At 62.6% G+C, this 41,289-nt stretch carries 38 protein-coding genes, 1 other RNA gene and 1 pseudogene; 31 read left to right on the top strand and 9 right to left on the bottom strand.

Annotation, left to right across the window (positions count from 1 at the left end):
* Window positions 1-116 precede the first annotated feature (116 nt).
* A complete protein-coding gene (locus tag G1E_RS18115; RefSeq protein ID WP_009684440.1) occupies window positions 117-554 on the bottom strand; it encodes a YhcB family protein in 438 nt (145 codons plus the stop codon).
* A 135-nt stretch (window positions 555-689) separates the two neighbouring features.
* Between G1E_RS18115 and G1E_RS18110 the strand changes: the two genes are divergently transcribed.
* From G1E_RS18110 to zapE, 3 genes are all read left to right on the top strand, one after another.
* A complete protein-coding gene (locus G1E_RS18110) occupies window positions 690-1,325 on the top strand; it encodes an alpha/beta hydrolase (protein ID WP_009684439.1) in 636 nt (211 codons plus the stop codon).
* A 25-nt stretch (window positions 1,326-1,350) separates the two neighbouring features.
* Complete coding sequence (locus tag G1E_RS18105) at window positions 1,351-2,700, top strand: tryptophan--tRNA ligase (protein ID WP_009684438.1); 1,350 nt, start codon at window positions 1,351-1,353, stop codon at window positions 2,698-2,700.
* 84 nt (window positions 2,701-2,784) lie between these two features.
* Complete coding sequence (gene zapE, locus G1E_RS18100; RefSeq protein WP_009684437.1) at window positions 2,785-3,879, top strand: cell division protein ZapE; 1,095 nt, start codon at window positions 2,785-2,787, stop codon at window positions 3,877-3,879.
* Between the two features lie 93 nt (window positions 3,880-3,972).
* On the opposite strand, the gene G1E_RS18095 is transcribed toward zapE, so the two are convergent.
* Window positions 3,973-4,893 carry a GlxA family transcriptional regulator gene (locus G1E_RS18095; RefSeq protein ID WP_172828420.1) on the bottom strand — a complete coding sequence of 307 codons (921 nt, stop codon included), beginning with the start codon at window positions 4,891-4,893 and terminating at the stop codon, window positions 3,973-3,975.
* A 258-nt stretch (window positions 4,894-5,151) separates the two neighbouring features.
* Window positions 5,152-6,192, bottom strand: a complete 1,041-nt coding sequence (locus tag G1E_RS18090) for an NADP(H)-dependent aldo-keto reductase (protein ID WP_009684435.1) — start codon at window positions 6,190-6,192, stop codon at window positions 5,152-5,154.
* Between the two features lie 258 nt (window positions 6,193-6,450).
* On the opposite strand from G1E_RS18090, the gene rplM reads away from it, so the two are divergent.
* The 7 genes from rplM (at window position 6,451) to G1E_RS18055 (ending at window position 11,313) form a co-directional block, all read left to right on the top strand.
* A complete protein-coding gene (rplM, locus tag G1E_RS18085; protein ID WP_003251819.1) occupies window positions 6,451-6,879 on the top strand; it encodes a 50S ribosomal protein L13 in 429 nt (142 codons plus the stop codon).
* Window positions 6,880-6,893: 14 nt separating this feature from the next.
* Complete coding sequence (rpsI, locus tag G1E_RS18080) at window positions 6,894-7,286, top strand: 30S ribosomal protein S9 (RefSeq protein WP_003260797.1); 393 nt, start codon at window positions 6,894-6,896, stop codon at window positions 7,284-7,286.
* A gap of 262 nt (window positions 7,287-7,548) precedes the next feature.
* Window positions 7,549-8,142, top strand: coding sequence for a ubiquinol-cytochrome c reductase iron-sulfur subunit (gene petA, locus G1E_RS18075; protein WP_009684434.1), 594 nt, complete (start codon window positions 7,549-7,551; stop codon window positions 8,140-8,142).
* Window positions 8,142-9,353 (top strand): cytochrome bc complex cytochrome b subunit, encoded by a 1,212-nt coding sequence (locus G1E_RS18070; protein ID WP_029886541.1) that lies wholly within the window; start codon window positions 8,142-8,144, stop codon window positions 9,351-9,353. Before petA ends, G1E_RS18070 begins: the two co-directional genes overlap by 1 nt.
* On the top strand, window positions 9,353-10,132 hold the full coding sequence (locus G1E_RS18065; protein ID WP_009684432.1) for a cytochrome c1: 780 nt from the start codon (window positions 9,353-9,355) through the stop codon (window positions 10,130-10,132). Before G1E_RS18070 ends, G1E_RS18065 begins: the two co-directional genes overlap by 1 nt.
* Window positions 10,133-10,247: 115 nt before the next feature.
* A complete protein-coding gene (locus G1E_RS18060) occupies window positions 10,248-10,871 on the top strand; it encodes a glutathione S-transferase N-terminal domain-containing protein (RefSeq protein ID WP_009684431.1) in 624 nt (207 codons plus the stop codon).
* 10 nt (window positions 10,872-10,881) lie between these two features.
* Window positions 10,882-11,313 (top strand): ClpXP protease specificity-enhancing factor, encoded by a 432-nt coding sequence (locus tag G1E_RS18055; RefSeq protein WP_009684430.1) that lies wholly within the window; start codon window positions 10,882-10,884, stop codon window positions 11,311-11,313.
* Window positions 11,314-11,535: 222 nt separating this feature from the next.
* Here G1E_RS18055 and G1E_RS18050 read toward each other — a convergent pair whose 3' ends face one another.
* From G1E_RS18050 to G1E_RS18035, 4 genes are all read right to left on the bottom strand, one after another.
* Entirely contained in the window at window positions 11,536-12,114 is a 579-nt protein-coding gene (locus G1E_RS18050) for a BON domain-containing protein (protein ID WP_009684429.1), read from the bottom strand.
* On the bottom strand, window positions 12,111-12,704 hold the full coding sequence (locus G1E_RS18045) for a phosphoheptose isomerase (protein ID WP_029887793.1): 594 nt from the start codon (window positions 12,702-12,704) through the stop codon (window positions 12,111-12,113). Before G1E_RS18045 ends, G1E_RS18050 begins: the two co-directional genes overlap by 4 nt.
* Window positions 12,705-12,790: 86 nt before the next feature.
* The gene (locus G1E_RS27795; RefSeq protein WP_029887794.1) at window positions 12,791-13,162 is read right to left on the bottom strand and encodes a YraN family protein; all 372 of its coding nucleotides are present in this window, start codon (window positions 13,160-13,162) and stop codon (window positions 12,791-12,793) included.
* Window positions 13,162-14,979 (bottom strand): penicillin-binding protein activator, encoded by a 1,818-nt coding sequence (locus G1E_RS18035; protein ID WP_009684425.1) that lies wholly within the window; start codon window positions 14,977-14,979, stop codon window positions 13,162-13,164. Before G1E_RS18035 ends, G1E_RS27795 begins: the two co-directional genes overlap by 1 nt.
* Window positions 14,980-15,165: 186 nt before the next feature.
* On the opposite strand from G1E_RS18035, the gene rsmI reads away from it, so the two are divergent.
* From rsmI to lpxC, 18 genes are all read left to right on the top strand, one after another.
* On the top strand, window positions 15,166-16,041 hold the full coding sequence (gene rsmI / locus G1E_RS18030) for a 16S rRNA (cytidine(1402)-2'-O)-methyltransferase (RefSeq protein WP_033690725.1): 876 nt from the start codon (window positions 15,166-15,168) through the stop codon (window positions 16,039-16,041).
* 67 nt (window positions 16,042-16,108) lie between these two features.
* An RNA gene (rnpB, locus tag G1E_RS27090) (RNase P RNA component class A) lies at window positions 16,109-16,469 on the top strand.
* 308 nt (window positions 16,470-16,777) lie between these two features.
* Window positions 16,778-17,233, top strand: a complete 456-nt coding sequence (gene mraZ / locus G1E_RS18025; RefSeq protein ID WP_004575120.1) for a division/cell wall cluster transcriptional repressor MraZ — start codon at window positions 16,778-16,780, stop codon at window positions 17,231-17,233.
* Entirely contained in the window at window positions 17,230-18,177 is a 948-nt protein-coding gene (gene rsmH, locus G1E_RS18020) for a 16S rRNA (cytosine(1402)-N(4))-methyltransferase RsmH (RefSeq protein ID WP_009684422.1), read from the top strand. The genes mraZ and rsmH overlap by 4 nt, the downstream gene beginning before the upstream one ends.
* Entirely contained in the window at window positions 18,174-18,467 is a 294-nt protein-coding gene (ftsL, locus tag G1E_RS18015) for a cell division protein FtsL (protein WP_009684421.1), read from the top strand. Before rsmH ends, ftsL begins: the two co-directional genes overlap by 4 nt.
* Window positions 18,467-20,215, top strand: coding sequence for a penicillin-binding protein 2 (locus tag G1E_RS18010; protein ID WP_009684420.1), 1,749 nt, complete (start codon window positions 18,467-18,469; stop codon window positions 20,213-20,215). Before ftsL ends, G1E_RS18010 begins: the two co-directional genes overlap by 1 nt.
* Window positions 20,215-21,702: a UDP-N-acetylmuramoyl-L-alanyl-D-glutamate--2,6-diaminopimelate ligase gene (locus tag G1E_RS18005; protein WP_047149988.1), complete on the top strand. Its 1,488-nt coding sequence runs from the start codon at window positions 20,215-20,217 to the stop codon at window positions 21,700-21,702. Before G1E_RS18010 ends, G1E_RS18005 begins: the two co-directional genes overlap by 1 nt.
* Window positions 21,695-23,062 carry a UDP-N-acetylmuramoyl-tripeptide--D-alanyl-D-alanine ligase gene (murF, locus tag G1E_RS18000; protein ID WP_009684417.1) on the top strand — a complete coding sequence of 456 codons (1,368 nt, stop codon included), beginning with the start codon at window positions 21,695-21,697 and terminating at the stop codon, window positions 23,060-23,062. The genes G1E_RS18005 and murF overlap by 8 nt, the downstream gene beginning before the upstream one ends.
* A complete protein-coding gene (mraY, locus tag G1E_RS17995) occupies window positions 23,062-24,144 on the top strand; it encodes a phospho-N-acetylmuramoyl-pentapeptide-transferase (RefSeq protein WP_003251852.1) in 1,083 nt (360 codons plus the stop codon). Before murF ends, mraY begins: the two co-directional genes overlap by 1 nt.
* A gap of 6 nt (window positions 24,145-24,150) precedes the next feature.
* Window positions 24,151-25,497 carry a UDP-N-acetylmuramoyl-L-alanine--D-glutamate ligase gene (murD, locus tag G1E_RS17990; RefSeq protein WP_047149991.1) on the top strand — a complete coding sequence of 449 codons (1,347 nt, stop codon included), beginning with the start codon at window positions 24,151-24,153 and terminating at the stop codon, window positions 25,495-25,497.
* Window positions 25,497-26,708 carry a putative lipid II flippase FtsW gene (gene ftsW / locus G1E_RS17985; RefSeq protein WP_176739291.1) on the top strand — a complete coding sequence of 404 codons (1,212 nt, stop codon included), beginning with the start codon at window positions 25,497-25,499 and terminating at the stop codon, window positions 26,706-26,708. The genes murD and ftsW overlap by 1 nt, the downstream gene beginning before the upstream one ends.
* The gene (murG, locus tag G1E_RS17980; RefSeq protein WP_009684413.1) at window positions 26,698-27,777 is read left to right on the top strand and encodes an undecaprenyldiphospho-muramoylpentapeptide beta-N-acetylglucosaminyltransferase; all 1,080 of its coding nucleotides are present in this window, start codon (window positions 26,698-26,700) and stop codon (window positions 27,775-27,777) included. Before ftsW ends, murG begins: the two co-directional genes overlap by 11 nt.
* Complete coding sequence (murC, locus tag G1E_RS17975; protein ID WP_029886559.1) at window positions 27,770-29,218, top strand: UDP-N-acetylmuramate--L-alanine ligase; 1,449 nt, start codon at window positions 27,770-27,772, stop codon at window positions 29,216-29,218. The genes murG and murC overlap by 8 nt, the downstream gene beginning before the upstream one ends.
* Window positions 29,215-30,171, top strand: a complete 957-nt coding sequence (locus G1E_RS17970; RefSeq protein WP_009684410.1) for a D-alanine--D-alanine ligase — start codon at window positions 29,215-29,217, stop codon at window positions 30,169-30,171. The genes murC and G1E_RS17970 overlap by 4 nt, the downstream gene beginning before the upstream one ends.
* A 5-nt stretch (window positions 30,172-30,176) precedes the next feature.
* Complete coding sequence (locus G1E_RS17965; protein WP_029886561.1) at window positions 30,177-31,046, top strand: cell division protein FtsQ/DivIB; 870 nt, start codon at window positions 30,177-30,179, stop codon at window positions 31,044-31,046.
* Between the two features lie 14 nt (window positions 31,047-31,060).
* Window positions 31,061-32,323: a cell division protein FtsA gene (ftsA, locus tag G1E_RS17960; protein ID WP_009684408.1), complete on the top strand. Its 1,263-nt coding sequence runs from the start codon at window positions 31,061-31,063 to the stop codon at window positions 32,321-32,323.
* Window positions 32,324-32,378: 55 nt separating this feature from the next.
* The gene (gene ftsZ, locus G1E_RS17955) at window positions 32,379-33,575 is read left to right on the top strand and encodes a cell division protein FtsZ (RefSeq protein WP_009684407.1); all 1,197 of its coding nucleotides are present in this window, start codon (window positions 32,379-32,381) and stop codon (window positions 33,573-33,575) included.
* A gap of 112 nt (window positions 33,576-33,687) precedes the next feature.
* Window positions 33,688-34,599, top strand: coding sequence for a UDP-3-O-acyl-N-acetylglucosamine deacetylase (gene lpxC / locus G1E_RS17950; protein WP_003260771.1), 912 nt, complete (start codon window positions 33,688-33,690; stop codon window positions 34,597-34,599).
* A gap of 53 nt (window positions 34,600-34,652) precedes the next feature.
* Here the strand turns inward: lpxC and G1E_RS17945 are convergent, their stop codons facing one another.
* Window positions 34,653-35,108, bottom strand: a complete 456-nt coding sequence (locus G1E_RS17945) for a DUF721 domain-containing protein (protein ID WP_009684406.1) — start codon at window positions 35,106-35,108, stop codon at window positions 34,653-34,655.
* A gap of 391 nt (window positions 35,109-35,499) precedes the next feature.
* Here G1E_RS17945 and secA point away from each other — a divergent pair, with 391 nt between their 5' ends.
* The 3 genes from secA to G1E_RS17930 all read left to right on the top strand — a co-directional run bounded on the left by secA (window position 35,500) and on the right by G1E_RS17930 (window position 40,613).
* The gene (secA, locus tag G1E_RS17940; protein WP_009684405.1) at window positions 35,500-38,235 is read left to right on the top strand and encodes a preprotein translocase subunit SecA; all 2,736 of its coding nucleotides are present in this window, start codon (window positions 35,500-35,502) and stop codon (window positions 38,233-38,235) included.
* Between the two features lie 90 nt (window positions 38,236-38,325).
* Window positions 38,326-39,543, top strand: coding sequence for a bifunctional glutamate N-acetyltransferase/amino-acid acetyltransferase ArgJ (gene argJ / locus G1E_RS17935; RefSeq protein ID WP_009684404.1), 1,218 nt, complete (start codon window positions 38,326-38,328; stop codon window positions 39,541-39,543).
* A gap of 125 nt (window positions 39,544-39,668) precedes the next feature.
* Window positions 39,669-40,613: a Nudix family hydrolase gene (locus tag G1E_RS17930; protein ID WP_009684403.1), complete on the top strand. Its 945-nt coding sequence runs from the start codon at window positions 39,669-39,671 to the stop codon at window positions 40,611-40,613.
* A gap of 48 nt (window positions 40,614-40,661) precedes the next feature.
* On the opposite strand, the pseudogene G1E_RS17925 reads toward G1E_RS17930, so the two are convergent.
* A pseudogene (locus tag G1E_RS17925) lies at window positions 40,662-41,245 on the bottom strand (cob(I)yrinic acid a,c-diamide adenosyltransferase).
* Between the last annotated feature and the right edge of the window lie 44 nt (window positions 41,246-41,289).

Genomic DNA, 41,289 nt, shown 5'->3' with positions numbered 1-41,289 from the left:
CCGGTGTTCGCGGGCACGCCCGCTCCCACAGATATTGCGCAGATTACAAATGCTGTGGCGTACCTGGGCTGCCCACAAAAAAGGCCTCTCGCGAGGCCTTCTTCATGTTCAGCGAATCAACGCTTGAGCCCGTAGCTCTCGTCGAGCATGCCCGGGGAATTCGGCACCTTTGGCGCATAATCGCGCGGCACTTCGGCAGTGTCCTTCGGCGGGGTCAGGCGATCACGGGGGCCATGCGCACCTTCGGAGTGCAGGGCGGCCAGCAGGCGCTGGCGGGTCAGTTCGTCCAGCGCCAGGGTGTTGGCACCGTCGGCCAGGTGGTCCTGGACATCCTGGTAGCTCTGGGTCAGCTTCTTGACCAGTACTGCAGTGCTGTTGAAGTGGGTAACCACTTCGTTCTGGTAGTTGTCGAAGCGTTTCTGCATTTCATCCAGCTGGCGCTGCGTGCTGCTGGGCGCGGCATTGGGCAGCAGGCGAGCCACGACGAAACCGACGACCACGCCAATGACCAGGGCCAAGGTCGGCAACAACCAAACAAGGAGCGAGAGTTCCACGAGTCCTTCCTCTATAAACGGCTTTGCTTTACGTTAACGGCTCAGACCTGCGCTGTATACCGCGAGCGATCGCAAATCAGAACAGAATTCCTCACCTAGACGAAACGACCCACCCCGAGGTCACGGAGTAGTGCCTTGCTTGTCCGCGAAACCCCCTTGTTCATCGATGGCCCCAGTGGCCAGTTGGAAGCCTTGTACCTGGACGTGGCCGATGCCCGCGGCGCGGTGCTGATCTGCCACCCCAACCCGGTTCAGGGCGGCACCATGCTCAACAAGGTGGTCTCGACCCTGCAGCGCACCGCCCGTGACGCCGGCTATGTGACCCTGCGGTTCAACTACCGGGGCGTTGGGCAGAGCGCTGGCAGCCACGACATGGGCGCAGGCGAAGTGGCCGATGCCGAGGCTGCTGCGGCCTGGCTGCGCGATAAGCACCGGCAATTGCCGCTGGTGCTGATGGGCTTCTCGTTCGGCGGCTTCGTTGCCACCAGCCTGGCTGGCCGCCTGGAGGCGGGCGGGGTGAGCCTGCAGCACTTGTTCATGATTGCCCCAGCGGTAATGCGCCTGACCGACGAATTCCCCCTGCCACAGCAATGCCCGATCACCGTGGTGCAGCCGGAGGCCGATGAAGTGGTCGCGCCGCAGCTGGTTTACGATTGGTCCGACAGCCTGTCGCGCCCCCATGAGCTGCTGAAAGTGGCAGAATGCGGACACTTCTTTCATGGCAAGCTGACCGATCTCAAGGATCTGCTGCTGCCGCGCCTTTCGAACTGAGCCAAGCCTGAATAAGCGAACACCCATGACCACGCGCATTCTTACCGGTATCACCACCACCGGCACTCCGCACCTGGGCAACTACGCCGGCGCCATCCGCCCGGCGATCCGTGCCAGCCAGCAGCCCGGTGTCGACTCGTTCTATTTCCTGGCCGACTATCACGCGCTGATCAAGTGCGACGACCCGCTGCGCATCCAGCGCTCGCGCCTGGAAATCGCCGCCACCTGGCTGGCCGGTGGCCTGGACGCCGACAAGGTGACCTTCTACCGCCAGTCCGATATTCCCGAAATCCCCGAGTTGACCTGGTTGCTGACCTGCGTTGCGGCCAAGGGCCTGCTCAACCGTGCACATGCGTACAAAGCCTCGGTGGACAAGAACGTGGAAGCCGGTGAAGACCCGGATGCCGGCGTGACCATGGGCTTGTTCAGCTACCCGGTGCTGATGGCGGCCGACATCCTTATGTTCAATGCCAACAAGGTGCCGGTGGGCCGCGACCAGATCCAGCACGTGGAAATGGCCCGGGACATCGGTCAGCGTTTCAACCACCTGTTCGGCCAAGGCAGGGACTTCTTCGCCCTGCCAGAGGCGGTGATCGAAGAAAGCGTGGCGACCCTGCCGGGCCTGGACGGGCGCAAGATGTCCAAGAGCTACGACAACACCATTCCGTTGTTCACCAGCGCCAAGGACATGAAAGACGCCATCTCGCGCATCGTGACCGATTCGCGTGCGCCTGGCGAAGCCAAGGACCCGGACACTTCGCACCTGTTCACCCTCTACCAGGCCTTCGCTACGCCAGAACAGTGCGCCGGATTCCGCGACGAGTTGTTGCAGGGCCTGGGCTGGGGCGATGCCAAGCAGCGCCTGTTCCAGTTGCTGGACGGCCAGTTGGCGGAAAAACGCGAGCACTACCACCAGCTGATCGCGCGCCCGGCCGACCTTGAGGATATCCTGCTGGCGGGGGCCGCCAAGGCCCGCAAGATTGCCACCCCGTTCCTGGAGCAACTGCGCGAGGCGGTTGGCCTGCGCTCGTTCCGCAGCAGCGTGCAAACCAGTACCGAAGTGAAGAAAAAGGCCGCCAAGAGCGCGCGTTTCGTCAGCTTCCGTGATGAGGACGGCAGCTTCCGCTTCCGCCTGCTGGCCGCCGACGGTGAGCAACTGCTGTTGTCGCGCAGCTTTGCCGACGGCAAGAGTGCAGGTGCGGTGAGCAAGCAACTGCAGCAGGGTGCTGAGGCCGATGTGCGTGTGCAGGGCCTGGGTTTCGGCTTGTGGCTCAACGGTGAACAGGTTGCCGACGGGCCGCAGTTCGCCAGCGCTGAAGGGCGGGATGCAGCCATTCGAAGCCTGCACGAAGCCCTGGCCCCACAACAGGACTGAGGCAATTCGCCGCAACTCCAATTGCCATAAAGCGGGCCGGTCGCTACAGTGACGGCCCGTTTTTTGTTGCCTCGCTAACGAATCATGACTCCCTTAGAACGCTATCAAGCAGATCTGAAACGTCCCGACTTCTTCCATGACGCGGCGCAGGAAACTGCTGTGCGTCACCTGCAGCGCCTGTACGACGACCTGGTACAGGCGCAGAACAACAAGCCGGGGGTATTCGGCAAGCTGTTCGGCAAGAAGGAGCAGACCCCGGTCAAGGGCCTGTACTTCTGGGGTGGGGTAGGGCGGGGCAAGACCTACCTGGTCGATACCTTCTTCGAGGCGCTGCCGTTCAAGCAGAAGATGCGCACCCACTTCCACCGCTTCATGAAGCGTGTGCACGAGGAAATGAAGACCCTCAAGGGTGAGAAGAACCCGCTGACCATCATTGCCAAGCGCTTCAGCGAAGAGGCCAAGGTGATCTGCTTCGACGAGTTCTTCGTCTCGGACATTACCGATGCGATGATCCTCGGCACCTTGATGGAAGAGCTGTTCAAGAACGGTGTGTCGCTGGTCGCCACCTCCAACATCGTGCCCGACGGCTTGTACAAGGATGGCCTGCAGCGCGCGCGTTTCCTGCCGGCCATCGCCATGATCAAGCAGTACACCGACGTGGTGAACGTCGACAGCGGCGTGGACTACCGCCTGCGTCATCTGGAGCAGGCCGAACTGTTCCACTACCCGCTCAATGAGGCAGCGCACGAAAGCATGCGTGCCAGCTTCAAGGCGCTGACCCCGGAATGCACCCAGGCGGTCGAAAATGACGTGCTGATGATCGAGAACCGCCCGATCAATGCCTTGCGTACGTGCGACGACGTTGCCTGGTTCGACTTCCGGGCATTGTGCGACGGGCCGCGTAGCCAGAACGACTACATCGAGCTGGGCAAGATCTTCCACGCGGTGCTGCTGAGCAATGTCGAGCAGATGGGGGTGACCACCGATGATATCGCGCGGCGTTTCATCAACATGGTGGACGAGTTCTACGACCGCAATGTCAAGCTGATCATCTCGGCCGAGGTGGAGCTAAAAGACCTGTACACCGGTGGGCGCCTGAGCTTCGAGTTCCAGCGTACCCTGAGCCGCTTGCTGGAGATGCAGTCGCACGAGTTCCTGTCTCGTGCGCACAAGCCTTAAGCATTTTGGGGCCGCTTTGCGGCCCATCGCGACGCAAGGCCGCTCCTACAGGATTCAGCGATTCACTGCTGTAGAAGCGGCCCTAATAAGCCCTCAAGCTTCCTGCATGAACTGCTGCCGGTACTGGTTCGGCGACAACTCGGTATGCTGGCGGAACAGCCGCGCAAAGAAACTGGCATCGTCGTAACCGACCTCGTAACTGATGGTCTTGATGCTCTTGCGCGTGCTCGACAACAACCCCTTGGCCGTTTCGATCCGCAGCCGTTGCAGGTAGTGCAGCGGCTTGTCGCCGGTCGCCCCCTGGAACCGGCGCATGAAGTTGCGGATGCTCATGCCGTGGTTGCGGGCCACATCCTCGAAGCGGAACTTGTCCGCGAAGTGCTCTTCCAGCCAGTGCTGGATCTGCAGGATGATCAGGTCCTGATGCAGCTTCTGCCCGCCAAATCCCATGCGCCCCGGCGTGTAGTTGCGCTGCACTTCGTAGAGGATGTCGCGCGACACCGCACGGGCCACATTGGCCCCGCAGAAACGCTCGATCAGATAGATGTACAGGTCACAGGCCGAAGTGGCGCCGCCAGCGCAATAGATGTTGTCGGCGTCGGTCAGGTGCTTGTCCTGGTTCAGGCGGATCTTCGGGAAGCGCTCGGCGAAGCTGCTGAAGAAGCGCCAGTAGGTGGTCGCCTCCTTGCCGTCGAGCAGGCCACTTTCGGCTAGCCAGAACACGCCACTGGCCTCCGCGCACAGCACCGCGCCGCGGGCGTGCTGGTTACGCAGCCACGGCAGCACCTGTGGGTAGCGTTGCAGCAGGTTGTCGAAGTCGTCCCAGTAGGCTGGCAGGATGATGACATCGGCGTCATCCAGGCCGCCGTCGACCGGTAGCTGTACATTGCTGAAGCTGTCCACGGGCAGGCCATCGGGGCTCACCAGGCGGATCTCGAACATGGGCTGCAAGCCCAGGCCCAGCTGCTTGCCGTAGCGCAGGCTGGCGAGGTGGAAGAAGTCCTTGGCCTGCATCAAGGTCGAAGCGAACACCTTGTCAATGGCCAGGATGCTGACGCGCCGCAGCGACGCGGGGGGTTGGGTAAACATCATTGTCATTGTTCTTATAGGGTAGAGTGGTCAATCACCGGCTGGATCGTCTTATTTTTTGGCGAGTGTGTCTAGCCCGCAGCACCGCGCTGGCTTCTTCGCGGGCAAGCCCGCTCCCACAGAGCCTGCGCTGAACCCTGTGGGAGCGGGCTTGCCCGCGAATAGGCCGGTACAGGATTACGCTCAAGGTGCCGGGTTCGGCTGCGCCTGGTGAATGGCTTCGATCGCCGCCAGCAGCTCGTCGCTCAGGTGCAGCTCGGCGCTGGCCAGGTTGCTGTCCAGTTGCTGCAGGCTGGTAGCGCCAATGATGTTGCTGGTCACGAACGGCTGGCCCGTCACGAATGCCAGGGCCATCTGCGCCGGGTCCAGGCCGTGTTCGCGGGCCAGCTGCACGTAGCGGCTGCAGGCGGCCACGGTCTGCGGGTTGGAGTAGCGGGCAAAGCGGCTGAACAGGGTCAGGCGGGCGTTTTCCGGCCGAGCGCCGTTCTCGTACTTGCCCGACAGCATGCCGAATGCCAGCGGCGAGTACGCCAGCAAACCGCATTGCTCGCGAATGGCGACTTCCGCCAGGCCCACCTCGAAGCTGCGGTTGAGCAGGTTGTACGGGTTCTGGATCGATACCGCCCGTGGCCAGCCCCGGCTTTCGGCCAGTTGCAGGAATTTCATGGTGCCCCACGGCGTTTCGTTGGACAGGCCAACATGACGGATCTTGCCGGCCCGTACCTGGTCGTCCAGCACTTCCAGCGTTTCTTCCAGCGGCGTGAAGTGATCGTGCGGCAGGTGCTGGTACCCCAGTTTGCCGAAGAAATTGGTGCTGCGTTCCGGCCAGTGCAGCTGGTACAGGTCGATGCGATCGGTCTGCAGGCGCTTGAGGCTCTCGTCCAGCGCCGCGACGATGTGCTGGCGGTTGTGCTTGAGCTGGCCATCGCGGATGTGGCTGATGCCGTTGCCGGGGCCGGCAACCTTGCTGGCCAGCACCCAGTCATCACGGTCACCGTTGGCCCTGAACCAGTTGCCGATGATGCGCTCGGTAGCGGCGTAGGTTTCCGCACGTGGGGGCACCGGGTACATTTCGGCCGTGTCGATGAAGTTGATCCCCGCGGCCTTGGCCCGGGCAATTTGGCCGAAAGCCTCTTCCTGGTCGTTCTGCTCGCCCCAGGTCATGGTGCCCAGGCACAGGGCGCTGACGTTGAGGTCGGTTCGGCCGAGCTGGCGGTATTCCATCGGGTAAACACTCCTTGGCAATGGAAGCTCATCAAAGCAGGTTGAAATTTTTCGCGCAATCTGGATAATTCAGCCCCTCTCCGCGTGGCGGAAGTGATGCACCATCACGCAGGAAGAACCCCGTCGAATATTGGCGTGCCCGACCCGAGCCCCCAAAAGCGTCAGTGTTCGGCTGCGCGCTTGCCCTTGGCAAGCTGTGCACTATCCAGTAAGATTCGCCGTCTATTTTTCGCTGGGCGGCCTCTGAGGCTTTAGAGAATGAAAACTTTTACTGCTAAACCGGAAACAGTAAAGCGCGAGTGGTTCGTAGTCGACGCCGCTGGCCAGACCCTGGGTCGTCTGGCTACCGAAATCGCTACCCGTCTGCGTGGCAAACACAAACCAGAATACACCCCTCACGTTGACACCGGCGACTACATCGTCGTTATCAACGCTGAACAGGTTCGTGTGACTGGTGCCAAGTCTTCCGACAAGATGTACTACTCCCACTCCGGTTTCCCGGGCGGTATCAAGGAAATCAACTTCGAGAAGTTGATCGCCAAGGCCCCTGAGCGTGTTATCGAAACCGCGGTCAAAGGCATGCTGCCTAAGAACCCGCTGGGTCGCGACATGTACCGTAAGCTGAAAGTGTACGCGGGTGCTGCTCACCCACACACTGCTCAGCAGCCTCAAGAACTGAAGATCTAACGGGATAGTTCATTATGTCGGCGACTCAAAATTACGGCACTGGCCGTCGCAAGACCGCAACCGCTCGCGTATTCCTGCGTCCGGGTACTGGTAACATCTCCATCAACAACCGTTCTCTGGACGTGTTCTTCGGTCGCGAAACCGCTCGCATGGTTGTTCGTCAGCCGCTCGAGCTGACCGAAACCGTTGAGAAGTTCGACATCTACGTCACCGTTTCCGGTGGTGGTGTCAGCGGTCAGGCCGGTGCGATCCGTCACGGTATCACCCGCGCCCTGATGGAATACGACGAAACCCTGCGTGGCGCTCTGCGTCGTGCTGGCTACGTCACCCGCGACGCTCGTGAAGTCGAGCGTAAGAAAGTGGGTCTGCGTAAAGCGCGTAAGCGTCCTCAGTACTCCAAGCGTTAATACCGCTTCGGCAGTCGAAAAGAGCCCGGTTCCTTGGAACCGGGCTTTTTTTTTGCCTTGAACTAACCTGTCAGCATGTCTGTGGCCGCTCGTCGCATAGACGCAGATCAAGCAAAGCGCTGGTAGTGGGCCCTTGCCCGGCTAATCCCTTGTCAGTGTGTGGATTTGTTTCTTACCATGGCGACCAAATTTTAGTGCCACAGACACAACCTAAGTACAGGCCTGGTTCAACAGGCCAAGCAAGCTGATGGGAGAGGACTGAATGAGCAATGACGGCGTCAACGCAGGCCGGCGCCGCTTCCTCGTAGCCGCGACATCCGTGGTCGGGGCAGCGGGAGCAGTGGGGGCTGCGGTACCGTTCGTGGGGTCATGGTTTCCCAGTGCCAAGGCGAAAGCCGCGGGAGCACCGGTGAAGGTCAATATCGCCAAGGTCGAGGCCGGGCAGCAGATGGTAGCCGAGTGGCGAGGCCAGCCGGTGTTCATCGTCAGGCGCACCGAGGAGATCCTCGGTAACCTGAAGAAAATTACCGGCGAATTGTCTGATCCCGATTCCAAATCTTCGGTGCAGCCGACCTATGTCGACCCCGAAGTCCGCTCCATCAAGCCGGAAATCCTCATTCTCGTCGGCCTGTGCACCCACCTGGGCTGCTCGCCCACCTTCCGCCCGGAGGTTGCGCCAGCCGACCTTGGCCCTAAATGGGTGGGTGGCTACTTCTGCCCGTGCCACGGCTCCCACTACGACCTGGCTGGGCGTGTCTACAAGTCGCAGCCGGCGCCACTCAACCTGCCCGTACCGCCGCACTCGTACGAGTCGGACGATATCATCGTCATCGGCGTCGACCAGGAGAAAGCATGATGAGCAAGTTCATGGACTGGATTGATGCTCGCTTCCCCGCGACCAAGATGTGGGAAGATCACCTGAGCAAGTATTACGCGCCCAAGAACTTCAACTTCCTGTATTTCTTTGGCTCCCTGGCATTACTGGTGCTGGTCAACCAGATCGTCACCGGTGTGTGGCTGACCATGAGCTTCACGCCCTCGGCAGAAGAGGCATTCGCCTCGGTCGAGTACATCATGCGTGACGTCGAATACGGCTGGATTCTGCGCTACCTGCACTCCACGGGTGCTTCGGCGTTCTTCATCGTGGTTTACCTGCACATGTTCCGCGGCCTGCTCTACGGCTCCTACCAGAAGCCCCGCGAGCTGGTCTGGCTGTTCGGCATGTTGATCTACCTGGCGCTGATGGCCGAGGCCTTCATGGGTTACCTGCTGCCGTGGGGCCAGATGTCCTACTGGGGTGCCCAGGTCATCATTTCGCTGTTCGGTGCCATCCCGGTGATTGGTGGCGACCTCACCCAATGGATTCGTGGTGACTACCTGATCTCCGGCATTACCCTGAACCGCTTCTTCGCCCTGCATGTGGTCGCCCTGCCTATCGTCATCCTCGGCCTGGTGGTGCTGCACATTCTTGCCCTGCACGAAGTGGGTTCGAACAACCCCGATGGCATCGACATCAAGAAGAACAAGGACGAAAACGGCATTCCGCTCGATGGCATTCCGTTCCACCCGTACTACACCGTCAAGGATATTGTCGGCGTGGTGGTGTTCCTCTTCGTGTTCTGTGCGGTGGTGTTCTTCTTCCCGGAAATGGGCGGTTACTTCCTGGAAAAGCCGAACTTCGAGCAGGCCAACGCCTTCAAGACGCCGGAGCATATTGCCCCTGTGTGGTACTTCACACCGTTCTACGCCATCTTGCGTGCGGTGCCTGACAAGTTGATGGGTGTGATCGCCATGGGGGCGGCGATTGCGGTGCTGTTCGTACTGCCCTGGCTCGATCGCAGCCCGGTGCGTTCCATGCGTTACAAAGGCTGGATCAGCAAGCTCTTCCTGCTGGTGTTCTGCGTGGCCTTCGTCATCCTCGGCGTGCTGGGCGTGCTGGCACCGACACCTGGGCGCACGCTGTTGTCGCAGGTGTGCACGGTGCTGTACTTCGCCTACTTCCTGTTGATGCCGTTCTACACAAGGCTCGAGAAGACCAAACCGGTTCCGGAAAGGGTGACTGGCTGATGAAAAAGTTGATTGCAGTATTTTTGCTGGCACTGATGCCTGCCTTTTGCTTCGCTGCCGAACACGGGCTGGAACTGGACAAGGTCGATATCGACCTGACCGACAAGGCCGCCATGCAGGACGGCGCGCGGACGTTCGCCAACTATTGCATGGGCTGCCACAGTGCCAAGTTCCAACGCTACGAGCGTGTGGCCGATGACTTGGGCATCCCCCACGAACTGATGCTCGAAAAGCTGGTATTTACCGGGGCCAAGATCGGTGATCACATGCAGATCGGCATGAAGCCAGATGACGCCAAGACCTGGTTCGGTGCCGCGCCGCCCGATCTGACCCTGGTGGCCAGGGTACGTGGTACCGATTGGCTGTACACCTACCTGCGCAGTTTCTACGAGGACCCCTCGCGGCCTTATGGGGTGAACAACAAGGTGTTCCCGAACGTCGGCATGCCCAACGTGCTGGTCGGCCTGCAGGGCAACCAGGTGATTGGCTGCAAGCAGGTGCAGACGGTGACCGATGGGAAGAAGCAATTCGACCCGTTGACCGGTAGCCCGATTACCCATGAAGCCTGTGACCAGCTGACCGTTACGCCGAAATCCGGTACCCTGACCGCCGAGCAGTTCGACGAGAAGGTCAAGAACCTGGTGACCTTCCTGGCCTATTCGGCCAACCCGGTCAAACTGGAAAGCCAGCGCATCGGTACCTATGTGTTGCTGTACCTGGCTTTCTTCTTCGTATTCGCCTATTTGCTCAAGCGTGAATACTGGAAGGACGTGCACTGATCACGCAGTAATTTCTGGTTGTTGAACGCGCCCGGGGCGCCTGGCAGAAATGCCAGGATGCCCCGGGCGCGTTTTCATTTAAAGTTGCACAGCATCTCGTGCGAGGAGCCGCTACATGGGCGCAACCAACAGGTTAGCCTGCTATTCCGACCCCGCTGACCATTATTCTCATCGGGTACGCCTGGTGCTGGCCGAGAAGGGTGTCAGCGTGCAGGTCATCGATGTCGATCCGGCGCGCCTGCCGCCCAGGCTGGCCGAGGTCAACCCGTATGGCAGTGTGCCGACCCTGGTCGACCGTGACCTGGCGTTGTATGAATCGACCGTGGTGATGGAATACCTCGAGGAGCGTTACCCGCACCCGCCGCTGATGCCGGTATACCCGGTTGCGCGCGGCAACAGCCGGTTGCTGATACACCGCATTCAGCGCGACTGGTGTGCTCTTGCCGATAGCGTGCTTGATTCGCGCAGCAGCGAGGCTGCCCGAAGTGAAGCGCGCAAGGCCCTGCGCGAAAGCCTGACCGGTGTTTCGCCATTGTTCAATGAGTTCGCCTGTTTCATGAGCGATGAGCAAAGCCTGGTCGATTGTTGTCTACTGCCCATACTCTGGCGCCTGCCAGTGTTGGGCATCGAGTTGCCCCGGCAAGCGAAACCGCTGCTGGATTACATGGAGCGCCAGTTCGCCCGCGAGCCATTCCAGGCGAGCCTGTCCTCTGTAGAACGTGAAATGCGTAAGCTTTAAGGAGCCGTTGATGAACTCCAGTCGCCCCTATCTGGTTCGAGCACTGTACGAGTGGATCGTCGACAACGATTGCACGCCCCATATGCTGGTCAATGCCGAATACACAAAGGTGCAGGTACCAGATGGTTTCGCCAATGATGGCCAGATTGTCCTGAATATTTCGCCAAGTGCTGTGCGCAACCTGCACATGGATAACGACGCGGTCAGTTTCGAGGGCCGTTTCAGTGGCGTGACCCATTCGCTGTTCGTGCCGGTTGGCGCCATCCTGGGCATCTACGCCCGCGAAAATGGCCAAGGCATGGTCTTCGAGCTGGAGCAGCCGCTGACGGATGGCGATGACCTGGAAGACGATGATGTGCAGCCGGATGACGATGGCCCGCCAGAAGGTGGTGGCCAGCCGCCGCGCCCGACTGGTCGACCAAGCCTGAAAGTGGTCAAGTAATAAAAAAGGCGACCTTGTAGGGTTAATGCCAGCAGTTAAGTAATTTGGGGCCGCTTTGCGACCCTTCGCGGGCACGCCCGCTCCCACAGGGGATCGCGTGTAGGAGCGGGCGTGCCCGCGAAGGGCTGCAAAGCAGCCCCATTAACGCTTAACTGACAGGCATCAACCTTGAAGGGTCGCCTTTTTTAGGCCGGGATTGTTGCCTTTCCGGCCCAGGGTTCTTCAGTCGATGTACTCGAAGAGTTTGACGATTTTTTGCACACCCGATACGCCCTGCACTACGGCAGTGGCGGAATTGGCCTCCTGCTGGGTCACCAGGCCGAGCAGGTAGACGATGCCGTTCTCGGTAATGACCTTGATTCGCGAACTGGGCACGGCGCTGTCGGTCAGCATCTGGGTCTTGATCTTGGTGGTCAGCCAGGCATCGTTGTTGCGCGCCAGAATCGAAGACGGCTGCATGACCTGCAGCTCGTTGTGCACCTTTTTCACCCGTTGAACCTGGCTGGCGGTTTGCTCGGCAAGGCTCTTGAGGTCGGCGCGTGGGGTTTGGCCAGCGAGCAGGACGATACCGTTGTAGCTGCTGACGACGATGTGCGAGCCCTTGTCCAGGTCCGGGTTGGCCTTGGAGATGTTGACCGCGGCTTTGGTTTCGATCAGCGAGTCGTCGATCTTGCTGCCGATGGTGCGCGTGCCGCGGTCGTCTTCAATGGGCGAATTGCGGGCAGAGGTAAGTACCGAGCTGCAGCCGGTAACGCTCAGGCACAGAGTCAGGGCCAGCAGGCCAAGGCGCATAGGGGTCATTCTTCACTCCCGAACAGTTGGCTGTCGATCAGGTCGCACAGGCAGTGGATCGCCAGCAGGTGGACTTCCTGGATGCGCGCCGTCACTGTCGAAGGTACGCGGATTTCCACGTCCTCTGGCAGCAGCAGCGAGGCCATGCCGCCGCCGTCGCGCCCCGTCATTGCTACGACAATCATTTCGCGGTCATGCGCGGCCTGGATCGCCTGGATCACGTTGGCCGAGTTACCGCTGGTGGAGATCGCCAGCAGAACATCGCCCGGTTGGCCCAGTGCGCGGATCTGCTTGGAAAAGACTTCGTTATAGCTGTAGTCATTGGCGATCGACGTCAGGGTCGAACTGTCGGTGGTCAAGGCGATGGCCGGCAAACTCGGGCGTTCGCGCTCAAAGCGGTTGAGCAGTTCCGAGGAAAAGTGCTGGGCGTCGCCGGCCGAGCCGCCGTTGCCACAGGCGAGCATCTTGCCCTCATTGAGCAGCGCATTGACCATGACCAGGCTGGCCTGCTCGATGTGCGGTGCCAGGATGTCCATCGCCTGTTGCTTGGTTTCGATGCTGGCCTGGAACAGCCGGCGAATTCGGGATTGCATGTCCATCTGGTGACCTTAAATGGGGCGGTGGCCTTTGTTACGCGCAACAACGACCAGCCCGCGATACATAGAGCAAAAAAAACGTAGAGGGTTCAGCACTCGAAGGCGTTTTTCAGCCACTGAAGCGGTTTGCCTGCATGGTGGCTACCCTGCAGGGCGACAACGTCGAAGCGGCAGGGGTGGTTGCCCCATTGGGGCTCCTTGAGCAGGAACAGGCTGGCCGCATGCCCCAGCCGTTTCTGCTTGCGCCCATCGATACTGGCGAGGGCGCCTCCGAAGGCCGCGTGCAACCGGTAGCGGACTTCGACGAATACTACTGTATCGGCGTCGAGCATGACCAGATCAAGCTCGCCGCCTTTGCATCGCCAGTTGCGCGCCAGCAGCCGCAGGCCTTGCCCCTGAAGGTACTCAAGGGCTTGGGTTTCTGCAGCGTGGCCGGCGCCGGTCGGTGATGCTGCAGCCATCAGCGCGGGGTATCAGGCAGGCGCTTGACCTGGCCGCCAGCGAATTCAGCCCATGGCAGTTGGCGCTCCACACGCTGGTTGGCGTTGATGCTCAAGCTGCCGGAAAGGCCCTGGACGCGGTTATCCGGCAGCGCCTTCAGTTGGCCCAGTCGCGGTGCCAGGCTGTAGGCATCGACGCCCATGGCGTACAGGCGGCCCAGGCTTCCGGCGGCTTGCGGCCACTGCTGAACCACCTGTTGGCGCAGGCTATTGCTGGTATCGAGCAGCCACGGGGTTTCGCAGAAGCGGATGCCGTTCATGTCGTTGTACTGGTTGACGTCACCGCTGGCGCTGTACAGGTTGGAAGTGGCGTATACCGGTACGTCACCGGCGTACTGGAAATTCAGGGTCGGCTTGATCTGCTGCGCTTGCTGAGGGGTAGAGGCAAGGAAGAGGAAGTCGATGTCCTGGCGGCGCGACGGTTGTGCGGCGATGTTGCCGCCAACCGTGCTCTGCAGGCTCTTGGCGCGGCTTTCGCTCTGGCGCAACTGGAACAGGTCGGCAATCTGCTGGGCCAGCGCAACCGGTTGCGCGATGCGTTGGGCTGCGAGCACGGTGCCGCCATTGCCTTCCCAGTCCTGGCGGAAGGCGGCCAGCACGCGATCACCCCATTCGCCGCTCGGCACCAGGGCTACGGCGCGGACCATCCCATCGGCACGGGCGCGACGGGATACTTCGCGTGCTTCGTCCTCGGCCGCCAGGCCGAACTGGAACAATTGCGGCGGGGCCACCTGGCCAGCATCGGCATAGTTGAGCGCCAGGGTGGTGATCGGCAGTTGCGGTTTGCTGGCCAATTGCTTGACCAGCGGTTTTTCCAGCGGGCCGATGACCAGCTGCACGCCTGCGGCCTGGGCCTGGCGGTAGAAGTCGTCGAGCGAGCCGATGCGCGAGCTGTCGAACACCTGCACCGCAGGGGCGGCTTGGCCAGCCTGCTGGGCCTGGAAGTGGGCGGCCATGAAGCCGTCACGCAGGGCCCGGGCAACCCCGGCCAGTGGCCCTTCCTGGGGCAGCAGCAGGGCGATTTTGGTCAGCGGTTGGCTGGCCAGTTCCTTGAGCTTGACCAGTGGCACTGGCAACTGTTTGGCCGCCGGGTGGTCCGGGTGCTGTTTGACCCAGCTCTCGATGGCGCTCTGTTGCTGCTCGAGGGTGCCGGCACTTTTCACCGCCAGGGCCAGGCTGGTCCAGCCGGCCAGGGTCTGGTCAGTGGCCGGCTGCTGCAGCTGTTCGGCCGGCAGCGAGGCGACCAAGGCCCAGATGGCGTCGTTGTTTGCGCTGGCGGCCTGGTCGCTGAGCAGTGGGGCCAGCAGTACGCGCTGTTGCGCGGCGGCCAGGGCCTGGCCATCGGCCTCGAGCGCGGCGGCGTGCACGTAGTAGGTGCGCGCCTGCTGTTCCTTCGGCAGCTCGGGAACGTGCTGCAGGCTTGGGTGGGCCAGGGCGGCCAGGGCAGCCTTGGGTTGGTTGCGGCTCATGGCCAGTTCTGCCGCCAGGGTGCTGGCGAACACTTGCTGGGCCGGCTTGAGCGTGTCCAGCGGGACCTGCTCGAGAATGCGTGCGGCGCGGGGGAAGTCCTTCTGCTTGTAGGCCAGGTCGGCTGCGCTCAGGCGCAGCAGGGCGGCGTCTTGCGCAGACTTGCTGGAAGCAGCCTGCTCGAGCAGTTGCTCGATGCTGGCATCCGGGGTGCGTGGCAGTTCGCCCAGGCTGGATGAGGGCGAGCTGGCGCAGGCTGCCAGCAGGGCAGCGAGGCAGAGGGCTGTGAGCAGCCGCAGGCAAGCGATCATGTAAAGGTCCTGTTACTCGATCAAGTTGGCCGGCAATTGTACCCAAGCACTGGCCGGGGCGCGATGTTGCCGTGTCGATCCTTCACTATAGGTGGCTTGCCGCCGGTCGCGTATGAAGTTCTTTGCGCCCTGTTGCGGGCGCTCGGGCTACAATGGCGCCTTTGATCCGAATGACAGGTGTGCGCAGTGACTGATGTGGCAGGGGCTTCTAAACCCACCGTGGGAACGCTGTATGTGGTGGCAACTCCCATCGGCAACCTCGATGACATGAGCGCCCGGGCGCTCAAGGTGCTGGCAGACGTGGCGCTGATCGCAGCCGAAGACACCCGCCATTCAATCCGCCTGCTGCAACATTTTGGCATCGATACACCACTGGCGGCCTGCCACGAGCATAACGAGCGGGACGAAGGCGGGCGCTTTCTCGGCAAGCTGTTGGCCGGCGAAGATGTGGCGCTGGTTTCCGATGCCGGTACCCCGTTGATTTCTGACCCTGGCTACCACCTGGTGCGCCAGGCGCGGGCTGCCGGGGTCAGCGTGGTGCCTGTGCCGGGCGCCTGCGCCTTGATCGCGGCATTGTCGGCGGCAGGCCTGCCCTCGGACCGTTTCATTTTCGAAGGTTTCCTGCCGGCCAGGCAGGCGGGGCGCCTGGCACGCCTGGAGCAAGTGCGCGAAGAGCCGCGCACGCTGATTTTCTATGAAGCGCCGCACCGTATCCTCGAGTGCCTCGAGGACATGGAAACGGTGTTTGGCGGGGAGCGCCCGGCGTTGCTGGCGCGCGAACTGACGAAAACCTTCGAGACGCTCAAGGGCTTGCCACTGGCCGAGTTGCGGGCGTTCGTCGCTGGTGATAGCAACCAGCAGCGCGGTGAGTGCGTGGTACTGGTCGGTGGCTGGAGTGCACCGGAGGGCGAGCAGGCCATCAGTAGCGAGGCCCAGCGTGTGCTCGACCTGTTGCTGGCCGAGTTGCCGCTGAAGCGGGCGGCGGCGCTTGCCTCGGAAATTACCGGCGTGCGCAAGAACCTGTTGTATCAACGTGCCCTGGATAAACAGAAGGCCCAGTAGTGGCAAATTGATATAAATGCTGCTGGCGCTTGTTCTTGAGCGCGTGTGCCGTTAACCTTGTCGGCGGAGAGTCGATTGGACAGTCGCTGCCGTCTTTTGTTCCGCAAAAGTTCGGGGGAGGAAAGTCCGGGCTCCATAGGGCAGAGTGCCAGGTAACGCCTGGGAGGCGTGAGCCTACGGAAAGTGCCACAGAAAATAACCGCCTAAGCACTTCGGTGCCGGTAAGGGTGAAAAGGTGCGGTAAGAGCGCACCGCACGGCTGGCAACAGTTCGTGGCTAGGTAAACCCCACTCGGAGCAAGACCAAATAGGGTTCCATCAGGCGTGGCCCGCGTCGGAACCGGGTAGGTTGCTAGAGGCGTCCAGTGATGGCCGTCGTAGAGGAATGACTGTCCTCGACAAAACCCGGCTTACAGATCGACTCTCCACCTTTCTTTTCTGCATCTTTCGATAGCAGACCCCCCTTTGGTAATACCGAAAAAATCTTACTCTTAATAAATCACTTTAAGTTCAAGCCCCAGTGGCTTGTGCGGGTTTGATTTTTCTCGTGTTTTTTTCATTGTGAAATACCTTTCACAATCCTTTAACGCGCTAAATCTCGGTCCTGTAAGGCTTTTCCTTCCGAACGTGCCTTGACGGTGCCTCCGGCGGATTCCTATAGTGTGCGCAAGTGGCAGAAAGTGGGATGAAGTGGGTTTTCTGGCACAAAAAAGATAACATTGTGGGGAATCGCAGCCGTGTTCCGCGGAGCCAACGCCGTCAGTCTCGATGCCAAGGGCCGTCTCGCCATGCCGAGCCGGTACCGTGACGAGCTCGATTCGCGTTGCAACGGTCAGCTGATCGTGACCATCGACGCCGTGGACCCGTGTTTGTGTGTTTATCCCCTCGATGAGTGGGAACAGATAGAAGCCAAGTTGCGTGCCTTGCCATCGTTGCGTGAGGAAAACCGCCGCCTGCAGCGATTGCTGATTGGCAATGCGGTAGACCTGGAACTAGACGGCAGTGGGCGTTTCCTGGTGCCGCCCCGTTTGCGTGAGTACGCCAAGCTCGACAAGAAGGCGATGCTGGTGGGGCAACTGAACAAATTCCAGCTGTGGGATGAAGATGCCTGGAACGCGGTTTCGGCAGCCGACCTTGCAGCTATTCAACAACCGGGCGCCATGCCCGACGAATTGCGTGACCTGATCCTGTGACCATAGATAGCGGCTTCAACCACATTACCGTCCTGCTCGACGAAGCTGTCGAGGCATTGGCCTTGCGCGCCGACGGTTGCTATCTGGACGGCACGTTTGGCCGTGGCGGACACAGCCGCCTGATCCTCAGCAAGCTCGGGCCGCAAGGGCGGCTGCTGGGCTTCGACAAAGACCCACAAGCGATTGCCACAGGGCAAGCGCTGGCGGCCGAAGACGGCCGCTTTGTCATTGTGCAGCGCAGCTTTGCCGAGCTGGGCGCAGAAGTGGCCGAGCGCGGCCTGCATGGCAAGGTCAGCGGCGTGTTGCTGGACCTTGGCGTGTCCTCGCCGCAACTGGACGACCCCGAGCGGGGCTTCAGCTTTCTCAATGATGGCCCGCTGGACATGCGCATGAACCCCGATCAGGGCGTCAGCGCTGCCGAATTCATTGCCACCGCACCGGTGGAAGAAATTGCCCGCGTGTTCAAGGAATACGGCGAAGAGCGCTTTGCCGGGCGCATGGCGCGTGCCGTGGTCGAGCGCCGCGAAAAGCAGCCGTTCACCCGCACTGCCGACCTGGCAGAGGTGCTCAAGGTGGCCAACCCGGCCTGGGAAAAGGGCAAGAACCCGGCTACCCGCGCCTTCCAGGGCTTGCGCATTCACGTCAACAATGAACTGGGTGACCTGGAGGCGGGGCTCGAGGCCGCGCTCGACGCACTTGAAGTTGGCGGTCGGCTGGCGGTCATCAGCTTCCACTCGCTGGAAGACCGCATCGTCAAACTGTTCATGCGCAAGCTGGTCAAGGGCGAGGCCGACAACCTGCCACGCAACCTGCCGGTGCAGCACAAGGTCTTCGAGCCCAAGGTCAAGCTCATCGGCAAGGCCCAGTTCGCCTCCGAAGCCGAGCTCAAGGCCAACCCGCGGTCGCGCAGCGCCGTGATGCGTGTGGCGGAGAAGTTGCGGTGAGCAGGCTGTTCGCCAAGCCCTTGCCAGGCGGGAGCTTCCTGATGCTCCTGCTGTTCGTTGCCGTGCTGGTTTCGGCCATTGCGGTGTCCTACAGCGCGCACTGGAACCGCCAGTTGCTCAATACCCTGTACGGTGAGCTGAACGAGCGTGACAAGGCCCAGGCCGAGTGGGGCCGGTTGATCCTCGAGCAGAGCACCTGGACCGCGGCCAGCCGTATCGAAAACCTTGCGTCCGAGCAATTGAAGATGCGCGTGCCCGCGGCTGACGAAGTGCGGATGGTGGCGCCATGATGAAACTCGAAGGCGCACTGTACCCATGGCGTTTCCGCGTGGTCATCGGCCTGCTGGCACTCATGGTCGGCGCCATCTGCTGGCGCATCATCGACCTGCAGGTGGTCGACCGTGACTTCCTCAAGGGCCAGGGCGACGCGCGCAGCCTGCGCCATATCTCGATCCCGGCCCACCGTGGGCTGATTACCGACCGCAACGGTGAGCCATTGGCGGTCAGTACCCCGGTCACGACCCTGTGGGCCAACCCCAAGGAAATGCAGGCCTCCAAAGAGCGCTGGCCGCAATTGGCAGCAGCGTTGGGGCAAAACCCGCAGCAGCTGAGCGAGCGCCTGACCCAGCAGGCCAACAAAGAGTTCATCTACCTGGTCCGCGGCCTGACCCCGGAGCAGGGCCAGCATGTGCTCGACCTGAAAGTGCCCGGCGTGTACGGGCTGGAAGAATTCCGCCGGTTCTACCCGGCCGGTGATGTCACTGCGCATATGGTCGGCTTCACCGACCTGGACGACCACGGGCGCGAAGGGGTCGAGCTGGCCTATGACGAGTGGCTGGCCGGCGTGCCTGGCAAGCGCCAGGTCATCAAGGACCGGCGCGGCCGGCTGATCAAGGATATTCAGGTCACCAAGAACGCCAAGGCCGGGAAGACCTTGGCGTTGTCGATTGACCTGCGTCTGCAGTACCTGGCTACACGCGAGCTGCGCAACGCCATTGCCGAACAGAACGCCAAGGCCGGCAGTCTGGTGATCATGGACGTCAAGACCGGTGAGGTCCTGGCCATGGTCAACCAGCCGACCTACAACCCCAACAACCGCCGCAGCATGTTCCCGGCGGCCATGCGTAACCGGGCGATCATCGACGTGTTCGAGCCAGGTTCGACGGTGAAGCCGATCTCCATGAGCGCAGCGCTGGAAAGCGGCCGCTGGAAACCTACCGACAAGGTCGAGGTATACCCCGGCAGCCTGCAGATCGGCCGCTACACCATCAAGGACGTGTCGCGCAGCGAGGGTCCGATCCTCGACCTGACCGGCATCCTGATCAACTCCAGTAACGTGGGCATGAGCAAGATCGCCTTCGACATCGGTGGCGAGGCCATCTACCGCGTCATGTCCCAGGTCGGCCTGGGCCAGTACACCGGCCTTGGCTTCCCGGGTGAGCGTGTCGGCAACCTGCCGAACCACCGCGAGTGGCGCAAGGCCGAGACGGCCACCCTGTCTTACGGCTACGGCGTGTCGGTGACCGCCCTGCAGCTGGTGCATGCCTACGCGGCATTGGCCAACGACGGCAAGATGGTCCCGCTGTCGATCCTCAAGGTGGACAAGGCACCCGAGGCCGTGCAGGCCATTCCGAAGGAAACCGCGGAAACCATCCAGGGCATGTTGCAGCAGGTGATCGAGGCGCCGCGTGGGGTGTTCCGCGCCCAGGTGCCGTTCTACCACGTGGCCGGCAAGTCCGGTACTGCACGTAAAGCCACGGTGGGTTCCAAGGGGTACACCGAAAATGCCTACCGCTCGCTGTTCGCGGGCTTCGGCCCGATGAGCGATCCGCGTTACGCCATCGTCGTGGTGATCGACGAACCGGGCAAGGGTGGCTACTTCGGTGGCCTGGTTTCGGCACCGGTGTTCAGCAAGGTCATGTCCGGCACCCTGCGCCTGATGAATGTGCCGCCAGACAACCTGCCGCCGCCAGCTGCTGTTGCACCTGCCGGGCAACCCCAAGTCAATGCTGCCGCTGCCAAGGGAGGGCGTGGGTGATGACAATGCCATTGAGCAAACTGTTCGCACACGCCAGCCGCGATCCGATGATCCGCGAACTGACCCTGGACAGCCGCAACGTGCGCCCGGGTGACTTGTTCCTGGCAGTGCCGGGGGCCAAGGTCGATGGCCGTGGGCACATTGCCGATGCCTTGGCCCGTGGTGCTGCCGCCGTGGCTTATGAAGAGCAGGGCGCCAACGTGCTGCCGTTGACCGATGTGCCGCTGATCCCGGTCAAAGGCCTGATCGCTCAGCTGTCGGATATTGCCGGCCGCTTCTATGGCGAGCCCAGCCGGCAGCTGGACCTGGTCGGCGTGACCGGTACCAACGGCAAGACCAGTGTCACCCAGTTGCTGGCGCAGGCGTTGGAGCTGCTCGGCAAGCGCTGCGGCCTGATCGGCACCCTCGGTACCGGGTTCTACGGTGAACTGCAAAGTGGCCGCCTGACCACCCCTGACCCGATTGCCGTGCAGTCGACGCTGTATGGCCTGAAAAAGGCTGGCGCCAAAGCCGTGGCCATGGAGGTGTCCTCCCATGCCCTGGAACAAGGCCGCGTGGCTGCACTGGCTTTCGACATTGCGGTGATGACCAACCTGTCCCGCGATCACCTCGACTATCACGGCAGCATGCAGGCGTACGAAGCGGCCAAGGCCAAGCTGTTCGCCTGGCCGAGCCTGCGCTGCCAGGTGGTGAACCTGGACGACGAGTTCGGTCGGCGCCTGGCTCAAGCTTTCGCCGATAGGGCGCCGGCCGATCCTATCGAGTCACGGCTGCTCAGCTATAGCCTGGAAAACCGGGACGCGGATCTGTTCTGCACCAAGGCCGCTTTCGATGACCATGGCGTGCGCGCCACACTGGTCACTGCCCAGGGTGAGCGCATTCTGCGCAGCCAGCTGTTGGGCCGTTTCAACCTGAGCAACATGCTGGCGGCGGTGGCAACCCTGCTGGCAATGGACTTCGCCCTCGACGAGATTCTCAGCGTCATCCCCAAACTGCAAGGGCCGGTTGGCCGCATGCAGCGCCTGGGTGGCGGTGCCAAGCCATTGGTGGTGGTCGACTACGCACATACGCCAGACGCGCTGGAGAAGGTTCTGGAAGCCCTGCGCCCGCATGCTCACGGCCAGCTGCTGTGCCTGTTCGGCTGCGGTGGCGACCGTGATCGCGGCAAGCGCCCACTGATGGCCGAAGTGGCCGAGCGCCTGGCGGACCGCGTCCTGGTCACCGACGACAACCCGCGTAGCGAAGACCCGCTGCGTATCTTCGACGACATTCGCCCCGGTTTTGCCAAGCCTGCCGAGGTGGAATTCATCGCTGGCCGCGGCGCGGCCATTGCGCACCTGATTGCTACCGCTGCTGCCGACGACGTGATCGTGTTGGCTGGCAAGGGGCACGAGGATTACCAGGAGATCAACGGCGAGCGCCATGATTTCTCCGACTTGATCGAAGCCGAAAAGGCACTTGCAGCCTGGGAGGCTCCACATGCTTAAGCCCATGTCACTCAGCCAGCTGGTCCCGCTGCTGAACGGTCAGCAGATCGGCGCCGATGCGGCGTTCACCGGCGTCAGCATCGACAGCCGCAGTGTCAGTGCCGGGCAACTGTTCGTCGCCTTGACCGGCCCGCGTTTCGACGGCCACGACTACCTGGCCGATGTCAAAGCCAAGGGTGCCGTCGCGGCGCTGGTCGAGCGCGAGGTGGCCGATGTCGACCTGCCGCAATTGCGCGTGGCTGACTGCCGCCTGGCCCTGGGCCAGCTCGGGGCACTGAACCGTGCTGCCTATGACAAGCCGGTGGTGGCCATTACCGGTTCCAGCGGCAAGACCACAGTCAAGGAAATGCTTGCCAGCATCCTGCGTACCCGTGGCCTGGTGCACGCCACCCGTGGCAACCTCAACAACGACCTCGGTGCGCCGCTGACCCTGCTGGAAATCGCCGCGGAGCACAGCGCTGCGGTGATCGAGCTGGGCGCTTCGCGCATCGGCGAAATTCGCTACACCGTCGGCCTGACCCGGCCGCAGGTGGTCGTCATCAACAACGCCGGTACCGCGCATGTTGGCGAGTTCGGCGGCCCGGAGAAAATCGTCGAAGCCAAAGGCGAGATTCTTGAAGGCCTGGGCGAGGGCGGTATCGCCATTCTCAACCTGGACGACAAGGCCTTCGCGACCTGGAAGGCCCGTGCCGGGGCGCACAAGGTCATCAGCTTCGCCCGCAGCGACGCCCGTGCCGATTTCCATGCCAGCGCCATTGGGCGCGACGCCCGTGGTTGCCCGTCATTCCAGCTGCATGGCGCCGGCGAGGTGGCCCAGGTGCAGCTCAATGTGCTCGGTGAGCACAATGTCAGCAACGCCCTGGCCGCTGCCGCCGCTGCCCATGCCGTTGGTCTGAGCCTGGCTGGCATTGCAGCTGGCCTTGCGGCGGTGCAGCCGGTCAAGGGCCGCACCGTGGCGCAGATCGCGCCCAGTGGCGTGCGTGTGATCGACGACAGTTACAACGCAAATCCCACCTCGATGTGCGCGGCCATTGATATACTCGCCGGCTTCTCCGGCCGCACCGTCCTGGTGCTTGGGGATATCGGCGAACTGGGGCAGTGGGCGGAAGAAGGCCACCGGCAGGTGGGTGACTACGCGCGCGGCAAGGTCGACGCCCTGTACGCAGTGGGTTCCAACATGAAGCATGCGGTCGAGGCGTTCGGCGCCAATGGCCGTCATTTCGCTACTCAAGCTGAGCTGATCGACGCGGTTAGTGCCGAAAACGCCAGCGACACCACTATTTTGATCAAGGGCTCGCGCAGCGCTGCGATGGAAAACGTCGTGGCGGCTTTGTGCGGTGCCAGCGGGGAGAAACATTAATGCTGCTGCTGTTGGCCGAGTATCTGCAACAGTTCCACAAAGGCTTCGCGGTCTTTCAGTACCTGTCCCTGCGCGGGATTCTGGGTGTACTGACCGCGTTGTCCCTGGCGCTGTGGCTGGGGCCGTGGATGATCCGTACGCTGCAAATTCGCCAGATCGGCCAGGCCGTACGTAATGACGGCCCGCAATCGCACCTGTCCAAGTCCGGCACCCCGACCATGGGCGGCGCACTGATCCTGTCGGCCATCGCTGTCAGCACTCTGCTGTGGGCCGACCTGAGCAACCGCTACGTCTGGGTGGTGCTGATCGTCACCCTGGCCTTCGGTGCCATCGGCTGGGTCGACGACTACCGCAAGGTGATCGAAAAGAATTCGCGGGGCCTGCCAAGCCGCTGGAAGTACTTCTGGCAGTCGGTGTTCGGCCTGGCGGCGGCGGTGTTCCTGTACAAGACCGCACCGACCAGCGTCGAAACCACGCTGATCCTGCCCTTCATCAAGGACGTCACCATTCCGCTGGGCGTCGGCTTCGTGGTGCTGACCTACTTCGTCATCGTCGGCTCCAGCAACGCGGTCAACCTCACCGACGGCCTCGACGGCCTGGCGATCATGCCCACGGTGATGGTCGGCGGCGCGCTGGGCATCTTCTGCTACCTGTCGGGTAACGTGAAATTCGCCGAGTACCTGCTGATTCCCTACGTGCCTGGCTCGGGCGAACTGATCGTGTTCTGTGGCGCCTTGATCGGTGCCGGCCTGGGCTTTTTGTGGTTCAACACCTACCCGGCACAAGTCTTCATGGGTGACGTCGGCGCGCTGGCGCTGGGCGCTGCCCTGGGCACCATCGCGGTGATCGTGCGCCAGGAAATCGTGCTGTTCATCATGGGCGGCATCTTTGTCGTGGAAACCCTGTCGGTGGTGATTCAAGTCGCCTCGTTCAAGCTGACCGGCAAACGGGTGTTCCGCATGGCACCGATCCACCACCACTTTGAACTCAAGGGCTGGCCAGAGCCACGCGTGATCGTCCGCTTCTGGATCATCACCGTGATCCTGGTGCTGATCGGCCTTGCCACCCTGAAACTGAGGTAGATGAGCGTGTCTTTGATCGCTTCCGACCAATTCCGCATCGTTGTCGGCCTCGGCAAGAGCGGCATGTCCCTGGTTCGCTTCCTGGCGAGCCGGGGCATTGCCTTTGCAGTCGCCGACACCCGCGAGCAACCGCCGGAACTGGACGCCCTGCGCCGTGAGTACCCGCAGGTGGAAGTGCGCTGTGGTGAACTGGACGTTGACTTCCTGTGCCGCGCCAACGAACTGTACGTGAGCCCTGGCCTGGCCCTGGCTACCCCGGCCCTGCAGCAGGCCGCTGCGCGGGGCGTGCAGCTGTCGGGGGACATCGAGCTGTTCGCCCGCCATGCCAAGGCGCCGATCATCGCCATCAGCGGTTCCAACGCCAAGAGCACCGTGACCACGCTGGTGGGTGAAATGGCAGCCAAGGCCGGCAAGCGCGTGGCCGTGGGCGGTAACCTGGGGACCCCGGCACTGGACCTGCTGGCCGATGACGTAGAGCTGTACGTGCTGGAGCTGTCGAGCTTCCAGCTGGAAACCACCGACCAGCTCAATGCCGAAGTGGCCACCGTGCTGAACATCAGCGAAGACCACATGGACCGCTACAGCGGCCTGCCGGCCTATCACCTGGCCAAGCATCGCATCTTCCGCGGTGCCAGGCAGGTGGTCGTCAACCGCCAGGACGCCCTGAGCCGGCCACTGCCGGTAGAAGGCCGCCCTTGCTGGTCCTTCGGCCTCAACCAACCAGACTTCAAGGCGTTCGGCCTGCGCGAAGTGGATGGCGAGAAATACCTGGCGTTCGAATTCCAGGCATTGCTGCCGGTGCGCGAGCTGAAGATTCGCGGTGCCCATAACCAGAGCAATGCACTGGCGGCGCTGGCCTTGGGCCATGCTGCCGGCTTGCCGTTCGAGCCGATGCTCGAAGCGCTGCGCGAATTCGCGGGCCTGGCCCACCGTTGCCAGTGGGTGCGCGAGCGTGACGGCGTGAACTGGTACGACGATTCCAAGGCCACCAATGTCGGTGCTGCATTGGCCGCCATCGAAGGCCTGGGGGCCGATATCGAGGGCAAGCTGGTGTTGATCGCCGGTGGCGACGGCAAAGGCGCCGAGTTCGGTGCCCTGCGTGAACCGGTCAAACGTTTTTGTCGCGCCGTGGTGTTGCTGGGCCGTGATGCCGAGCGTCTTGCCCAAGCTTTGGGTGATGACGTGCCGCTGGTGCGGGTAAAAACCCTCGACGACGCTGTGCAACAGTGCGCCGGCCTGGCCCGGGCCGGCGATGCCGTGCTGTTGTCGCCAGCCTGCGCCAGCCTTGACATGTTCAGGAACTTCGAGGAACGCGGGCGGTTGTTCGCCCAGGCAGCGGGGGCCCTGGCATGATCTTCGGTGTGCTCAAGCCCTATCCGTCGCCGCTGATCAGCGGCCGTGGCATCGACCTTGACTTCGCGATGCTGGCTGGCTGCCTGGCCTTGCTCGGTCTGGGCCTGGTGATGATCACCTCGGCCTCCTCGGAAGTTGCTGCGGTGCAGTCGGGCAATCCGCTCTACCACATGTTCCGCCATCTGGTGTATGTGGTCCTCGGCCTGGTGGCTTGTGGTGCGACCCTGATGGTCCCGATCGCCACCTGGCAGCGCATGGGCTTCCTCATGCTGCTGGGCGCATTCGGCTTGCTGGTGCTGGTGCTGGTGCCGGGGATCGGCCGTGAAGTGAACGGCTCCATGCGCTGGATCGGCTTCAGCTTCTTCAACGTACAGCCTTCGGAAATCGCCAAGGTGTTCGTGGTGGTCTACCTGGCCGGGTACCTGGTGCGTCGCCAGACTGAGGTCCGCGAGACGTGGATGGGCTTCTTCAAACCCTTCATCGTATTGCTGCCGATGGCTGCGCTGCTGCTGATGGAACCGGACTTCGGCGCCACCGTGGTGATGATGGGCGCGGCCGCGGCCATGTTGTTCCTTGGCGGTGTCGGGCTGTTCCGCTTCAGCCTGATGGTGGTGCTGGCAGTGTTGGCGGTGTTCGTTCTGGTGCAGGCGCAGCCTTACCGCATGGCGCGCCTGATCACCTTTACCGACCCATGGTCCGACCAGTTCGGCTCCGGTTACCAGTTGACCCAGGCGTTGATCGCGTTCGGCCGTGGCGAGTGGCTGGGCGTTGGCCTGGGCAACAGCGTGCAGAAGCAGTTCTACCTGCCTGAAGCGCACACCGACTTCGTGTTCTCGGTGCTGGCCGAAGAGCTGGGCGTGGTCGGCTCGCTGGTGACCATCGCCCTGTTCGTGTTCGTGACCGTCCGCGCCCTGTACATCGGCCTGTGGGCGGAGAAGGCCAAGCAGTTCTTCGCCGCGTACATGGCGTTCGGCCTGGCCTTCCTGTGGATCGGCCAGTTCCTGATCAACATCGGGGTGAATGTCGGCTTGCTGCCGACCAAAGGCCTGACCCTGCCGTTCCTCAGCTACGGGGGCAGCTCGCTGGTCATCTGTTGTGCTTGCGTGGGCTTGCTATTGCGTATCGAGTGGGAAAGCCGTACGCACCTGGGCAGCGAGGAGCACGAATTCAGCGAAAGCGATTTTGCCGAGGAGACCAGTCATGGCCGCTGACGGCAAGAACGTACTGATCATGGCCGGCGGTACCGGCGGGCACGTGTTCCCGGCCCTGGCCTGCGCCCGTGAGTTCCAGGCGCGCGGGTACAGCGTGCACTGGCTGGGCACCCCGCGCGGCATCGAGAATGAACTGGTGCCCCAGGCCGGCCTGCCGCTGCACCTGATCCAGGTCAGCGGCCTGCGCGGCAAAGGCAAGCTGTCGTTGCTCAAGGCACCCTTGACCCTGGTCAAGGCCGTTCTCCAGGCAAGGCGGATCATTCGCCAGCTCAAGCCAGTGTGCGTGCTGGGCTTTGGTGGTTATGTGACCGGCCCCGGCGGCGTGGCCGCGCGGCTATGTGGCGTGCCGCTGGTGATCCATGAGCAGAACGCCCGCGCCGGTACCGCCAACCGCTTGCTGGTGCCGCTGTCTGCGCGGGTTTGCGAGGCGTTCCCGAACACCTTCGAGGCCAGCGACAAGCGCCGCACCACCGGCAACCCGGTGCGCCCCGAGCTGTTCCTGGATGCGCCGCGCGCGCCCTTGGCCGAACGCCGGGCACGGGTGTTGGTGCTGGGCGGCAGCCTGGGGGCGGAACCATTGAACAAATTGTTGCCTAAGGCCCTGTCCGAAGTGCCTGCTGCCGTGCGGCCCGAGGTGTTTCACCAGGCCGGCAAGCAGCACGCGCAGATCACCGCCGAGCGTTATCACGAGGCCGGCGTCGAGGCTCAGGTCGAGCCTTTCATCAAGGACATGGCCCAAGCCTATGGCTGGGCCGACATGGTGGTGTGTCGGGCGGGTGCGCTGACCGTCAGCGAGTTGGCGGCGGCAGGCCTGCCTTCGGTGCTGGTGCCGTTGCCTCACGCAATCGACGATCACCAGACCCACAACGCCCAATATCTGGCTCGCGAAGGTGCTGCCTTCCTGATGCCACAAGCGACAACTGGCGCAGCGCAGCTCGCTGAACGCCTGAACGAGGTGCTGATGCAACCCGAGAAACTCAATGTCATGGCAGGTACCGCACGGCGCCTGGCCAAACCTGCAGCAACCAGCACCGTGGTCGATATCTGCCTGGAGGTGGCCCATGGTTGAGAGCCAGAAAGCCATGCCCCAGCCGAAAATGGGTCGTATCCGTCGCATTCACTTCGTCGGTATCGGCGGCGTGGGCATGTGCGGCATTGCCGAAGTGTTGCTGAACCTGGGCTATGAAGTGTCCGGTTCCGACCTGAAAGCCTCCCCGGTCACCGAGCGCCTGGAGTCATTCGGTGCCGAGATCTTCGTCGGCCATCGGGCCGAGAACGCTGCCACTGCCGATGTGCTGGTGGTTTCCAGCGCCATCAACCCGGCCAACCCGGAAGTGGCCACCGCCCTCGAGCGGCGCATTCCGGTGGTACCGCGTGCCGAGATGCTCGCCGAGCTGATGCGCTACCGCCACGGTGTGGCAGTCGCCGGTACACACGGCAAGACCACCACCACCAGCCTGCTGGCCTCGGTATTCGCCGCTGGCGGTCTGGACCCGACTTTCGTCATCGGTGGTCGCCTGACTGCGGCCGGCACCAATGCCCAGTTGGGCACCAGCCGCTACCTGATCGCCGAAGCCGATGAAAGCGATGCCAGCTTCCTGCACCTGCAACCGATGGTGGCTGTGGTCACCAACATCGACGCCGACCACATGGCGACCTATGAAGGCGACTTCAACAAACTGAAGAAAACCTTCGTCGAGTTCCTGCACAACCTGCCGTTCTATGGCCTGGCGGTGATGTGCCTGGACGACCCGGTGGTGCGCGAGATTCTGCCGCAGGTGAAGCGCCCGACCGTGACCTACGGTTTCAGCGAAGAGGCCGACATCCGCGCCATCAATGTGCGCCAGCAGGGTATGCAGACCCATTTCACCGTGCTGCGCCGCGACTGCGAGCCGCTGGACGTGTCGGTGAACATGCCGGGCAACCACAACGTGCTCAATGCCCTGGCCACCATCGCCATTGCCACTGACGAAGGCATCACTGACGAAGCCATCGTGCAGGGCCTTTCCGGCTTCCAGGGCGTTGGGCGTCGCTTCCAGGTCTACGGCGAGCTGCCGGTCGAAGACGGCAGCGTGATGCTGGTCGATGACTACGGCCACCACCCGACCGAAGTGGCCGCCGTGATCAAGGCTGTGCGTGGTGGCTGGCCAAGCCGCCGCCTGGTGATCGTCTACCAGCCGCACCGCTATAGCCGCACCCGCGACCTGTACGACGATTTCGTTCAGGTGCTGGGCGATGCCAACGTGCTGCTGCTGATGGAGGTGTACCCGGCTGGCGAAGAGCCCATCCCCGGTGCCGACAGCCGGCAGCTGTGCCACAGCATTCGCCAGCGCGGCAAGCTCGACCCGATCTACATCGAACGTGGCGCCGAGCTGGCGCCACTGGTCAAGCCGTTGCTGCGCGCTGGCGACATCCTGCTCTGTCAGGGTGCCGGTGACGTTGGCGGCCTGGCCCCGCAACTGATGAAAAGCCCGCTGTTCGCTGGCGCCAAGCAGGAGAAGTCGAAATGACCAGCGCCTACGACAAGCTGCACTCTACCCTCGACGTGAAAGCGTTTGGCCGCGTTGCCGTGCTGTACGGCGGCAAGAGTGCCGAGCGCGAAGTGTCGCTCAAGTCCGGCGCCGCCGTGATCGATGCGCTGACCTCCGCCGGTGTGGACGTCGTTGCCATCGACGTCGGTGACGACCTGCTCGACCGCCTGCAGAACGAGAAGATCGACCGCGCCTTCATCATCCTCCACGGCCGTGGCGGTGAGGATGGCAGCATGCAGGGGCTGCTGGAGTGCCTGGGCATCCCTTATACCGGTAGCGGCATCCTCGCTTCGGCCCTGGCCATGGACAAGCTGCGTACCAAGCAGGTGTGGCAGAGCCTGGGCATTCCTACCCCGCGCCACGCGGTGCTGGCGAGTGAAAGCGATTGTTTGCAGGCCAGTACGGAACTGGGCTTCCCGCTGATCGTCAAACCCGCCCATGAAGGCTCTAGCATCGGCATGGCCAAGGTGAACAGCGCCGAGGAACTGATCGCCGCCTGGCAAGACGCTGCCCAGTACGATTCCCAGGTACTGGTAGAGCAGTGGATCCACGGCCCGGAGTTCACCATTGCGGTGCTGCGCGGCCAGGTGCTGCCGCCGATCGCCCTGGGTACACCGCACGTGTTCTACGACTACGACGCCAAGTACATCGCCAACGATACCCAGTACCGCATTCCGTGCGGCCTGGATAGCGCCAAGGAACAGGAACTGATCGACCTGACCGCCCGTGCCTGTGATGCCGTTGGCATCGAGGGCTGGGGGCGGCTGGACGTGATGCAGGACGAGCAAGGCCGGTTCTGGCTGCTCGAAGTAAACACCGCACCCGGCATGACCGATCATAGCCTGGTGCCCATGGCGGCCCGCGCGGCTGGCCTGGACTTCCAGCAACTGGTGCTGGCAATCCTGGCCGAAAGCGTGGCGACGCGAGGTTAATCATCATGCAAGGCGCAATGATACGTCAGCAGCAACCCGTAACCGGCCGTAGCAAGCCGGTGCCGCGTGGTGCCAGCAGGCTGGTGGCCGACGAGCCCGTATCGGCGCGCCTGCCGCGGCCCAGCCTCGGCGGCCTGAAGCGTCTGCTGTGGCCGGTATTGCTGGTGGCAGCAGGCTTCGGTGCCTACGAAGGGGCCATTCGCCTGATGCCTTATGCCGACCGGCCCATCGCCAAGATCGATGTGCAGGGCGACCTCACCTACATCAGCCAGCAGTCGGTGCAGCAGCGCATCGCCCCTTACGTGGCCGCGAGCTTCTTCAGTGTCGACCTGCCGGCGATGCGTGCGGAGCTCGAACAGATGCCCTGGATCGCCCACGCCGAAGTGCGCCGGGTGTGGCCTGACGAGGTGGTGATCCGCCTGGAAGAACAGCTGCCGGTGGCGCGCTGGGGCGACGAAGCCTTGCTCAACAACCAGGGCCAGGCATTCACCCCGCGCGAGCTGGCCAACTATGAGCACCTGCCGCAGCTTGCCGGGCCGCAGCGTGCCCAGCAACAAGTCATGCAGCAGTATCAGGTATTGAGCCAGATGCTGCGCCCCTTGGGCTTTTCCATCGCTCGCCTGGAGCTGCGCGAGCGAGGCAGCTGGTTCCTGACCACTGGCGCGAGCAGCGCCGGGCCGGGCATCGAGCTGCTGCTGGGGCGCGACCATCTGGTGGAGAAGATGCGCCGTTTCATTGCCATTTACGACAAGACACTCAAAGACCAGATCAGCACTATCGCCCGCATTGATCTGCGTTATTCCAACGGACTTGCCGTTGGTTGGCGGGAACCGATTGCACCGACGACGGCCCAACCCGCCGTTGCGAAGAATTAGAGAGAGGCAGGACCATGGCAAACGCGCATAGCGGCAAAATGATCGTCGGGCTGGATATTGGCACCTCCAAGGTGGTGGCACTGGTCGGCGAAGTGGGCGAAGACGGCACCCTGGAAATCGTCGGTATCGGCACACACCCGTCCCGCGGCCTGAAAAAAGGCGTGGTGGTGAACATCGAGTCGACCGTGCAATCGATCCAGCGCGCCGTCGAAGAAGCGCAGCTGATGGCCGGCTGCCGCATCCACTCGGCGTTCGTGGGCGTCGCCGGTAACCATATCCGCAGCCTGAACTCCCACGGCATCGTCGCCATCCGTGACCGCGAGGTCAGCCTGGCCGACCTGGAGCGGGTACTGGACGCGGCCCAGGCGGTGGCCATTCCGGCAGACCAGCGCGTGCTGCACACCCTGCCGCAGGACTACGTGATCGACAACCAGGAAGGCGTCCGCGAGCCGCTGGGCATGTCTGGCGTGCGTCTGGAAGCCAAGGTTCACGTGGTGACCTGCGCGGTCAACGCGGCACAGAACATCGAAAAGTGCGTGCGCCGCTGCGGCCTGGAAATCGACGACATCATCCTCGAGCAGTTGGCTTCGGCCTATTCGGTGCTCACCGACGATGAAAAGGAACTGGGCGTGTGCCTGGTCGACATCGGTGGCGGTACCACCGACATCGCCATCTTCACCGAAGGCGCGATCCGCCACACCGCGGTCATTCCGATTGCCGGCGACCAGGTGACCAACGACATCGCCATGGCCCTGCGTACCCCGACCCAGTACGCCGAAGAAATCAAGATCCGCTACGCCTGCGCCCTGGCCAAACTGGCGGGCGCTGGCGAGACCATCAAGGTGCCGAGCGTGGGCGACCGCCCACCGCGCGAGCTGTCGCGTCAGGCCCTGGCCGAGGTGGTGGAGCCGCGTTACGACGAGCTCTTCACCCTGATCCAGGCCGAACTGCGCCGCAGCGGGTACGAGGACCTGGTGCCAGCGGGCATCGTCCTCACCGGCGGTACCGCGAAGATGGAAGGTGCCGTGGAACTGGCCGAGGAAATCTTCCACATGCCGGTACGCCTGGGCGTACCGCACAGCGTTCGGGGCCTGAGCGACGTGGTTCGCAACCCCATTTATTCCACCGGCGTGGGCTTGCTCACCTACGGCCTGCTCAAGCAGTCCGAGGACATGGTCCTGACCGGCAGCAGCAACAGCAGCAACAACAGCTATGGCGATGAACCGAAGGCCCCAGTGCTTGAACGCTTCAAGCGCTGGGTACAGGGCAACTTCTAAGTTTCAAAGCAGTAGTGGTAGGCGCAACAACTAGAGAACTGTAAGGAGAGGGAAAATGTTCGAGCTCGTAGACAACGTCCCGCAAAGCCCGGTCATCAAAGTGATCGGCGTTGGTGGTGGTGGCGGCAACGCCGTCAACCACATGGTCAAGAGCAGCATCGAAGGTGTGGAATTCATCTGCGCCAACACGGATGCTCAGGCCCTGAAAAACATTGGTGCACGCACCATCCTGCAATTGGGCACTGGCGTGACCAAGGGCCTGGGTGCTGGCGCCAATCCGGAAGTCGGCCGTCAGGCCGCACTGGAAGACCGTGAGCGCATCGCCGAAGTGCTGCAAGGCACCAACATGGTGTTCATCACCACTGGCATGGGCGGCGGTACCGGTACCGGTGCTGCACCGATCATCGCCGAAGTGGCCAAGGAAATGGGCATCCTCACCGTAGCCGTGGTGACCCGTCCGTTCCCGTTCGAGGGCCGCAAGCGCATGCAGATCGCCGATGAAGGCATCCGCATGCTGGCTGAAAGCGTCGACTCGTTGATCACCATCCCCAACGAGAAACTGCTGACCATCCTGGGCAAGGATGCCAGCCTGCTGTCCGCCTTCGCCAAGGCCGACGATGTACTGGCCGGTGCCGTGCGCGGTATCTCCGACATCATCAAGCGCCCGGGCATGATCAACGTCGACTTCGCCGACGTGCGCACCGTCATGGGTGAAATGGGCATGGCGATGATGGGTACTGGTTGCGCCAGCGGCCCGAACCGTGCACGCGAAGCCACCGAAGCAGCCATCCGCAACCCGCTGCTGGAAGATGTCAACCTGCAGGGCGCCCGCGGCATCCTGGTGAACATCACCGCTGGCCCGGACCTGTCGCTGGGTGAATACTCCGACGTGGGTAGCATCATCGAAGCCTTCGCCTCTGACCACGCCATGGTCAAGGTCGGTACCGTGATCGATCCGGACATGCGTGACGAACTGCACGTGACCGTTGTGGCCACCGGCCTGGGCGCGCGTATCGAGAAGCCTGTGAAAGTGGTCGACAACACCCTGCAGACTGCCCAGCAGGCGTATGAAGCGTCCAACCCGGCGCCAGTTCGTCAGGAGCAGCCAGCCGTGAACTACCGTGACCTGGAGCGCCCGACCGTAATGCGCAACCAGGCCCACGCCGGTGCTGCGGCAGCCGCGAAAATGAACCCTCAGGATGACCTGGATTACCTGGATATCCCGGCATTCCTGCGTCGTCAGGCTGATTAATGGAATTTATCAGGGGTATAAAGGTGATTGGTATTCATCAAAGGTTGGGTCTGTTATCATCCCTAGCCTTTGTTGATACCTGTTCGCAATTTGCGCTGAAGCGGCCAATGCCATGATTAAACAACGCACCCTGAAGAATACCATCCGTGCCACAGGTGTCGGCCTGCACTCCGGGGAGAAGGTTTACCTGACCCTCAAGCCTGCACCTGTTGACACCGGCATCGTCTTCCGCCGCGCCGACCTCGACCCTGTGGTCGAGATCCCTGCGCGTGCGGCCAACGTCGGCGAGACCACCATGTCGACGACGCTGGTCAACGGTGACGTCAAGGTCGATACGGTCGAGCACCTGCTCTCCGCCATGGCGGGCCTGGGCATCGATAACGCCTACGTCGAGCTCTCCGCCTCGGAAGTGCCGATCATGGATGGCAGCGCCGGTCCCTTCGTATTCCTGATTCAGTCTGCCGGCCTGGAAGAACAGGACGCAGCCAAGAAGTTCATCCGCATCCTGCGTGAGGTGACTGTGGAAGAGGGCGACAAGCGCGCCACTTTCCTGCCTTTCGACGGTTTCAAGGTGAGCTTCGAGATCGACTTCGATCACCCGGTCCTCAAGGGCCAGACCCAGAGCGCGGTTGTCGACTTCTCCAGCACCTCGTTCGTGAAGGAAGTCAGCCGCGCCCGCACGTTCGGTTTCATGCGTGACATCGAGTACCTGCGCAAGCACAACCTTGCGTTGGGTGGCAGTGTCGAGAATGCCATCGTGGTCGACGAGACAGGTGTGCTCAACGAAGACGGCCTTCGTTCCGATGACGAATTCGTCAAGCACAAGATCCTCGACGCCATTGGCGACCTCTACCTGCTGGGCAACAGCCTGATCGGCGAGTTCAAGGGCTACAAGTCCGGCCACGCGCTGAACAACCAGCTGTTGCGCAAGCTGATTGCCGAAACCGATGCCTGGGAAGTGGTCACGTTCGAAGATGCCAGTACGGCACCGATCTCGTACATGCGCCCTGTTGCGGCCGTGTAAGTTCGAACACTCTCTCTAGTGTTGTAATCAAGGCCACCTTCGGGTGGCCTTTTTTATTGCTTGTCGCCAGCGTGGGCGGCCAAGCGCTCCAGTGCAGCGCGCAGCTTGGGGTCGGCGATGCCCTCGGCGGTGTCACGCAGGCTTGCCGCGGCGCTGGTGGACAGCTCGGCAGCATGCCCGCCGCGTTTGGCCGGTACCAGGGGCGGCTGCACCTTGTAGAGGATGCGCCGGAGGTTGCCAAAAGCTTCCATGGCCTGCAATGCGGCCAGCAGGCGCTTCTGCTGGTAGCGCAGGCGGGTAGCCCAATGGCCATCGGTCACCACCAGCAACAAGGTGCCATCGCGCCATGAGGCCACGTGGCAATGCTCGCGGGCAGCCGGTTGCAGCTGGCTTTCCAGCAGGCGCTGCAGGTGTTCCAGGCGTTCGGCCTGGTTCAGCAGCAGGCGCAGCGGGCGCACCTGGCGCAGCAGGGCCGAGGGTGGCTGGGCGGGGGAGGGTTTGTAGGCCATTGGGGGTACGCATGAGGTTACAAGATCGGCAGTTTAACACCTGTAGAACCTGTGCTGGCCGCTTCGCGGACACGCCCGCTCCCACAGGATTACTCCAGGCCTGAGTATTGTGGGGTCCCTGTGGGAGCGGGCGTGCCCGCGAAGAGGCCTGCACAGGCAACGCAAGATAAGACTGGTTCTCGATACCTTTCATGTTGCCAAACCTTGAACTCAGGGAAAATGCCCCTATCTAAACCAAGCCCCTGCCAAAGCGCTGTGCCAGCATCGTGGAAATCCACCACTTTCCTCACCATCGTTTCCGGGTAGAATGCTCGTTCGCATGCGGCCTCAGGGCTGCACGGGCGACTCATGGGGCCGCCCTCCATCCCTACGTGTGGAAGATCCTGCCGATATGTTTGCGCCTTTGTTAAAAAAACTTTTTGGAAGCAAGAACGAGCGTGAAGTAAAACGCATGCTCAAGACGGTGAGTATCGTCAATGCCTTCGAAGAGAAGATGGTGGCCCTCTCCGACGAGCAACTGCGGGGCAAGACTGCAGAGTTCAAGGAGCGCCTGGCCAAAGGCGAGACACTGGACCAATTGTTGCCCGAAGCCTTTGCCGTGGCCCGCGAGGCCGGCAAGCGCGTGATGGGCATGCGCCACTTCGACGTTCAGTTGATTGGCGGCATGACCCTGCACGAAGGCATGATCGCAGAAATGCGTACTGGTGAAGGCAAGACCTTGGTCGGTACCCTGGCCGTGTACCTCAACGCACTGTCCGGCAAGGGCGTGCATGTGGTTACCGTCAACGACTACCTGGCCCGCCGTGACGCCAACTGGATGCGCCCGCTGTACGAGTTTCTCGGCCTGTCGGTCGGTATCGTATCGGCCTTCCAGCCGCCGGAAGAAAAGCGTGCTGCCTATGCGGCCGACATCACCTACGGCACCAACAACGAATTCGGTTTCGACTACCTGCGCGACAACATGGCGTTCAGCCAGGACGAGAAGTTCCAGCGTGAACTGAACTTCGCCGTGATCGACGAAGTGGACTCCATTCTCATCGACGAAGCGCGCACCCCGCTGATCATCTCCGGCCAGGCCGAAGACAGCTCCAAGCTGTACATCGAGATCAACCGCCTGATCCCGCGCCTGACCCAGCACATCGAAGAAGTCGAAGGCCAGGTCACTCAGGAAGGCCACTTCACCATCGACGAGAAGAGCCGCCAGGTCGAGCTCAACGAGGCCGGTCACCAGTTCATCGAAGAGATGCTGACCCAGGCCGGGTTGCTGGCTGAAGGCGAGAGCCTGTACTCGGCGCATAACCTGGGCCTGCTCACCCACGTGTATGCCGGCCTGCGCGCACACAAGCTGTTCCACCGCAACATCGAGTACATCGTCCAGGACGGCCAGGTACTGCTGATCGACGAGCACACCGGCCGGACCATGCCGGGCCGGCGCCTGTCCGAAGGCCTGCACCAGGCCATCGAGGCCAAGGAAAACCTGAACATCCAGGCCGAGAGCCAGACCCTGGCCTCGACCACCTTCCAGAACTACTTCCGCCTGTACACCAAGCTGTCCGGCATGACCGGTACTGCCGACACCGAAGCCTTCGAGTTCCAGTCGATCTACGCGCTGAACGTGATGGTCATCCCGCCGAACAAGCCGCTGGCGCGCAAGGACTTCAACGACCTGGTGTACCTGACCGCCGACGAGAAGTACGCCGCGATCATTGCCGACATCAAGGAAAGCATGAAGCAGGGCCGGCCGATTCTGGTTGGTACCGCGACCATCGAAACGTCCGAACACATGTCGAACCTGCTGAAGAAAGAAGGTATCGACCACAAGGTGCTGAACGCCAAGTACCACGAGAAAGAAGCCGAAATCATCGCCCAGGCCGGTGCGCCGGGTGCCCTGACCATCGCCACCAACATGGCCGGCCGTGGTACCGACATTCTGCTGGGCGGTAACTGGGAAGCCGAAGTGGCCGCCCTGGAAAACCCGACCGCCGAGCAGATCGCCCAGATCAAGGCCGACTGGCAGAAGCGTCACCAGCAGGTGATCGAGGCCGGTGGCCTGCACGTGATCGCCTCCGAGCGCCACGAGTCGCGCCGTATCGACAACCAGTTGCGTGGCCGTTCCGGCCGTCAGGGCGACCCGGGCTCCAGCCGCTTCTACCTGTCGCTGGAAGACAGCCTGATGCGTATCTTTGCCTCCGACCGGGTGAAGAACTTCATGAAGGCCCTGGGCATGCAGGCGGGCGAGGCCATCGAGCACCGCATGGTCACCAATGCCATCGAGAAGGCGCAGCGCAAGGTCGAAGGCCGCAACTTCGACATCCGCAAGCAGTTGCTTGAATACGACGACGTGGCCAACGAGCAGCGCAAGGTGATCTACCACATGCGCAACAGCCTGCTGGCGGCCGAGAACATTGGCGACACCATCGTCGAATTCCGCAAGGAAGTCCTGGACGCTACCATCAGCCAGCACATTCCGCCGCAGTCGCTGCCCGAGCAGTGGGACGTGGCCGGCCTGGAGGCATCGCTGGCCAGCGACTTCGCCATCAAGCTGCCGATTCAGCAGTGGCTCGACGAAGACGATCACCTCTACGAGGAGACGCTGCGCGAGAAGCTGCTGAACGAGATCACCACGGCCTACACCGAGAAAGAAGACCAGGCCGGCCTCGACGCCCTGCGTACCTTCGAGAAGCAGATTCTGCTGCGTGTGCTGGACGACCTGTGGAAAGACCACCTGTCGACCATGGACCACTTGCGCCACGGTATTCACCTGCGTGGCTATGCGCAGAAGAACCCCAAGCAGGAGTACAAGCGCGAGTCGTTCAGCCTGTTCCAGGAACTGCTGGAGTCGATCAAGCGCGATACCATCCGCGTGCTGTCGCACGTTCAGGTACGCCGCGAAGACCCGGTCGAAGAGGAAGCCCGCCTGCGCCGCGAGGCCGAGGAGCTGGCCAGCCGCATGCAGTTTGAGCACGCCCCAGCCCCTGGCCTGGAAGGCGAGCAGCTGAGCGAGGAGGAGGCCGAAGTGGCCGTTGCCTCGGCGCCGGTGCGCAACGAGCAGAAGCTGGGCCGCAATGAGCCTTGCTGGTGTGGTTCGGGCAAGAAGTTCAAGCATTGCCACGGGCAGATCGAATGATCTGACCTGGGTGTTGTAACCTGATACATCCTGGGGCCGCTTTGCGGCCCCGTTTTTTGTACATCCACCGAATTTTCTAGGAGCGCTCTAATGGCTGTTGGTCTTGGTCCTTTGCCCACCCTGCACCCGGTTGCGGGTTTTGAACTCGGCATCGCTTCTGCCGGCATCAAGCGTCCTGGGCGCAAGGATGTGGTGGTCATGCGCTGCGCCGAAGGCTCCAGCGTGGCGGGCGTGTTCACCCTCAACGCTTTCTGCGCGGCACCGGTGATCCTCTCCAAGCAGCGTGTACAGGGCACCGTGCGCTACCTGTTGACCAACACCGGTAATGCCAACGCCGGTACCGGCGCCCCTGGGCTGGCAGCCGCCGAACGCACCTGCGCCAAGCTGGCCGAACTGGCCGGCGTACCCGCCGAATCGGTACTGCCGTTCTCCACCGGGGTGATCGGCGAGCCACTGCCGGTCGAAAAGATCGAAGGCGCGCTGCAGGCCGCCCTCGATAACCTGTCGGAGAACAACTGGGCCGAAGCGGCCACCGGCATCATGACCACCGATACCTTGCCCAAAGGCGCCAGCCGCCAGTTCCAGCACGATGGCGTGACCGTGACCGTGACCGGTATCAGCAAGGGCGCCGGCATGATCCGCCCGAACATGGCCACCATGCTTGGCTACATCGCCACCGACGCCAAGGTTGCCCCGGCGGTGCTCAAGGACCTGATGCTGGACGGCGCCAACAAGTCGTTCAACCGCATCACCATCGATGGCGACACCTCGACCAACGATTGCTGCATGCTGATCGCCACCGGCAAGGCCAACCTGCCAGAAGTCACCGAAGCTAGTGGTGCGCTGTTCGAGGCCCTGAAAAAAGCCGTGTTCGAGGTGTGCATGGACGTGGCCCAGGCCATCGTGCGTGACGGCGAAGGTGCGACCAAGTTCGTGACCGTGCAGGTCAACGGCGGTGGCAACCACCAGGAATGCCTGGACGTTGGATACGCAGTGGCCCACTCACCGCTGATCAAGACCGCACTGTTCGCGTCGGACCCGAACTGGGGCCGTATTCTCGCCGCGGTGGGCCGTGCCGGTGTGCCCGAGCTGGACGTGAGCCTGATCGACGTCTACCTGGATAACGTGTGCATCGCCAGCCAGGGCGGCCGCAGCCCCAGCTACACCGAAGCCCAGGGCTCGGCAGTGATGGCCCAGGAAGAGATCACGATCCGGATCGAACTGGGGCGTGGCCAGTGCAGCGAAACCATCTGGACCACCGACCTGTCGCACGAGTACGTGAAGATCAACGCCGAATACCGTACCTGATGCAGTGATGGGGTCGGGCAACGGCCCCACAATTCCAGAACCAGGAGACGAACCATGAGCGATCACCTGAACTTCGGCGACACGTTGCGCGCCTTGTTGCAGGCTGGCCTGGCGGAGCGTGAAGTGTGAAACGGATTCATGTTGTAGCAGCGGTCATTCGTGGCGCCGATGGCCGCATTCTGATCGCGCGGCGGGCCGCCACCCAGCACCAGGGTGGCCTGTGGGAGTTTCCCGGCGGCAAGGTCGAAGCCGGTGAAAGCGTGGAAGCGGCACTGGCCCGCGAGCTGCGCGAAGAGCTGGGTATCGAGGTGAGCCGTTCGCGTGCGCTGATCAAGGTCAGCCACGACTACCCGGACAAGCAGGTGTTGCTGGACGTGCGTGAAGTGCAGGCCTTCACCGGCGAAGCGCATGGCGCCGAGGGTCAGCCGCTGGCGTGGGTTGCCCCGCGCGATTTGCCGCAGTACGAATTTCCCGAGGCCAACCAGCCGATCGTGGCTGCCGCGCGCCTGCCGGACCAGTACCTGATTACCCCCGATGGCCTGGAAGTGCCGCAACTGCTCAAGGGCATCCAGAAGGCGGTTGCCAGCGGCATTCGGCTGATTCAGTTGCGCGCCCCGGACATGTACGACCCCAAGTACCGCGACGTGGCGGTGGATGCGGTTGGGCTATGTGCGGGCAAGGCGCAGTTGATGCTCAAGGGGCCGCTGGAATGGCTGGGCGATTTCCCTTCGGCCGGCTGGCACCTGACCGCGGCGCAGTTACGCAAGTACGCCGCCAAAGGTCGGCCGTTTCCCCGCGAGCGTTGGTTGGCGGCTTCCTGCCACTGCGCCGAAGAGCTGGCACTGGCCGAGCAGATGGGCGTCGACTTCGTCACCCTGTCGCCAGTCCAGGCAACCCAGACCCACCCCGAGGCGGCGCCGTTGGGCTGGGACGAAGCTGGACGTTTGCTGGCCGGGTTCAGCAAGCCGGTGTACTTGCTGGGTGGGGTAGGGCCGGGTGAGCGCGAGCGAGCCTGGGAAGCCGGGGCCCAGGGTGTGGCCGGCATCCGGGCATTCTGGCCCGAGGCCTGAGCCATTGGGGCGGCCCTTCGCGACACCGCGCAGGCCGCCCCGAACCTGTCAGCCCTGCGGTTTTTCAGCAGGCTGCCACAACACCTCGGCCACCCCCTGTCGCCGCCCGATGATCCGGGCCGCCACGAACAGCAGGTCGGACAGACGGTTGATGTACGCCAGACCCACCCCTTCCAGTGGTTCCAGCGCATGCAGCTGCTGGCAGCGCCGCTCGGCGCTGCGCGCCAGGCTGCGGCACACATGGGCCTGCGCCACCAGCATCGAACCACTGGGCAGGATGAAGTTCTTCAGCGGCCCCAGCTCTTCGTTCCACACATCGATGACCGCCTCCAGGCGCTCCACTTCTGCCTGGTTCAAGGCCTGGTAGCTGGGCATGGCCAGCTCGCCACCCAGGTCGAACAAGCGGTGCTGACACGGCGCGAGCACCGCAGTGACCTCTTCCAGGCCTTGCTCGGCCAGGCCTGCCAAAAGCACGCCGAGCTGGCTGTTGAGGCTGTCTACCTCGCCAATGGCTTCTATGCGCGGGTGGCTTTTCGGCACNNGGGTTTTTCCGCCCCCCCCCGGCCGTCGCCCAGGCCGGTTTCGCCCTGATCGCCGGTACGGGTGTAGATCTTCGATAGGCGGTTGCCCATGTCATTGCTCCGGTAAGGTCGGCGCCGCTGCTGCCGGCTGGCCG

Origin of the sequence: Pseudomonas sp. TJI-51, from assembly GCF_000190455.2 — a bacterium.
In the GTDB taxonomy this organism is placed as follows: Bacteria; Pseudomonadota; Gammaproteobacteria; order Pseudomonadales; family Pseudomonadaceae; genus Aquipseudomonas; species Aquipseudomonas juntendi.
The sequence above is the reverse complement of the archived record's forward strand: the minus strand, read 5'-3'. Positions and strand labels throughout refer to the sequence as shown.

What these genes read in the sequence shown, in the direction of transcription:
- G1E_RS18105 (WP_009684438.1), top strand. Translation starts at nt 1,351, where the DNA reads ATGACCACGCGCATTCTTACCGGTATCACCACCACCGGCACTCCGCAC.
- zapE (WP_009684437.1), top strand. Translation starts at nt 2,785, where the DNA reads ATGACTCCCTTAGAACGCTATCAAGCAGATCTGAAACGTCCCGACTTC.
- G1E_RS18095 (WP_172828420.1), bottom strand. Translation starts at nt 4,893, where the DNA reads ATGCAGGCCAAGGACTTCTTCCACCTCGCCAGCCTGCGCTACGGCAAG.
- G1E_RS18090 (WP_009684435.1), bottom strand. Translation starts at nt 6,192, where the DNA reads ATGGAATACCGCCAGCTCGGCCGAACCGACCTCAACGTCAGCGCCCTG.
- rplM (WP_003251819.1), top strand. Translation starts at nt 6,451, where the DNA reads ATGAAAACTTTTACTGCTAAACCGGAAACAGTAAAGCGCGAGTGGTTC.
- rpsI (WP_003260797.1), top strand. Translation starts at nt 6,894, where the DNA reads ATGTCGGCGACTCAAAATTACGGCACTGGCCGTCGCAAGACCGCAACC.
- petA (WP_009684434.1), top strand. Translation starts at nt 7,549, where the DNA reads ATGAGCAATGACGGCGTCAACGCAGGCCGGCGCCGCTTCCTCGTAGCC.
- G1E_RS18070 (WP_029886541.1), top strand. Translation starts at nt 8,142, where the DNA reads ATGAGCAAGTTCATGGACTGGATTGATGCTCGCTTCCCCGCGACCAAG.
- G1E_RS18065 (WP_009684432.1), top strand. Translation starts at nt 9,353, where the DNA reads ATGAAAAAGTTGATTGCAGTATTTTTGCTGGCACTGATGCCTGCCTTT.
- G1E_RS18060 (WP_009684431.1), top strand. Translation starts at nt 10,248, where the DNA reads ATGGGCGCAACCAACAGGTTAGCCTGCTATTCCGACCCCGCTGACCAT.
- G1E_RS18055 (WP_009684430.1), top strand. Translation starts at nt 10,882, where the DNA reads ATGAACTCCAGTCGCCCCTATCTGGTTCGAGCACTGTACGAGTGGATC.
- G1E_RS18050 (WP_009684429.1), bottom strand. Translation starts at nt 12,114, where the DNA reads ATGACCCCTATGCGCCTTGGCCTGCTGGCCCTGACTCTGTGCCTGAGC.
- G1E_RS18045 (WP_029887793.1), bottom strand. Translation starts at nt 12,704, where the DNA reads ATGGACATGCAATCCCGAATTCGCCGGCTGTTCCAGGCCAGCATCGAA.
- G1E_RS27795 (WP_029887794.1), bottom strand. Translation starts at nt 13,162, where the DNA reads ATGGCTGCAGCATCACCGACCGGCGCCGGCCACGCTGCAGAAACCCAA.
- G1E_RS18035 (WP_009684425.1), bottom strand. Translation starts at nt 14,979, where the DNA reads ATGATCGCTTGCCTGCGGCTGCTCACAGCCCTCTGCCTCGCTGCCCTG.
- G1E_RS18010 (WP_009684420.1), top strand. Translation starts at nt 18,467, where the DNA reads ATGAAACTCGAAGGCGCACTGTACCCATGGCGTTTCCGCGTGGTCATC.
- G1E_RS18005 (WP_047149988.1), top strand. Translation starts at nt 20,215, where the DNA reads ATGACAATGCCATTGAGCAAACTGTTCGCACACGCCAGCCGCGATCCG.
- murF (WP_009684417.1), top strand. Translation starts at nt 21,695, where the DNA reads ATGCTTAAGCCCATGTCACTCAGCCAGCTGGTCCCGCTGCTGAACGGT.
- mraY (WP_003251852.1), top strand. Translation starts at nt 23,062, where the DNA reads ATGCTGCTGCTGTTGGCCGAGTATCTGCAACAGTTCCACAAAGGCTTC.
- murG (WP_009684413.1), top strand. Translation starts at nt 26,698, where the DNA reads ATGGCCGCTGACGGCAAGAACGTACTGATCATGGCCGGCGGTACCGGC.
- murC (WP_029886559.1), top strand. Translation starts at nt 27,770, where the DNA reads ATGGTTGAGAGCCAGAAAGCCATGCCCCAGCCGAAAATGGGTCGTATC.
- G1E_RS17970 (WP_009684410.1), top strand. Translation starts at nt 29,215, where the DNA reads ATGACCAGCGCCTACGACAAGCTGCACTCTACCCTCGACGTGAAAGCG.
- G1E_RS17965 (WP_029886561.1), top strand. Translation starts at nt 30,177, where the DNA reads ATGCAAGGCGCAATGATACGTCAGCAGCAACCCGTAACCGGCCGTAGC.
- ftsA (WP_009684408.1), top strand. Translation starts at nt 31,061, where the DNA reads ATGGCAAACGCGCATAGCGGCAAAATGATCGTCGGGCTGGATATTGGC.
- ftsZ (WP_009684407.1), top strand. Translation starts at nt 32,379, where the DNA reads ATGTTCGAGCTCGTAGACAACGTCCCGCAAAGCCCGGTCATCAAAGTG.
- lpxC (WP_003260771.1), top strand. Translation starts at nt 33,688, where the DNA reads ATGATTAAACAACGCACCCTGAAGAATACCATCCGTGCCACAGGTGTC.
- G1E_RS17945 (WP_009684406.1), bottom strand. Translation starts at nt 35,108, where the DNA reads ATGGCCTACAAACCCTCCCCCGCCCAGCCACCCTCGGCCCTGCTGCGC.
- secA (WP_009684405.1), top strand. Translation starts at nt 35,500, where the DNA reads ATGTTTGCGCCTTTGTTAAAAAAACTTTTTGGAAGCAAGAACGAGCGT.
- argJ (WP_009684404.1), top strand. Translation starts at nt 38,326, where the DNA reads ATGGCTGTTGGTCTTGGTCCTTTGCCCACCCTGCACCCGGTTGCGGGT.